We start from the raw sequence: 45,279 nt of genomic DNA, 5'->3' as shown, positions 1-45,279 counted from the left end.
GTTGATCTTATCACCAACGTTTACTTTTCCGTCACCGTTGCTATCTGCATAAGTACCGGTTTTGGTCAGACGCATACCAGGCGATGATGGCAATGCCGTAATCGTACAGGCCGGACAAGCAGGGTCTACCGGAGGCATACCAGGAGTACCACCCGCAGCGTTACCACTCTCCGACTCGTCAGTTACTGGATTGTTCGAAGGGTCTTTACCAGTGGCAGTAGCCAGGTTATACACCCCACCTTTATCTACATCCGCTTGGGTTAAAGTATAAACTGCGGTAAAGCTCGTATTGTCAACCGCGTTTGGCGCAAGAGATATTGGCCCACCGCTCACCGTCACCTTTGGATCGCTGATACTGATATCAGATAGACTCACATTACCCGTATTCTCTACCTTAAAAGTATAGTTGATCTTATCACCAACGTTTACTTTTCCATCACCGTTGCTATCTGCATAAGTACCGGTTTTGGTTAAACGCATACCAGGCGATGATGGAATATTAGTAAATACGACATCGGTATTATTCAAAATATTATTACAGGCTACGCCTAAACCATTGTTGGCACATTCTACATATGGGTCAGTTGGTGGTACAATAGGTGTTATGTTACTTGTCGCATCAGGATCCGTTACATCATTAGGGCGCAATATAGTAGCTGTTACCTGTTGATTCCCAGCAACGGTAGTATTGGTTACTGATACGGTAACGTTATAGGTGATCTCACAACCATTAGGGAGATCTAAACGAGATGAATATGTTCTGGTCGCAGCGTCATAACTAAGTGCTAGTGCTTCTGTGCCACAACCATTTCCCGAAAATGTAAATGATTGCGGATTGAAACCTGTTGGTATTACAAAAGTAAACGGAGCACCCTCTACATTACTTGGCCCATCATTTTTAACTTTTACAGTATAAGTTACATTATCACCGGGAACAATGGCAGTTTTATTGGGAGTGATTTCCGATATTTTCAGATCTGCAATTTTTACAACTAGAGTAGATACGATTTCCGCATTAGCTCCCTTAATAAAAGTCCATGTGTCAATGGATCTGTTATCACCGAACAGACCTCCAGTTCCGCTACCACCTACACCCCATTTATGTCCATTGCTGTTACTAGAAATACCCGTGCTATTACTCGGTGCCAACTGACTGTTATTAATTGGACTAGGACTGCTTCCGCTGGTTGGAGGAGAAATACCTGTATCGTTCCAATATACGAGATCTGAAACCACATTATTAAGGTTATTATGGTCCAAAAGTTCAATTATGGTTCCTAAGCTATTATATTCCATATCAAAAAATGGAAAATGGACTTCAGCACCTTGCAAAGATATTGTGACTTTAGCCGGAACATTTCCTGCGGGCATTGGAGTGCCCGTACCATCTTTTCCATCCCACAAAACATTATTAACACCTGAGGTAGCAAACCCGGTAATTGTACGGGGAGCAAATGCTACAGGGCTCTCGGTACTTTCTATTAAAATTGCAACATTACCTTGTGTTCCTGCGGTGAATCTTATATACCCACCCCTGTTACTCACTTGTCCTACCGTTCCATCCACCCCCACTAGCTTTACATCAGTTACCTCAGGTAAAACTATTGCATTCTTCAGCCATGTGTTACCACCGGGTACTGCTCCACTCCCAGTTGTAGGTAAATCATTTGCCGGTAATGCATAAAACAATTTTTGGGTGATCTGTTTCGAATTATCAGCAGTATTAGGATCATGAATTTGTCCACTTAAACCCGTTGTGGTATTTAAACTTTTATAAATAGGTTCTTGTGTACTCTGATTTAAAAAACCATTGTTATTCACCAAAAAAGTGAAATACAGACCATTGTTGCCATTATTGTTTACACGGTAAGTATATCCATCCTTTGTTAAAATATGTAGTATACCCTCAAAGCCAGTGGTATTTGGGGAAGTAAGTCCATTGGTCAGGTTTAATACATTCACATAAGTTCTTCCGGAAATAAAACCATCATTTGTAGTATTAATTACAGACACATCCCAAGCGCGAATACCAGCATCATTTGCTTCTGTCCAGTTTGCATCAGCATTATAAGAGGTTCCAGGATCCCCAGTTCCTCTTGCCACAAATTCTACCCGATAAATCCCTTCAGTGGTAACCGTATGATATATTGGTAAATATCGATTTCCTCCGGCAGCCTGCCCAAAAAATCTGGGGCCAGCCAGTTCTGCTGTCCGGTTAGCGATCTGACCATCTGTCGTGTTGTCTATCACCTGAGTTCCAGAAGGGGCAAATAATCGAATCCGAGAATTCCCCCCTGTACTTTGTGCACTGGAGGCTAATGTAATGACTTCCCCAACTTTAGCATAAACAAAATGAGTTCCATCGTTGGCAAAGGGCCAATTAGGAGTGGGAGTTGTATAAGCTCGTAAATAAGCCCGTCTTCCTGTTTTTCCGCTAGGATAAAGGTCCTTTGAACCGTCAGCGTAGCTGAATTGAGCTATGAAGAGGAAGCAGATCAATAGGTAACTAACATAATAGAATTTAGTAGAGTGTCTCATGTGATGATTTAGTAGAATGTTACCATGTTATAATTTTGTCTTGAATGTTATCCTGTAGGCTTTAAAAAAGTGAGTGATGTTTTTCATAGGTAGATGATTTCAAACTTCAATCAGGAATAGATTTTTTATATATTCCTTAAACTCTTGGTCTCCCCTTATCTTTTTTAATGAGTTAGCCAAAAGAGATCAGATTCTAAATACAGCCAGTGGTCAAATATTTTTTCCTTATTTAGCTTAATCGTAAAATTGAAACTCTACGGACAGGATTTACTTCCATAGGTAAATACAGGTTTAAAGACTTTTGAAAGAGCTTAATTTTATCTGCTACAGGATATAGCTTTTTTAGAGTTGTGTGTGTTGTACTGAGCGATTTAATCATTTTGCGTGTTAACTTTGTTGTGCAAAACTACCTAATCGCAATACCTCCATATAAAAAAAATAATACACATTAAATATTTATTAATACACACGAAATGTGTATTAATAAATATTTAATGTGTATTATTCAATCTATATAGCTTGCAACTACATGAAGATGTAGTGATTTATTTTTCAGAAATATTGTGTGTATTATGCAAATAAGATAGTTATCCTGTGGTATCTTACGGGCAAAATAATCTGTATTACTTTTACACCGTATCGCTAGCTTATTAGGAATAGAAAGAATTGAAATCTATTTAGTCCAAGACTAATTTATTTACTTTTTTAACAGATTTTTTTTGAGCTTGCATCATTCTAATTTTCTCTTCAAGGTACAATTTATAGGCAGGTGATCCCTTTTCATTCTCCCATGATGTGGGCTCAATCAAACGTATCATGTCAATTCTGAAAAACCGCGCTATTTCGTAAACTTTTACCAAATCAGGTTGATTAATATTTCTACACCACCTGCTAACAGTATTATTACTGACTTGTAGAAATATTGCCAAGTCTTTTTGTGAGAAATTGAATTCATCCAGTACTATGCTAATTCTATTTAACCTTTGCTTTATTATCATATAAGATTTAACCGTTCTATTTAATTCAATGAAAGATAAAAAACAAATATCACCTAATTGAGATTTGTTTTCTCAACAGATTATATTTAATGTGAAAATATTTCATAATCGGCAATATGGAATCTGATAACCAAATCTATTATTTTTGCAAAAATGAATTCGCTCATGACTGAAGAACAATCCTTTACCCATGATCTGGTTAACTCCCTGAAGGCAGAAGGAATCAGACAAACTTTTTCCAAGGGCGAATTTATTCTGAGAGAAGGAGAAGTAGAAAAAAACCTTTACTTTATTGAATCAGGTGCCATTCGGGTTTTTCTCTTATCAGAATATGAAGAGCAAAGCATCCGCTTTGGTTTTGAGAACTCGATAATTAATTCTTTGTCTTCCTATTTCCGAGAAGGTCCGTCAGAATTTTATATAGAAGCGCTCAGAAAAACAACGCTGAGAGTTATCTCTAAACAAAGAGTCTCAGAGATTGCCAATAAAGATATTTATAGCTTGACCGGATATAAGTGTTTATTGGAAACAGTAATTACCCAACAAATTGAAAGAGAAATTGATTTGTTAACGGTCTCTCCAACCGAACGTTTAAATCGTGTCTTACAAAGAAGTCCTGATTTATTTCAGCAGATCCCATTGAAATACATCGCTTCTTACCTTAGGATGACTCCTGAGACTTTGAGTCGTATTCGAAATTCTTGATTTCAATCAAGCGGCAGTAATTTCTTTCTTTTCATTTTTGTATAAATTAATAACAATGGCAAAGATGACAAGCAATCAACTGATAGATGATCTTTTAGTTACCACTAAAAACTCTACCCAAGCAGTTCAAAAGTTAAAACAGTTCGAACTTTTGAAGTTGAGCGAAAGGAATGCCCCAAATGAATGGAGTATTCTGGAATGCATTGAGCATTTAAACCTCTACGGAAGCTTCTACCTTCCTGCCATTGAAAAGGCGATTCTGTCTCAGAAGACCATTCACAATTCCTGTGTTTTTAAGAGCGGTATCCTTGGGAATTATTTTGTCAATCTGGTAAAGCTCAAGCAAGCTAAGATAAAAAAAATGTCTACTGCAAAAACCATGGATCCTTTTGAAAAACAATTGACCATAACAACCATTGATCGTTTTTTAAAACAACAGGAACGATTAAAATCATTGCTTGAACAAGCAAGATACGTGGATATAACTAAAGCCAAAACACCCATCTCAATTAGTAGATTCATTAAGTTGAGACTTGGAGATATCCTAAGATTTATGGTGTATCATATTGAACGGCACGTTGCTCAGGCAAATAAGATTCACAGCAATTAGATCCTGTGATCTTATATTATAATCTATCAATAGTCAGAGTAGGTTCGAAAAACAAGGAATAATCATCCTAGTCATCCTCCATTTATAATACCCCGATTCCCAGCTACGTTATATAATACTTCAAACATTCTTTCGGGCGAAAAAGGTTTATTCAGAATGTCAAAAATATGCATTTTAGCGAGTTTCAATTTGACCTCGGTCATAATATCGGCAGTAAAAATAACGATATGTATTCCCGGGTACTGCTGCTGTATAAGATCCGCCAAAGCGTAACCGTCAATTTCGGGCATATGGAGGTCCAGCAAAGCTACATCATAGTTGTTAGCTGTCAGCAACGCAAGGGCTTCTTTTCCATTATAAGCGCAGTCTGGTGTACAACCGAAGTATTCCATCTGTTTTCTGGCCACCATCACATTAATAGGGTTGTCTTCTACAAATAAAATGCGTAAGCCATTTAGTCTGCCTTCGTATACCGTAATTTCAGGCCCTGGCCTGAAAGCCCCTGGCGAATTGTTGTCGGTAGCCAAGTCAAAATTCAGTTCAAAATAAAATTCCGCCCCTTCTTTCGCTGTACTTTTAAGCAATATACGTCCTTCGTGTAGTTCCACCAATTTCTGGGTGATAGCCAAACCTAAACCTGTTCCTGTATGTTTACGGTGAGCGGACTGTTGTACTTGTTTAAAACTTTCAAAAACGGTTTCATGTAATTCCTCAGGAATACCGATTCCTGTATCCTTTACAGAAAAGTGCACCTTGGCTTTGCTCTCTGTCAATGCAACAAGACGTAAAGTAATAGTTACCTCCCCCCTTTCCGTAAATTTAATGGCATTGCTTACCAGATTGTTCAATATTTGCCCAAGTCTTACCGGATCTGCAATTAGTCTTTGAGGAATATCATCGTCAATAAAGCTCTTCACCATGATCCCTTTAGCCTCGGCCAGCGACTTAAACTGATTTTTGATATTCCTTACCAATTCAAAAATATTCACTTCTGCCAAAACCAGTTCCAGCTTATCACTTTCTATTTTGGTAAGGTCCAGGATATCGTTAATGAGCTGCAACAAGTGGTCGGCAGAAAAGATCAGGCTACGCACATACTCTTCCTGATCCATCGTATGCTTAAGTTTTAGCAAATTGGCAATGCCAATAATTCCATTTAAGGGAGTGCGGATCTCATGGCTCATTACCGAAAGAAAATCCGTTTTTACCTTTGCCGAATGTTCAGCAATATCCCTTGCGCGCAGCAGTTCCAGTTCAATTTCCTTCTTTTGGGTAATATCCGTAATGGCTCCTCTCAGCACCACCACCTTATTGTCTGCTACAATGGGCATGCCAACGGCCCTAACCCATTTTCTTACGCCAGCAGGGGTGCATAGCCTGAGTTCAAGATCATATGGTATTTGCTTTTCAATCGCATCTTTTACATGTGCTTCCATCATCTGGGCATAACCTTCTTCGTAAAGCGAAAGTACAGCTTCAAACGTAGGAACAAAATCCTGTGCATTAACGCCATTGATTTCATAAACCTGCTTTGTCCAGAACACCTCTCCTGTCAGTAAATTAAATTCCCAGCCACCCGTTGTACTAAGTTCCTGGCTTACATCCAGAATCAGGTTGCTGCGTTCCAGGCTTGTTTTTATTTCTTGAAACGCCAGTTCGCTAAGGGTGCGATCAGTGATATCTTCTAAAAAACCAATATAATAAGAAACAACCCCATGGTCGTCAAAAATAAACTTTGCATTCACCTTTAGCCAACGGATTCCTTTAGCGGGATGATGAATCCGATAAACAAAATCGAATATTTCTTTTCCTTCTGCCATTACGTTCTGAATCAGATTGTTGATATGAACGATATCTTCCTCATAAACGATCCTCATCCAACCTTTGCCAAGCGACTGCTCAACACCTATTCCTGATATATTTTCCCATTGATGGTTCAGAAACAAACAATTACCTGCTGTATCAGCCTGAAAAGCACCCATCGGGCTAACTTCCAGTATTTTTTGTGTTTTTGCTAATTCTTTACGTGAAATGCTTGTCGGTTTACTACTCATTAAGTCTTGCATTAGGGGATCTTTAGGTAATTTATTAATATAATTACAGCTATGCAAAAAAAATCCCTCCTTGTTAATGAATAAATAAAAAGACGCCTGGCAAAGGCTTCCTTTACCAGACTTTTGGTTAATTTAGTTGTATCCGTTTAAAATGGTTCTGTAACTATTTAGTATGTCAGTCTCAACCTAGCCCGTATTGAGCAATGCCGAATTATCAGGCTTGTACCTTATCTTCTACTTACTGGGGAGATAATCAAGGTATCCTAGTTGACACGACCAATGCCCCATTCAGTTTCCAGGAGTTAATAGATAAAGGCCTTGTAGCCAACCCTCTGCCATTACAAAGTGAAGATGACTATGATAATCTTGCTTTTTCCATCTATCTGTTGGGGCACGACACATGCGCAGGGCATCGCTTGGCTTTTAGTAAAACTATAGATGGAATGGATCTGGAATGGACCGGAAAAATTGCCCTGACCTATGCAGGAGAAGAAGAATTCAACCACGATTTTAAAATCGTGGTACGCAATGTTGTCTTTGATGGCTTCCAGTATCCGAAAGAATGGAGCCAGGAAGAGGCTTTAGAGGCATTCAGTGACAAAATTTCCTCATTCGAATCTTACGAATTTGTAGATATGAACCCGAAAAGTTTTCAAAGAAATTATCAGCTTGTTCCGAAAAAACTTTAGAATCACTAATGCCATTATTAAGTTTCAGAAAACCACTTACAGGTATAGAAAAATTGCTTCCCCGGCCGAATTCACTGAAAATTCTTGCCTTTTATACCACTAAAGCTAAAATAGACAAAATTATAAAGGAAAGACTCAAATCTATGGGATACACCGACGGCCTAGATAGAGATTAGAATTATATTAAACGCAAAAAAGCCTTAGATTTCTCTAAGGCTTTCCGTGCTCCCTTTCGAACTAAACTCAAAAAAATTCATAGATGATTTGAAGAATATTGCAAGAATTAGTGAATTGGTTACTCAAGAACCCCTTAGTAGAGATTTCGTATTAAAATATAAACGAACCTGGAAAAAGAAAAAGGACAAAAAATAGCTTAGAGCGTGAAATTTGACCGATAACAGCTCCATCTGTGTACAAAAAAATTCAATTCATATGATGCAATGCAGTCTCTAGTAGGGTATTTTTGTGTGTATAAAAAAGCACATTTATCTCTACTAGAGATATGCTAAAAAATGAGTTTACCTCTAGTAGAGTAGTTTGAAGTTAATTACATGAGCATCCTGTCATTGTTATCAACCTTAAAATACAGTCATGCAGATTAATTATATTTATAGCACCAAATAAATTGTATGCCGGTTAGTAGAAAAAGAAAAAAAACAGCCAAGCCGACCAGTAAAAAGAAAACTTACAAACCTTACGAAGTCGTTAAACAACCCTTCAGGGAATTCCGTACTCCGGATATCTCCCACATCCCGTTCGAGGAAAGGATGAGAATACTAAAAGAGTTTGCTGAAAAATCCGGGAAGGAGTATGAGAGAACCCACATTGAACTTCAAAATTTCTTAGCAGAATACGATCCACTTTACCTTGCGGCCTACAGCATTTTATACTTCATCAGTAAACCTGAAGGTATCGATCAGGAAGCAATTGATGGCTATGTCGATTTCCCTGTATTTTATGTGGAAGTTTTACAGGCATTGTCCCTGAAGGCACCCAGAACAATATCAGCAAAGCCTTTGACCCATGATGCCTTAGCGTTCAAAGATACGCTGACCAATTTTAACAAAAACCAGTCTTATCGTTATTTCAACCTTACCCAGCATGCAAAAAACCCGGAAGAAATGAGTCCGGTAATCCTTAGAATGGATATGATGATGCACACTCTGGCAGTGAGGAACTGGGCATATGAAATACAGATGCAGCAGGTTGCCTACGACCTGGCGGAGTGTATTCGCGACAAATTCAAAGAGGCAATAGGTTTTGACCCGCTGATCTTACTGGACATTTTATTTGGTCTGGCAGAACTAACCAATGATAAACTAAACGACCATATTAAAAAGATGCGGAACGTCTATCAGGCTAAAACAATGGATGAAATATTCCATGCACATGAAACAAATTATCCTGATATGGTGAAGGTTAATGCCGAAGGTAGAAAAGAGATGTGGGAAATGTGCGGTCGCAATTTTAAACAATTGAAATGGACGCTTCTAGCGCACGGTGACCTTCGTCTTCCGGAAGTATTCAGCTTTGATCCGGAAGAAGTTAAAGCATTGGTGCGACCAGAGGTTAGTACTTCCACTATTGAGGTAACCGAGATACTGGACAAATTATCGTTTAAATTCGGTGATTTAAAAGACACCGATACAGACCACATCTTCCTGAACAACCCTGTTCACGATAAGCCATTTATACAGCTTGAAGATTCAGCATACTTCTCCGCAATTGGTTTTATGTTCTCCCACTTAGGTGTAGACCTGCTTGAAAATTTTATCAGGACGGATAAGAACTTATTCTCTTATTACAGTAAGCAAAAGGGAATATACTTGGAAGATCAGGTACGGGAACTTTTCAAGGGTGCCTTTCCCACAGCACAAATTTTTGACGGAAGCTTATGGAAAAGTCCAACCGACGGCAAAACCTACGAAAACGATTTAATTGTACTGATTGAAAATTTTGCTATCATCATTGAAGCAAAGTCAGGTACAGTGGCGCCTCCAGCTAGGCGAGGTGCACCAAACCGGCTTTTTGAAACACTTGTAGATCTTGTAGTTGCTCCATCAGAACAGGCCATCCGTTTTGAAGATTTTCTAAGGGAGAATTCGGGTTTACACAATTTCAGCACCAAATCGGGTAAATCCAATTCAATCGATTCTTCGAAAATCGACTATTATATCCCGCTAGGAATTACCTTATCAAATTTAGGGTCAATAGGATGTAACCTGAAAAAACTTATTGATGCGAAAGTAATCGATCACACCATCGAACAATTAGCCCCCTCCATCAGTCTATGTGATCTCCAGGTAATTTTTGAAATATTGCCTCTTGAAGCACAAAAGATCCATTACCTCTCTCGGCGAAGGGAGTTTGAAGCGCATGTCACTTTCCAGGGTGATGAATTTGATCTGTTTGGATTTTATCTGGATACCGGTTTTAATATTGGTGATACCGAATATGATCCGGAATACTACTTAAATTTAACGCTCAAATCCAAAGAACTTGATCCTTACTTTATCGGCAAGCATCGTGGAAAAGCGATAAAAAAGCCTGAACAAGCATTCACCAAATATTGGAATGATTTATTATTATACCTGAGAAAAAATAGCAAATTATGGTTGCACGTGTCCTACATACTGTTAAATGCATCACATCAGGATCAAAAAGATTTTGAAAAAGCCCTGGAAAAGCTAAAGAAAATGATTCTAAACAAAACGAGCAAGAACAAGCACAATTGGTTCGCTTTCTATTGTGGCCCTCCGAGACGCAGGTATACTATCATCGCCTATGCCTACGAGGGACTTTCGAAGTCGGAAAGAAATGATGTGATGAATCAAATCGCTGAAAAAGAAAAGAAAGATCCTAACCGTGGTTTCATCATTTTAGGCTATGACCTTAACCATTTGATTTATCCTTACAATGTTATCGCTGGCAGCCTCCATAACGATTTCTTCGATTCCTTGGCTATTAGTGAAGACGAATAACCTCAGGACACTTAAAATTTAGAACTGACCAAAAAATATGAATTCAAAAGAGAAAAAGGAGTTATTAAAATCGCTGGACGAACGACAATTTAGAACAGAAGTCATAATTCCTTTACTAAGTAAAATGGGATACCTGGCACCTGTTGAATATCATGGGGTCAATGAAAAAGGGAAAGACATTATCTGTTTCGAATATGACCGGTTAAATGAACAAAGATTTTTAGCTGTGGTAGCCAAAACGGGCGACTTAAGTGGAAGTGCCTCTTCAACAATGGGATTGATGAATGTAGTAACCCAGGTTCAGCAGGCATTTGACAATCCCTACGAAAATTTATTCAACATGCGCCAGGTGTTCATCAATGAGGTATGGGTAATGACAACTGGCAAAATAGTGTCATCCGCACAAGAATCCGTAATCGCCACTCTAAGAAAAACGAACCTTGATAAACAGATCCGAATAATTGGGGATGATAGACTTATAGGACTTATCGACAAGCATTTTAGCACTTACTGGAACTCCAGTAATGAAACCAAAGAGAGTGTTATCATACAGCGTGACAGACTTATTCGTTTTATAGAGGGCCTTTTAAAACACAACAATGCAGATAAATCTACTATTGAAAGTGTGAAAGCCAGTATACTGTATTCAAACTATGATCCAAGGTTACATACAAATTTCGAAGGTTTACATTTTTCATACATATCTTCCTATTCTATCGAACTTGCCAAGATTGATCCCGAATATGATGATTATATTACCTCGTTCTCACACGGCATTACCAAAGAGAAATTGGTAGAAGCAAAAAACGACCTTGCGGCAAGCTTCTATGATATTATGGAAACGATGGAAAAAGCCGACAAAATCTTAAAAATCACCAATCCTCAGGATTTCGTAGATCAGGCAGACTACGAGCTAACTGAATATCCTTTCTCTTCTGGCTGGGGACCAGCCGACGATTTCCTTAAATCAGTTGAGTATTTACGGGAAGGGCTGGATGATTTGAAATATTTTAAAGCCTTTCTGCAAAGCGAAAATAAACTTGAATGGGCCAAAAAGCTCTCAAAGTCAATCGCAGATTTGCTGCCTGAAATTGAGCAGATTATCAATACCAGCCAGGATGAAGAAATTTTCCTAAATTACACCATTGACGAATCCACAGAAACCATAAAAATTGATTATGGAAAACAGAATACCCATTTTCACACCAAATTCAAAAGGATTGACCCAAACGGATTTCGCCGTAATCGTGACGGCTCAGAAAAACCGGAAGCGCAAATGAAGCTGGCACTAAAGCTATTCCGCGATTACCTGGATGAATCACTAGCTTACGACTGGTCAGAATGGCGGGACTTGTATGATGCTCAACAGCAAGGTGAATAGTATTAAAAAATCCCTGCACCATTTCTGATGCGGGGATCATAATTCACAGCTCAAACTATTCATGTAGATCACGAGGGAATTTATCAATACCAACACTCCTTTGCCCGTTATTTTAACCAACTAAAATTAGTTTATTGAGAAATATTAATAGATTAGGGTTTATACTCTTTGATTATGGAGAACAACAACTTTAACCATGAATAAGTAGATAGGCAAGATTATGTCAATGTTAGAAAGATTAAATTCCATAAATATTCCCCCTCTAAAAGAATGTGGAACATTATTAAATAAAATGGAAAGATTAAAATCATATTATTATAGATTAGGAGAAGCACCTGATTGTCAAACCAATGACGAAGCACTGATACTTATTAACAATGTTTTAGTTGAGATCGAAGATTGTCACTCTGGTACATTAGCTGAGGAAATGCCAGGCTTAAGATTTAGTGGTCGAATGTATCCGATACAAGAAGATTATATTATCAGGGAAGAAAACAGAATAATAGCAAGGAGTAAGGGAAATGAAATTATAATAGAAAACGGTGGTGACTTCATCATAAAAGATAGAATAACTGATGAAACAATAATTATTAAAACTAGGTAAAATTAAAATGGAAAATTTCGATATAAAATTAACAAAAAATACAATTAGATTCTTAACTAGCAAACTAAACTATTTAAGCAAAATGACTGTAGAAAATTTTAATGAAAAATGCTTCATTTATATTATTACAAAAAAAAGCATTTTTAATATAAGTATTTCTAACGAGATAACTGTAGAGGTTGATAATAACCAAGATAGATTTAATTCTTATTTTTATAATCAAACATATAAATATAAGTCCGTTGAAGATTTCAAATCTCTGTTTAATAAGCTTGTTGTGCGAGCAACAAATAATGATAAAGAGGAACTAAATATTCGTTATAAGGGAAAAGATTATCCGTTATATATCGAATTGGCAGACATTGATAATAATAGGAGCATGGGAACTGAGAAAAATTATGATTTACATATATATGATAGTAAGGGAAAGGAACATTTTGTAGCTCAAGTATCTGAATATCCGCTAGGAGTTTTCAACCTAGTTCACATATTTGATGGTTTTGATATTACTGAACAAAAAATAATTAATTATTTCGAGGATAAATATTAATTATGCTAAGATTCATATAGCAATAAAACATATGAAACAAATCCCTCCCTTCGAGATGCAAGTACAAGACGAGACTCTTCTTATTATTAACCCCAAAATTAAATCAGGTTATAAAAAGCTAGTTATTGACCTTAACAGACGCTTAATACCTGTAGGACAACCCGCATTTTTTACGGGCTGCACTACAGACCAATAGTAGAATATCCTAACGAAGTCAAACGCAAATATGGTGAAGTCCGTTCGGCCAATGAGGCCTTTCAAAACAACATTCACAACTTAATAATAGGGCATCATCAGATGAAACATGTCATGGATGATGTACAGATGGAATCCCGTTTGAATACAATAGATAGCACATACCCCCAACAGAAATTTATATTGATATTGCATATTGATCAATTATTACCATATTTGTACAAAGCAGAAAAGGCACCCCTTTATGGAGCGCCGGAAAATGTTAACTATTAATTTCACTTAGAAGTTTGGAAGTTCTAAGCGTTCTATTGAACAACTACTTCCCTTTTTATCTGCATTGGCCGAGAAACCAATTTGTTGAAAGCCTGGTCACAGGCTTTTTTCTTTGGAACTATATCTGGTAACTGAATCACTATTAACCTTTTGATATTCTCCTTTTTTAAACCCTTGATTCAGCACATTCGAGACCATCCTTATATGCTTGCGGTCTTCACTTTCGTTCAACCCGCTAAAAATTTTATAAATTAACACAAGAATCTCACGGGCACTTATAGGTCTCGCCTGTTGTAAGATTATAGATCGTACCATTTTTGAATAGGTCAATTTTGGACGCGGTATTGGTCTGCGCTCGACACCATTCAAGAAAGTAGATTTCAAACTTTTCGGGAGATCATCTATCCTTAATGAAGCCATTTCAATATCCTCCAGCTTCTGTGCAATCTCGAGAGACTTACTTGGAAAATTTCTTTTATCGTCAAGAAGCTGTTTCTTGAGGAAATAATTTTCTATATTGGTCTTTCTGTCCATGTAACTCCCTTTCTTAACCAAAGGTATGTCATAAAAACTAAGGAAAAAAACCTTTTTATACACAAATGCCTAGTTATCAACATTTTCAACAATTATTTAGCTTAGAGTATTGCTAATGATGAAATTTAATGTTGTGCTTTTATAAACGGTATTGCAAATTCTGTTAATAATCCGTCTTTAGAAAATCGCGATAGTAATGAATTTCGTCTTCCCTTCTCCATTTTTACCAAACTACATAATAATTCAGCCCGCTCAAGATCAGAATTGATATAATTGAGATGATCTTCTAATTTTTCTAGGTCTGCAAAATTACCAAATCTTCCTAAAATCAAACGCGAAATTGACCTGAGATAATAGGGCTTATTATTGTCAAATGCGTAGGACCGGCAGATAGATAAAAGTTGCTCAGATTGTGTTGGGATATTGTCATTAAACCACACAAGTATCTGATAGTTCTGGTAATCATATATCGCTGCGTCGGATTGTAAAAACGCGATTAATGAATTTTTCATATTATCCATTAGATCCAACACCTCAATATCAAAAGTATCCAGAGATTTAGAATATTTAAGAAAGTAGCTGGTTTCTTCTGGATGTCTTTCAAAATTAGCAAGACAATAATCAAGTGCATACGAATCGGATTCACTTATCAATCTATTTAACAAATAATGTAAAAGTGTCTTATCAAAATCCTCATCACTACCGTCGACAAAATATGTTTTGAATGTTTCTCTAATGACTTCCAAGGGAGTTTCACTATTGTCTACGAATTCTTCACCATCTTCACTGTCAAAATATGCAGACGAGAATTCAAAGGAAATGATCTCTTCCCTAAATTTTTCTTGAACCACTCCTATCAAAGGTTGCAAACCTTCTATCTCATCCATTGCCTGTCTTGAATTGAGGATCTTCGTTTTCGCTGACTGAATATTAAGTCCGCGTTTGCGCAGAAGTCGCGTCAATTCAATCAATGCTTTTTTCGCCTCCACAAGATTTTTGCAAAATATACGAATATCATCCACGTACCTAAGGTGACTGAACCCAGCATTTCTCAGTCCCTGATCAACATTATCCAGATATAATTTAGCCAGTACATCAGAAGCACTATTGCTTTGAGGAAGGCCTCTACCGTTTATTTGAGTCCATTTGTTTAAATACCTACTCAGTTCAGCCGTTATTTCTGGATCTACACCAATTGACTTTAAATCGAAAATAAGGGTTTGAATATCTATATTATCATAAAAACCTGTAAGGTCAGTGACAATTACATACTGGTAACCGGTCGAGACTTTTTCTATACTTTTCTCACGAAAATTATTCCAGCCTATCAATTGCTGTTTAAACCAATCAGCATTTTCTAGATTTTCATCTGAAAGGATGTAGGCAAAATCTACAACATTCTGGCTCCAGCTAATTTGCTTCAAGATTAGGGGATAACATTCCTGTACTAGAGCTGTGTACATGATATTATCTTCAACATTTATTAACGATCCTGGTCTTATCAATCCCTTCCCTTTCGGGACTTCAATGATTTCCATTGGATGCGGGAAATGTGCTTGTGCACTAAAGCGCTCGTTCAGATATTTGATCCATTTTTCGTAATTGTGATCTAATATCTTCGTTAGAAATAAAGGTGCAATAAAATGCTTACCATTTAAGTCTTTTTTTACCCTTTTCCACGCTAATTCAGCATTAATATTCATCCAATAATTTCATTTGAAAATAATGGCACAATTTATATCATTTTGAAACATTCTGAAACATAAATATTTAATAATATCTAACTACAAAACATGATGTATCTTAATGGATTTGTAAATCCAATTTTATTAACGACAGGCTCCCTTTGGAAAGTTAAGCATCAGACAAATACTTAGGCTACATCAAAAAGTGTCGCCTGTTCTTTTTCCCGAAGGTATTCTTGTATTCGTGTGTCTTCCAGGTATGGTGCGTTCTTTACTTTATCAAACAAATTCAATAACCGGCTTTTTGCTCTCCTCATAACCGTATCATAATCTAAAGGTTGGATGATTACTCTGCCATCCATTTTTGTAGTCCTTTCTGCTTCATACTCTACTAGATTTGATCCTAACACAAAACAGGTTACTCTGGAATAAGGCTTCAACAAACCTTTGGTTAGCAACTCTGTCACGTATTTAAAGGCTTGATCGACTTCTTTTGAACCAACTTGAACACCTGGCTTCTTGAGCTCAACTACAGTTAAACGATCAATGCCCACTTCTGAACCATCTTGATCGTATTTTGGAAAGCCATACAGACCTACTGAACTGTCTTTTAGAATTGCAAAATCGGGCCGGTTTGCAGTCCCGGCAACTGTTTCACCGAAAAGCTGCTGTATCACTTTAGTCATACCAACATTTGAAGTATATTCAATAGTCTCATATTCAGGCCCAAAAATCCAAAGACCTCTATGAAACAGAGATTGTAAATCGTGAACCTCATCAGTTAGGTGACTAATAACTCTGCTTTGTAACTTTTCAACTAGGCGCATTCTATACTCGACTTCATCCAAAACAATTTTAGCAAAATTCACGTCCCATTTTTGCAGGACGGAATGAATATCATCAAGATCGTCGACTGAGGCAGAGGACAGAATACTGATCAGGTTGAATTTTGAGTTAGCTTGCTCTAGATTTGCCAGCAGAATCCCTAACTTTTCTAAATCTGCGTGTGTTATCGAAGGACATTCCTCTTGGATTGCAACTACAAATTTTTCCCATCGCTCACGGCTAATGATACTCATACGCTTTAGCACAGGCCGTGTTGCATTCTCAATTTCTTGAAAGGTCGCTTTCCGATTTTCCTTATTCAACTCAAGAATGAAGTCCTTAATCTTTTCTTGTACCTTCTCGAAAACTTTCTTGTATTTATCATCATTAGGGTAAAACATCGTCCAGTCAGGAACGACAGCTGCTTCAAGACAATTAGCCTGCACTATAAAAATATAGCGTTTCGCAATGATTCGTCGTCCATCAACTAAATGTTCATTTCCGCTTCCTTTCCAGGTGCACTCACCGACCAGACGATTTTTAACATGCCATGCAATTCCATGAAGTTGTGTCGTCCTATCGGTTGTTTGGACATCAATGATCTTAATAGGAATTTTGCCAACACCTTCTACTTCAGCAAAAATCTCCGTAATATTTTCATCTGGAATATCCATAAAAGTAACCCGTTCATTATTGATGATTACTTCGAAATGCGGATCAACCATAAAACGCATCCCTACTTCCATTTTAATATCTTCGAACGAGATTGTCGGTTTTTTAGCATTTTGCACAAAAACTTGAGTACCGTGACCGTCAGCTGGCTCTTGCTTGAGCTTGTTAAAAGCCAACAGGTTAGAATTATCTGTAAACACTTTGTAATGTATCTCCTCACCAGACGCCCAAGTCTTCACTTGATAGAAATCCCCAAATGCAAAACCAGATAGCCGTCCTTTACCATTCCTTCCAAACACTGGGCGTTTACCGACAGCTGCTTTTAAATCTTCAGGCACTTCGGCATATCCTCCCTGCTCCCGAGTACGGTCATAAGAAAGAGTCCTAAAGCGTTTATCAAACTGGACCTCGGTCATCCCATGTCCATTATCTGAGATTGAAAACAAATCTCCATGATCCAACGGCCATTGTATTTCCACCTTAGTTGCGGATGCATCCCAGGCATTTGCAATCAATTCAATAAGTGCTATTTTGGGATCAGAGATAATCCCCTTACCAGCAAAGGATTCTAAAAAACGATCGGCGAAAAGAGCAGTTTGTTTCATTTTAATTTATTTTAAAAGACAAGATAGCATTTAACTTCTTTTGAATAAAAGAAAATCAAATTGATGAAAGCATTTACCGGTAAAAACTAAACGAATCCCTGTACGTGTCATAATAGATATGCCTTGCAACAAGGTGTTTCTCGGAGGATTTAGGATGTAAAATCAATTGTTCCGGATTAACAATACCCATGGTTGTTTTACGCGTAGCGGCAATATTGTGTAAAAGATAAACAAGCCACGAGGTGTAGGCAAAACGTTTGGACCAATCATCGAAAGAAATTTCCTTTATATCCCAATTAGCTCCTTTATAAGTGTCCAGTAAGATTACCTTTCGACGGGTATTAATCTGATATTCTGAGTGTGCAAACGCATTTCTAAGGGAAGTATGAAAACTGTTTCTTATAACATTTGCAACAATTAGCCCGCGAGCTGCAAATCTATCCCGGATATCAAATCGAATATACGAATGCTTGCTCATTTCCGGGACGTCAACGTGCCAGGGATAACTTTTATAGTTTGCCAACTCAGCAAGTCGAAACAATTTCTTCAAGATAGGTTTGGACTCCCAGGCGTGACAATAGATCATCATTTCAAGGGTAATGCGGTATTCATCGTCATCTATCACTTCCCTTCCGCCGCTAAAATCATAAAAGGTCCGCATGTAATGTATAAAGAAGTTTAAGCGTGACTCATCCTTATAACGATCCTTTCTGTTGTCGATGGAATACGGATTCAATCTTGAACGCCCAGACCAGTCATGTTCGTACTCGCCATCTGCTAAAAATGCGACGTAGTTGTGCCGGAGTGCTTTAGCTTCCAAATGATCAAATAGCTGATTCAAAGCAAACTCGACTTCGCCTTCTATTGACTTAAAATCTGCGAGAGTTATCATGATTTGTTAATTAAGATTCTTAGACGAATGTAAATATCCTGCATGAAACTAAAAAGCCCTTTACTGTTATTTGCTTTCTTCGTTTTTCAATTCTAAAACCTTTTTTTCGACAGCTGCCAAGTTTTTAATTTCCAGATAGACCTGCCTCACGCAAACTATAACAAAATTGTCATCTTACTTCTATATATGGACATGATTTAAACCAAAGATTTGATCGTTTATCTAATGTTCATTATGCAAACTGCAACATTATACATTCGTGTAAGTACTGATGAGCAGGCACAAAAAGGATACTCACAGCAAAGCCAAAGAGAACGTCTAGAAAAGTTCTGTTTCGCTAATAAAATTCAAATTATACAGATCGTATACGAAGATCATTCAGCAAAAACCTTTAATAGACCCGAGTGGTCAAAATTATTTTTAGGCTTAAACCGTAGTAGAACTAACAGACCCGACTTTATCTTATTTTCCAGATGGGATAGGTTCAGCAGGAATGCTGCGGACGCATATTCCATGATTGAAAGGCTTAAAAAGATGAACATTGAAACGAAGGCTATTGATCAACCTCTTAACCTGGCTATTCCAGAAAATAAAATAATGCTTGCTATTTACCTGGCAACATCAGAAGTAGAAAATGACAGGCGAAGTTTGAATGTCAGGCAAGGCATGCGTAAAGCAAAACAAGAGGGACGATATATGTGCCATGCACCAATAGGGTATATAAATATCACCTTAATCGACGGTAAAAAATGTATAATACCCAAAGAGCCAGAGGCTACTTTTATCAAGAATATTTTCATCGAATTGGCCAAAGGATATCATTCCACACGTTTTATTTATAATGAAGCAATAGAGAACGGATTCAAATGTAGCTTAAATAATTTCTGGCTTATGATCCGAAATCCCATTTATTATGGTAAAATCATAGTTCCAGCATACGAACAAGAAAATCGGTATTTAGTTAATGGCTTGCATGAAAAAATAATATCTGAAGATGTTTTTGAGCAAGTTCAAAAAGTATTAAATAACAATGCAAAACCACAACTTAGAACAACAATTAATAATCAACTACCATTAAGAGGTCTATTAACATGCCCGTTATGCTTTAAGAACCTAACAGGCAGTGCCTCGAAGGGTAGAAATGCGCATTACCATTACTACCACTGTATGAATGGTTGCAAATTCCGAATTAGAGCCGATTTTATAGATAAATTGGCTCTAAAAGAGTTAACACAGTTAATTCCTGGAGAATTTTATTTATCTCTTTTTCGTGTGGTCTTAAAACGTGTTTATAATAAGCATTTCGGCGAAGCCTCAAATACACAATCCCAAATCTTTAAAAGTATAGAAAGAACATTTGAAAGGCTAAACAAGGCCAAGGAACTTTTATTATCAGGTGAAATAGACAATGATGACTATTTGGCAATAAAAACCGATTGTGAATACAAAATCAACTCCATAGGAACTAGTTTGAACAACGCAGCATTTATGATTTCGAAAGCTGAAAAAATAATGACTGATGCTACACACAAATTTTCAAATATCTCTTTAACCTACCAACAATTTGAGACTACATACAAAAGAAAAATAATCGACATCTTAACTGACAAGCAGATAATTTGCGATGATAAAAACTTTCATATCCTTTTCACAGATGCTGCGAAATTCATTTTCAATTTGGATTATGAAAATTTGGATACGACTGTTGAAATCCAACCAATTTCCGATTCAAATTCAGTAGAAGAATTTGTTTATTTGAAAGAATGTGAAGAAATCATAAGGTTTGAAAGCAATAATAACCGAAATATTGAATTTAGGAACGCTCAAAATGTTATATTTTTCCTAGAGAGATTTGCAGAGCTGGTCATCCATAGCTAAAAAATGAATTACTTTACTAGGGATAAAAATTCCTAAAATCAATATCTAATCGTCCACTAATGACTATTTTTTATTAAATCGACAATTTTACTCTACTAGAGATATATTACTCTGGTTCGACTCTCTTTAACTCACCCTCCCGGATATCGAACCCTTTTTTTAGAATTTTGATTAAAAACACAAATCAAACACCTACATATCAGCACATTAAATAAAATGACACTTAAAAATTTATAAAAACGCTAAGATTTTAGAGTTCAAAAATCAGTTAATTCTAAAAAAACTACAACTACCTAATTATCAGATATATGAATAAAAAAAAGAGGGAATCTCATTGCTGAAATTCCCTCTTTCCGAAGTGCACTTGTAGGGATTCGAACCCCAAACCTTCTCATCCGTAGTGAGATGCTCTATCCAATTGAGCTACAAATGCGTTTCTGTTTCGTTAACAGGATGCAAAAGTAATGCTTGAAATTGATTTTACCAACTTTTTTTTGAAAATAATCTCAAGCATTACCCTTAAAAATTAAGCTTAAGCTTCTACTACTTTCTTAATCGCATCAAAATCAGGCATGTTACCGGCATCCTCTAAAACCTCAGAATGGATAATTTTTCCTTCTTCATCGATAACAAAAGCTGCTCTTTTTGATACTCCCTTTAAATTAAGGACAAAATCTTCATAAAATGAACCGTATGCTTGTGATGTTTCTTTGTTGAAATCTGACAACAAAGGAAACTGGTAAGCTTGTTCTTCTTTAAACTTAGCCAATGTAAAAGGAGAATCAACTGAAATACCTACAACATCAGCATTCATTCCCTGGTAATAACCAAAGCTATCTCTCATGGTACATAATTGCGCAGTGCAGACACCTGTAAAAGCCAATGGAAAAAAATGCACTACCAATTTCTTTCCTTTATAGTCCGAAAGAGATACATCTTTCAAATCAGTGTTTAATAATTTAAAATCTGGGGCTTTGTCGCCAACTTGTAATGCCATATTAGTTTATTTTTTATTAATGATATATTCTTTATGTATGTTAATTAGATAAGTTTATTCACAAGATTAAGGTTTCTTCACACCTGGTTCACACATCCTTCACACCAAACCCACAAAAGGGTACCTTTTTGTGAAGAAAGTGTGTCTAATGTGTGGAGCATGTGAGGACCAGTGCCTAACTCCGCTTTAATTGCTGATCAACTATTGCAAGTCCTTCCTCAAAACTTCTAGGGTTATAACCCAGTTCTGACATCGTTTTATCTAAGATGAAACCTGTCCTTACAGGTCTTTTTGCAGTTTGATTTAAAGTTTCCGCGCTAATCTCATTAATCAGGCTTTTGTCCAAATGCCAATAGTCCGCTACACGGGCTACCAATTCTGAGATACTCATCATATCTTTTCCTGAAGCATTAAATACACCTCTTGCATCTCTCTCAACGGCCAGTAAGCAACAATCTGCTAAATCTTCGGCTAAGGTCGGCATCCGCCATTGATCGTTAACTACATTTATTGGATTTCCTTTTTCAAGTGCGCCCTTTGCCCAAAGTACAATATTGCTTCTACTCATATCACTTACAATACCATATACTATAATAGTACGAAGAATTGCCCAGCGACAAGTAGAATTTTTGATGACCTCTTCTGCTTCCAATTTGGTAATCCCATAATAACTTAAAGGATTGGGAGCAGCCATCTCATCGTAAGGACCGTGTGCACCATCAAATATAAAATCTGTTGACAAATGAACCAGCTGAATATTGTGTTCTTCACAAAGTGATACCAGTGTTTTCACAGCTTCAACATTGAGTTGATGTGCCAACTCTTTTTCTGATTCACAAGTATCCACATTGGTCATTGCAGCGGTATGAATAATTGCATCTGGCTGATACTTTTCCACAACTTCCCTAACATTTATAGGATCAAGAATATCCATTTCAACATAAGTGTACCCTACTTTAACAGGAAAGCGATTAGCCGCTTTAGAAGTTGCGATGAGATTAAACTGATTCGTTTCCAGCAATCGTTCTGTTAATTTCTGGCCTAAAAGGCCATTACTACCTGTTACCAGTATTGTCTTCATGAGCTTATAATTTCTTAATTAACAGTCACACAAGAGCCTAAACCCTACATTTAATGCTGCTTAACTAGTCGCTAAAATACCATTTTAAAAACTGTTGAAAAACTTTTTATTTATATATGCAATTCTTGTATAAAAATTTTAACTTTGCAAACCAAATTGTAGGCTTATAAAAGAGCCTTTAACAAATTGATATTTATAATTTTACCCAAAACAATATATGCCTAACATTGGAAAAATAGCGCAGATTATAGGACCGGTAGTTGACGTGAGTTTTGCTGACGATGCTCATTTACCTCAAATTTTCTCTGCATTAGAGATTGAAAAAGAAAACGGACAGAAGGTCGTTTTAGAAGTTCAACAACATCTTGGTGAAGACCGCATACGTGCAATTGCAATGGACTCGACCGACGGTTTAGTTCGCGGAATGAAAGTACTAGATACTGGATCTCCTATCACAATGCCTGTTGGTGACCAAATTAAAGGTCGTTTATTCAATGTTGTTGGTGAAGCTATTGACGGAATCAACGCTGTTAATAAAGCTGATGGCAGACCAATTCACAATGCCCCTCCTAGATTTGAAGATTTATCAACTGAAACTGAAGTACTTTTTACAGGTATTAAAGTAATCGATTTATTAGAGCCTTATGCTAAAGGTGGTAAAATCGGTTTGTTCGGTGGTGCGGGTGTAGGTAAAACTGTATTGATTATGGAGCTGGTAAACAACATTGCGAAAGCATATGCCGGTTTATCTGTATTCGCTGGTGTAGGTGAGCGTACTCGTGAAGGTAATGACCTTTTGCGTGAGTTTATCGAATCTGGTGTAATCAACTATGGTGATGACTTCCTGCATTCAATGGAAAAAGGCGGATGGGATTTGAGTAAAGTTGATACTGAGAAATTAAAAGAGTCTAAAGCAACATTGGTTTTCGGTCAAATGAACGAGCCTCCTGGAGCACGTGCTCGTGTAGCTTTATCTGGATTAACAGTTGCTGAATATTTCCGTGATGGTGATGGCGAAGGCGCTGGAAAAGATATCCTTTTCTTCGTTGACAATATCTTCCGTTTCACTCAAGCTGGTTCTGAGGTATCTGCCCTATTAGGTCGTATGCCTTCGGCGGTAGGTTACCAACCAACTCTAGCTACTGAGATGGGTTTGATGCAAGAGCGTATTACTTCAACTAAACGTGGTTCAATTACATCTGTACAAGCTGTATATGTACCTGCGGATGATTTAACTGACCCTGCTCCGGCTACAACATTTGCCCACTTAGATGCAACAACTGTATTGTCTCGTAAAATTGCTGAGTTAGGTATCTATCCTGCTGTGGATCCATTGGATTCGACTTCACGTATCCTTTCTCCTGCTGTTTTAGGTGACGAACACTACAATACTGCTCAACGCGTAAAAGAAACTTTACAACGTTATAAAGAACTTCAAGATATCATCGCCATCTTAGGTATGGATGAGTTATCTGAGGAAGATAAATTAATCGTGTCTCGCGCTCGTCGTGTACAACGTTTCTTATCTCAGCCTTTCCACGTTGCTGAGCAATTTACAGGATTAAAAGGTGTATTGGTTGACATTAAAGATACCATCAAAGGATTTAACATGATCATGGATGGTGAAGTTGATGAATATCCAGAAGCAGCATTTAACCTTGTAGGTAGCATTGAAGAAGCTATTGAAAAAGGTAAAAAACTATTAGCGGAAGCAAATAACTAATATTGATAAATAGCGGCGAGATTTGACTCATTGGCTCAAACCTCGCCGCTCCTATCTAAAAGCAAATGACATTAGAAATATTAACACCAGACAAGAAAGTTTTTGAAGGCGAGGTAACAGCTGTTACCGTACCGGGAACAATGGGCTCGTTCCAGATTTTGCACGACCATGCTCCGATTATTTCTACTCTGGAGGATGGCCCCGTAATTATTAAAAGCAAAACCGGCGATAATACCTTTATTATTAAAGGTGGTGTGGTTGAGGTCTTAAAAAACAAAATTATTGTTTTGGCCGAAGGGGTTGCTTAATATTTTATCATACAATATTGAGAAGCCCTTTGAAATTTCAAAGGGCTTTTTTTATACCCAATAAATTATAACTTTAATCAACTTTATTGGTACCCTACCCAGTTTTAGGAAGAAAATCACAAAAATTACAATGCTCGCATAATACCCATACCGAATACCGAAATCATATTCGGTATAACATCATCCAATTAAGATACTAAAAACAATAAAAACAACAAACTATAATCCGAAATAACAAAAAAATACAGAATTATATTTTTTTTCAATTATTTTCGTCCAGCTATTGATAGTTTAAACAGCAACGACTAAATTGGATTTATAAAGCAATAACAAATAAACAAGATAATGAACCTTTCAATTACAGCATTATATAATGTCATTATTAACCTAATTATTCTTCTGATTCTTCAGAAGGACAAGGCGCTGTAAATGAATATTTAATAAAAAAATATACGCAAGCGCCCCCCAAAAGTGGCGCTTTTTTAATGAAACAATACCGTAAAAAAACAGACCTATAACCAAATGCAATATTTCAACTCAAATACAGTGCTTTACTTAAACGGCCAGTTTCAAAAAGCAACTGACACGACTGCCGACATTTACGGGCAGTCATTACACTATGGCTATGCTGTATTTGAAGGAATAAGAGCATACCATACCCATAATGGAACTCGGGTTTTTAAAGCCAGAGAACATTATGAACGCTTAAAGCGCTCGGCAGAATTGGTTCACATCCCCTTTCACTGGGACGTAAATGATCTGATTAAACAGACTTATAAATTATTAGAAATCAATAATTTGAAGAATGCGTACATCCGTCCACTAATTTATTGCGCACCGAACATGTCATTAATAGGTGGAACAAAACCTTCCATTATGATATGTGCATGGGAATGGGGCGCTTACCTTGGACACGAGCAATTAAAAGTTTGTATCTCAAGTTACGAAAGACCCAACCCTAAATCAACGCAAATAGAAGCTAAAGTAAGTGGCAATTATGTAAACTCCATTTTGGCTACAACCGAAGCAAAAAGCAAAGGTTTTGATGAAGCATTATTGCTAGACATGAATCAAAATATTGCTGAAGCTCCAGGTGCAAACTTCTTTGTTGAAAAGAACGGTAAATTGTTTACACCACCACTTGGCAACATTCTACCGGGCATCACCCGTGCAACGGTTATAGAGCTATGCCATATCCTTGACATAGAGGTTATAGAGAAACATTTAACGGTAGCAGATTTGAAACGTGCAGACAGTGCTTTCTTCTGTGGCACAGCCTCAGAAATTGCAGGAATAGCATGCATTGATGAATACCAATTCCCTTCCAGATGGATTGATAGCATTGGCGCCATGATACAACGCACCTATAAGTGCCTGGTATTAGAAAAACAGAACTACGAAGTAATTATATAATAAAACAAATTAAAAAAAACGACGGAACCACATATTATGTCACAAACACCAGAAATTAACCGATACAGTAAAACCTTTACACAAGACCCTACTCAGCCCGCTGCACAAGCAATGTTGTACGGAATTGGATTGACCAAAGCAGATATGGATAAGGCTCAGGTCGGTATTGCCAGCATGGGATATGATGGGAATACTTGCAACATGCACTTAAACGATCTTGCTCAAATTGTAAAAAAAGGTGTCTGGAACAATGATATGGTAGGCTTAACCTTCGGTACCATTGGCGTAAGTGATGGTATGTCTAACGGTACAGACGGCATGCGTTACTCTTTGGTATCTAGGGATGTAATTGCAGATTCTATCGAAACAATTTGTGGTGGCCAATATTATGATGGGCTAATCACTGTTCCTGGCTGCGATAAAAACATGCCTGGTTCGATCATGGCAATGGGCCGTTTAAACCGCCCTTCTATCATGGTATACGGTGGAAGTATCCACTCAGGAAAATATAAAGGTGCCTCATTAAATATTGTATCTGCATTTGAAGCTTTAGGGCAAAAATTAGCAGGTAACCTGGATGAAGAAGATTTCCAGGGCGTAATCAAAAATGCTTGTCCGGGAGCAGGTGCATGTGGTGGCATGTATACGGCAAATACCATGGCTTCAGCAATTGAGGCTTTGGGTATGAGTTTGCCTTACAGTTCCTCTTATCCCGCCACAAGCGACGAGAAAAAGCAGGAATGTACAGATGCAGGAAAATATATCCGCATCCTCTTAGAAAGAAACATCTGCCCTTCTGATATCATGACCGAAAAAGCATTTCACAATGCAATTGTAACTGTTATGGTATTGGGTGGTTCAACCAACGCTGTGCTGCACTTAATTGCCATCGCCAAATCTGTTGGCATGAACTTAACACTGGCCGATTTCCAAAACGTTAGTGATAACACCCCGGTATTAGGTGATTTAAAACCAAGTGGTACCTACTTAATGGAAGATCTTCATGAGATTGGTGGTGTACCTGCGGTATTAAAATATTTATTAAAAGTAGGATTGGTACATGGCGATTGTTTAACCGTTACTGGTAAAACTTTAGCGGAGAATGTTGCGGATGCTGCTGATCTTAATTTTGATACCCAGAAGATCATTTTCCCGATAGAAAACCCGATCAAAGAAACTGGTCACTTACAAATGCTTTACGGAAACCTTGCAACCAAAGGTTCTGTAGCTAAAATCAGTGGTAAAGAAGGAGAGAAATTTACTGGTCCCGCTCGTGTTTTCGATGGAGAAAAAGCGCTTATGGCCGGTATTCAAAGTGGAAGACTGAAAAGCGGAGACGTGGTGGTTATCAGACAGGTTGGGCCAAAAGGTGCACCTGGTATGCCGGAGATGCTAAAACCTACTTCATTGATTATTGGCGCAGGTTTAGGTAAATCGGTAGCCTTGATTACTGATGGACGTTTCTCTGGTGGAACACACGGTTTCGTGGTAGGCCACATCACTCCAGAAGCATGGGACGGTGGAAACATTGCCTTGGTTCATGATGATGACATCATTACCATTGATGCGGTAAACAACTCTATTGATGTTCACTTGACAGACGAGCAACTGGCTACCCGCCGAGCGGTTTGGACACAGTTACCTCCACCCGTCACCAAAGGAGTGCTCTACAAATACATTAAACAAGTAAGCGATGCCAGTGAAGGCTGCGTTACTGATGCCTACAATGGCTAAAACCAATTTAAGAACCTCATTACCTAAAAATAAAACAATGAATACAGCACAAGAGGAAGCAACCACCTTAGCAGAACCGAAGAAAACCGTAAACATTTCTGGTTCGGTAGCTTTATTGGAAGGATTAATTGCCGAAGGTACGGATACCATTTTTGGCTATCCTGGCGGTGCAATCATGCCAATTTATGATGCATTATACGATTATAAAGATAAATTAAAACATATCCTGGTACGTCACGAACAAGGCGGCACACATGCCGGTCAAGGTTATGCACGTACATCTGGAAAAGTTGGTGTAGTATTCGGTACCAGCGGTCCGGGCGCCACCAACCTGGTTACAGGTCTGGCAGATGCCCAGATAGACAGCACGCCTATGGTTTGTATTACCGGACAGGTTTATGCACACCTGTTAGGAACTGATGCTTTCCAGGAAACTGATGTGATCAACATCACTACTCCGGTAACCAAATGGAACTACCAGATCACTGATGCTACAGAAATTCCAAGTGTATTGGCTAAAGCCTTCTACATTGCACGCAGTGGCAGACCGGGACCTGTATTGATTGACATCACCAAAAATGCACAGTTGCAAATGTTCGATTACGAGGGCTATACCCCTTGCGATCACATCCGTAGCTACCGCCCGAAACCTTTGATCAGAAAAGAATATATACAGCAGGCTGCTGAGTTAATCAATTCGGCAAAGAAACCTTTTATATTATTTGGACAAGGTGTTTCATTGGGTAGTGCTGAGCAGGAATTCAAAGCTTTTGTAGAGAAAACAGGTATTCCGGCAGCATGGACAATTTTAGGCGCTGGTGCAATTGCAACCGATCACCCTTTAAATGTGGGTATGTTGGGTATGCATGGTAACTACGGTCCTAACGTACAAACCAATGCCTGCGATGTGCTGATTGCTATAGGTATGCGTTTTGATGACCGTGTAACTGGTCGTTTAGATAAATATGCCAAGCAAGCTAAAGTAATCCATTTGGATATTGATCCTGCTGAGATTGATAAAAATGTTAAAGCTGATGTTCCTGTTTGGGGAGATTGTAAAGAGACTTTACCGCTTTTAACTGCATTAGTTGAGGAAAAAACACATACAGAATGGTTAGCCGAATTCAGGGCTTTCGACAAAACAGAACAGGAAGTTGTCATTCAAAATGAATTACATCCTGGAACTGGAGAGTTGACCATGGGTGAGGTAATTAACCAATTGAATGAAATCACAAAAGGTGAAGCTGTTGTTGTAACCGACGTTGGTCAACACCAGATGGTAACTTGTCGTTATGCCAAGTTTAACCACACCAGAAGCAATATTACTAGTGGCGGCTTAGGAACTATGGGTTTTGGTTTACCGGCAGCTATTGGGGCTAAGTTTGGTGCACCTGACCGTACCGTTGTTGCGGTAATCGGTGATGGTGGTTTCCAGATGACCTTACAGGAATTAGGTACCATTATGCAGAGCGGCGTAGATGTAAAGATCATGATCCTGAACAACAGGTTCCTGGGTATGGTTCGCCAATGGCAGCAATTGTTCCACGAGAAGCGTTATTCGTTTGTGGACATCACCAGTCCGGATTTTGTGAAACTGGCTGATTCTTATTACATCGCCGGTAGAAAAATCTCCGAGCGTGAGGACTTAGTTGGTGCTTTGACAGATATGTTGAACCATAAAGGCTCGTACCTTTTAGAAGTAATGGTTGCCCAGGAACACAACGTATTCCCTATGGTTCCCCAAGGTAGCAGTGTTAGTGAAATCAGACTTAAATAATTAAAGACCATGAGCAATTCGCAGGATATAGAATTAAATGGAAAACAGGAATTTACGATTACTGCATACACCGAAAATCAGATCGGTATATTAAATCGTATTGCCATTATATTTTCAAGAAGAAAAATTAATATAGAAAGTTTAAACACCTCCCCTTCTGAGATTGAGCACATTCACCGCTTCAATATCGTGATTCACGAAACGGAAGAAGTAGTACGTAAGCTTTGCCGTCAGATAGAAAAACAAGTTGAGGTGTTAAAAGTATATTACAATACCAACGAAGACATCATCTGGCAAGAACTTGCCCTTTATAAAGTGCCAACAGATATCGTTGCAGAACGTGCTCCGGTAGAGCGATTGCTTCGTGAGTATGGTGCTCGCGCGGTAGTGATCCGTAAAGATTACACCGTATTTGAGGCAACTGGACACAGAGAAGAAACCGATAAACTGATTGAAGTTTTACAACCTTATGGGCTGATAGAATTTGTAAGAAGTGCCAGAGTTGCGATCATCAAAGACAGCGAAGGCTTTAATGCTAAACTGAGAGAGTTTGAACGCAGAGAACCAGGACAAGACGTGATTGAAAACGAATTCCTGGACAAAGAAAAGAATGTATTTAGCATGTAAGCTTTTAAGATGGAATACCTTTTAAATATTACCAGACAAACGCGCGAGAACTTCATCAAGTTGATCGAAACTTCAACTGTTGAAGAGCTGAACGAAATTCCGGCAGGTTTTAACAACAATATCATTTGGAATTTCGGACACATCGTTTCCAGTCAGCAGGGTTTATGTTACCGACTGGCCAATGTTGAGCCTGTAATTGAAAAGCAGCATATACTGCCTTACACAAAAGGAACCAAACCTGAAAAGTTTGTCGATGCTGAAGAAATCAATACCCTAAAAGAATTGATGCGTAGTACCATCAATCAGCTGGAGGAAGATTTGAACAGCAATAAGTTTAGCACTTACAATGCCTTTAAGACCAATTATGGTGTAGAAATAAAAAGCAATGCTGAGGCTGTTCAATTCTTTGTAGTACATGATGCACTGCATTATGGAATCGCTTCGGCAATTAAAAAAGTGATCAGTACCAATAAATAAAAATAAAACGAACCTTAAAAAATCTAAAACAATAAAAAAGATGTCAAATTACTTTAACACATTACCTCTTAGAGAACAACTGAACCAATTGGGCGTTTGCGACTTCATGGACAGCGCTGAATTTCTAGATGGTGTAAATGTATTGAAAGGAAAAAAACTGGTAATTGTAGGCTGTGGTGCACAAGGCTTAAACCAGGGTTTAAATTTAAGAGATAGTGGTTTAGATGTTTCTTATACTTTGCGTGCAGCAGCTATCGAAGGCAAAAGAGATTCATGGAAAAATGCTACAGATAACAACTTTACTGTAGGTACTTACGAAGAATTGATTCCAACTGCTGATGTTGTAATCAACCTTACTCCTGATAAACAACATACTGCTGTAGTAACTGCAATTATGCCTTTGATGAAAAAAGGCGCTACGTTATTGTACTCTCATGGTTTCAACATTGTTGAAGAAGGCATGCAAATCCGTAAAGACATTACGGTGATCATGGTTGCGCCAAAATGTCCAGGAAGTGAAGTTAGAGCTGAATATGTAAGAGGATTTGGTGTACCTACTCTAATTGCTGTACACCCTGAGAATGATCCGGAAGGAAAAGGTTTGGCACAAGCGAAAGCTTACTGTGTTGGAACTGGCGGTCATAGAGCTGGTGTTTTAAAATCATCTTTTGTAGCTGAAGTAAAATCTGATTTAATGGGTGAGCAAACCATTTTATGTGGTTTATTGCAAACTGGTTCTATCCTTTCATTCGACAAAATGGTTGAAAAAGGTATTGACGCTGGTTATGCTTCGAAATTGGTTCAATATGGTGTTGAAGTAATTACTGAAGCCCTTAAACATGGCGGTGTAACCGGTATGATGGACAGATTGAGTAACCCTGCTAAAATTAAAGCTTTCGAAATTTCGGAAGAATTGAAAAACATCATGCGTCCATTGTTCCAAAAACATCAGGATGATATCATGAGTGGTGAGTTTAGCAGCACAATGATGGCTGACTGGGCTGCTGGTGATAAAAACTTATTGGCATGGCGCGCTGCAACTGGCGAAACTGCTTTTGAGAAAACTCCTGCTGGTGATGTTAAAATTGCTGAGCAAGAATATTTCGACAACTATACTTTAATGGTAGCTTTTGTTAGAGCAGGTGTTGAATTGGCTTTCGAAACAATGGTTCAGGCTGGTATCAAACCAGAGTCTGCTTACTATGAGTCGTTACACGAAACTCCACTTATCGCAAATACCATTGCACGTAAGAAATTGTTTGAAATGAACCGCGTAATTTCTGATACAGCTGAATATGGTTGCTATTTATTTGACCAGGCTTGTAAACCTTTATTAGCTGATTTTATGACTAAAGTTGATACTGACTTAGTAGGTAAAAACTTTAATGAAGGTAAAGATGGTGGTGTAGATAACAGGACACTAATTGCCATAAACGAAGCATTGCGTACACACGAAGTTGAGGTAATTGGTACCAAACTGAGAAAAGCAATGACTGCAATGAAATCTATTAAAACAGCATAAACATTAAAATAATTAGCTGCATCTTTTTTTAGGTGCAGCTAATTACAAAACAACAAAATGTCACAACCCGTCGTCCATATCGCCAATCTTAACTTGAAGTACCAGCAAAAACCTGTGTTACAGGATTTGAATTGGACTATAAACAGGTATGAGAATTGGTTATTATGTGGAACAAGCGGAAGTGGCAAAACTTCATTGGCAAAAGCAATTGCTGGTGTAGATCACAGTTACGGGAACATTAAAATTGAGTTTAATGCTCAGAGTAATTTACCGGCAACTGTATATTATGTGGCAAACTGGTTTCAGTTTAAAGATTTAGAGGGGCAATCGAACTTCTATTATCAACAGCGCTACAATAAGCAGTCGACAGAAACTACGGCGACTGTAAAAGCGGAGTTAGAAAGCTTTGGCAAAAAAAATGCGCTTCAGTTTAATGAAGTAGATAGCATTTTAGCTGCATTAGGGTTTTCGGAATTGAAACACTCCACCCTTATCCAATTATCTAGTGGCGAGCATAAAAAATTGCAATTGGTTAAAGCCATATGGTTAAAACCGCAGCTATTGATATTGGATCTCCCTTACAATGGCTTAGATACACTTTCTCGCCAAAACTTAAACACCTTATTAGAAGAAATTTCTGAAGCCGGAACGCAGTTGATTTTAATCAGCAACGACGAGGAATTGCCTTCATGCTTGAATCGCTTTGCGGTGATTAAGGAAGGTCAGTTGGTTGAAATTTCGGCAGACGAGCGTACCGGGAATGAGTTTGATACATTGGACCAAGCCGTTCCAGCATTTTTAGCTGAGGCAACAGTTGCTTCTTCTTCAGCGGAGATCATCAAAATGATTGATGTGAATGTCAGCTATGGTGATAAGCGGGTATTAAAAAACATCAACTGGGAAGTTAAAGCTGGCGAAAAATGGGTATTACAAGGCCATAATGGTTCGGGCAAATCCACTTTATTAAGCTTGATTTGTGGGGATCATCCCCAGGCTTATGCCAATAATTTCCATTTGTTTGGAAACAAAAGAGGCAGTGGGGAAAGCATTTGGGAGATTAAAGAACGTATCGGTTTAATATCTCCAGAATTACATTGGTATTTTGACCCTTCGGCAACAGTTTTCCAAAGCATCATGTCAGGATTTTATGATAGTTCGGGCTTGTTTTGTGATCCCGGATATTCTAAAAAAATACAGACGGACGAGTTGGTTAGCTATTTCGGTCTGGATGAATACAAGAATACCTTGATGAATGAACTTCCTCTGGGCAAACAGCGACTGGCTTTGTTGGCCAGAACGATTGTAAAAAACCCGGAACTATTGATCCTGGATGAACCTTGTCAAGGTTTAGACCAGCAACAAACAAAACATTTTAACAGACTGGTAGATGGATTGTGTAAAAATGGAACAACACTAATTTATGTTGGCCACTTTGAATCGCAATTGCCAGCCTGCATTGAAAAGAGAATCTTATTAGAAAACGGAGCAGTAAAATCCGTAGAAAATATATTAGAAAACGTTGAGAATGAAGCAAGCATTGAGAACGTCGAAAATTTTGAATACTAATTAAACACTAAGAATTATGTTACACGATCCGAATAGAGTTTATGTATTTGACACCACCTTAAGGGATGGGGAGCAAGTGCCGGGTTGCCAATTGACGACCCCCGAGAAAATAGAAATTGCTAAAGAACTTGAAGCGCTCGGCGTAGATGTTATTGAAGCAGGATTTCCTATTTCGAGTCCAGGCGATTTCCAAAGTGTTGTAGAGCTTTCGAAAGCTGTATCTGAACCAATCATCTGTGCATTAACCCGTGCAAATAAAGGTGATATTGATTCGGCAGTTGCTGCATTACAGTATGCCAAACGTCCGCGTATACACACAGGTATCGGCTCGTCTGACATGCACATTAAACATAAATTTAACAGTACCAGAGAAGAAATACTTGAACGTGCAGTTGAAGCCGTAAAGTACGCCAAAAAATCTGTTGAGGATATTGAGTTTTATGCAGAAGATGCTGGCCGTGCTGATGTTCGTTTCCTTGCCCAAATGGTAGAAGCGGTTATTGCAGCAGGTGCTACTGTAGTAAACATACCAGATACCAATGGTTATTGCTTGCCAGATCAATATGGAAGCAAGATCAAGTTTTTGAAAGAGAATGTAAAAAACATTGATCAGGCAATCATATCTGTACATTGCCATAACGATTTAGGTTTGGCGACTGCAAATTCAATTGCTGGTTTGCAAAATGGTGCGCGTCAAATTGAAGGTACCATCAATGGTATCGGCGAGCGTGCAGGAAATACTTCGATTGAAGAAGTCGTGATGATTTTAAAAACACATGCGATTTTAGGTTTGCATACCAATATCAACACCAAAAACTTTTACGAATTAAGCCGTATGGTGAGTTCGCAAATGCGTATGCCAGTACAACCTAATAAAGCGATTGTGGGTAGCAATGCCTTTGCACATAGCTCAGGTATCCACCAGGATGGTTTCTTGAAAAACCGTGAGAATTACGAGATTATCCGTCCTGAGGATGTAGGCTTCCCTGATGCAAGTATTGTGTTGACTGCACGTAGCGGCAGACATGCTTTAAAATTCCACTTAGAGCGTTTAGGTTTTAACTTAAACAAAGAGGAATTGAGTGAAGTATACCACCGCTTCCTTACGGTGGCAGATAGTAAATTAGATATTAATGACCAAGATCTTTTGTTGATGATGGGCAAGCAGCAATTAGCTTAGCCATCATTTTACAACTATGAATTTATAATAAAAAAGAAAAAAATGAGCAAGACATTATTTGATAAGGTGTGGGACACTCACGTCGTACGTAAGATAGAAGGTGGCCCTGATGTGCTTTTTATTGATCGCCATCTTATTCACGAAGTAACCAGCCCTGTTGCCTTTTTAGGTTTAAAAAGCAGAGGGATTAAAGTATTGTATCCTGAGCGTACATTTGCTACGGCAGATCACAACACGCCAACAATTAACCAACATTTACCAGTTGCAGATCCACTTTCGGCTAACCAGTTGAAAGCATTGGAATCGAACTCCAATGAATATGGTATCAGTCACTGGGGCTTAGGTCACCAAAAGAATGGTATTGTACACGTTGTAGGTCCGGAATATGGTATTACCCAACCTGGTGCTACTATTGTTTGCGGTGATTCACATACTTCTACACATGGTGCTTTTGGTGCTATTGCTTTTGGTATTGGTACATCTGAGGTAGAAATGGTACTTTCTACACAGTGCATTATGCAGCCAAAGCCTAAAAAAATGCGTATCAATGTGAATGGCAAATTAGGTTTAGGTGTTACACCTAAAGATGTTGCCCTATTCATTATCTCTCAACTTTCTACTTCTGGTGCCACTGGCTATTTTGTGGAGTATGCAGGTGATGTTTTTGAAAACATGACTATGGAAGGCCGTATGACGGTTTGTAACTTGAGTATTGAAATGGGGGCTCGTGGTGGTATGATTGCCCCTGATGAGACGACCATCGAGTATGTAAAAGGTCGTGAGTTTAGCCCTAAAGGCGAGGCATGGGATAAAGCTTTAGCTTATTACAAAACCTTAAAAACTGATGCTGACGCTGTATTTGATAAAGAATTAACTTTCGATGGTTCTTCAATTGAGCCAATGATCACTTACGGTACAAACCCTGGAATGGGTATGGGTATTTCTCATGAGATTCCAAATGCTGACCAGGTAGAAGGTGGTGCTGCAACTTATGCAAAATCATTAGGTTATATGGGCTTCTCTGAAGGTGATTCTATGATTGGTAAGCCAGTAGATTTCGTTTTTGTGGGTAGCTGTACAAATGGTCGTATTGAAGATTTCAGAGCATTTACTTCCTTGGTTAAAGGTCGTCATAAAGCTGATAATGTTACAGCTTGGTTGGTTCCGGGATCACATATCGTTGAGGCACAAATTAAAGAAGAAGGTTTATTGGATATTTTAACTGAAGCTGGCTTTACTTTACGTCAACCAGGTTGTTCGGCTTGTTTAGCTATGAACGACGATAAAATACCTGCTGGAAAATATGCGGTAAGTACATCTAACAGAAACTTTGAAGGAAGACAAGGTCCTGGTTCCAGAACAATGCTGGCTAGTCCCCTGGTTGCTGCTGCTGCTGCTGTTACAGGCGTGGTTACAGATCCTAGAACACTAATTGAGAACGTTGAAGAACTTGTCTAACACAAAAAAAGATTAAAATGGCTTACGATAAATTTAATATACTTACAAGCACTGCGGTTCCACTTGCAATAGAAAACGTGGATACCGACCAATTGATTCCTGCACGCTTTTTAAAAGCTACAGAACGCGTTGGATTTGGTGACAACCTATTCCGCGATTGGAGATACAATCCGGACAATACTCCTAAAAAAGATTTCGTATTAAATAACCCTATCTATAGTGGTAAAATACTAGTTGGCGGCAAAAACTTCGGTTCTGGTTCATCAAGAGAGCACGCTGCATGGGCTGTTTATGATTACGGATTCAGATGTGTAGTATCTAGCTTCTTCGCTGATATCTTTAGAAACAACTGCTTAAACATTGGCGTATTACCAGTACAGGTTAGTCCTGAGTTTGCTGAAAAAATCTTCGAAGCAATTGCAGCTGATCCTAATACTGAACTGGAAGTTAACTTACCTGAGCAAACAATTACACTTTTAGCATCAGGCGAAAAAGAGACTTTTGAAATCAGTCCTTACAAAAAAGACAATATGTTGAATGGCTTTGATGACATCGATTACCTGCAAAGTATAAAACCAGAAATTGAGGAATTCGCTTTACATCTTCCTCTTTAACCAACCAAACAACCAACCCCCTGAACATGGAAAGAAGGAAAATAGAGATAATGGACACTACATTGCGCGATGGAGAACAAACATCGGGCGTGTCTTTCTCCATTTCAGAAAAACTAACAATCACCCAGTTATTATTGGAAGAACTTCATGTTGACCGGGTAGAGATTGCTTCTGCACGTGTTTCTGATGGAGAATTCCAGGCTGTAAAATCCATTTTAAACTGGGCTGAAACGAATGGCTATGCAGATCGTATAGAGGTATTGTCTTTTGTTGACAATGGTGTTTCTATAGACTGGATGTTAAACGCTGGTGTTAAAGTTCAAAACCTATTAACCAAAGGTTCATTAAACCATTTAACGCATCAGCTTAAAAAAACACCAGAACAGCATTTTGCAGAAATCAAGCATGTTGTTGATCTGGCTGGCGCTCATAACATTGCCACTAATGTTTATTTAGAAGATTGGAGCAATGGAATGCGTAATTCACCTGAGTATGTTTTTCAGATGCTGGACTTTCTAGCTACTCAGCCTATAAAGCGAGTTTTACTACCGGATACCCTGGGCATTTTAACGCCTTGCGAGACCTTTAAGTTTATTAAAGATCTGCAATCGAAATATCCAGATACTCATTTTGATTTTCATGCACATAATGATTATGACCTGGGTACTGCAAATGTTTTAGAAGCCATTAAAGCTGGAATCAGTGGATTGCACTTGACGGTAAATGGAATGGGCGAAAGAGCTGGAAATGCTGCAATGGCTAGTGCTATTGCCGTAATTAAAGATTTTGCGCCAGAGGTTGAAGTACAACTAAAAGAATCTTCTATTTATAAGGTAAGTAAGCTGGTGGAGACCTTTTCGGGTGTTAGAATCCCTTCGAACAAACCAATTGTAGGTGATCATGTATTTACGCAAACTGCGGGTATCCATGCTGACGGTGACAATAAAAACAATCTATATTTTAATGATTTGTTGCCGGAGCGTTTTGGTAGAAAAAGAAGTTATGCTTTAGGCAAAACATCTGGTAAAGCCAACATCGAAAAAAATCTGCAGGAATTAGGACTGAAACTAAACGATGCCGACCTGAAGAAAGTTACCCAAAGGGTAATTGAATTGGGTGACAAGAAGGAAACCGTTACTAAAGAGGATTTACCTTATATCATTTCTGACGTATTGGATAGTAACCTTTATGAAGAGAAGGTTATTGTTGAGTCGTATGTGTTGATGAACTCTATGGGTTTACGCCCTTCTGCAACTATTTCTGTGATCATTGACGGAGAGAAATTTGAAGAGAATGCGCAAGGTGACGGTCAGTTTAATGCTTTTATGAACGCCTTGACCAACGTTTATACCCAAAAGAAAAGAAGCCTACCTAAGCTGATTGATTATGCGGTACGCATAGCTCCGGGAAGTAACTCTGATGCACTATGTGAAACGATTATCACCTGGGAAACGGATCAGAAAATATTTATTACCAGAGGACTGGACTCAGACCAAACCGTTTGTGCAATTAAAGCTACCCAGAAAATGTTAAACATCATTTAAGGGTAATTAATCCAAACCGAATATTATTAAAAGAATTAAAACCAATTACGAAAATATGAAACTTAATATTGCTCTTTTAGCAGGAGATGGAATTGGCCCAGAGGTTATTGACCAGGCTGTAAAAGTATCAAATGCGGTAGCAAAAAAATTCAATCACGAAATTACCTGGACAGCTGGTATTACTGGTGCTGCTGCAATCGATGAGGTTGGCGAGCCTTACCCAGACTCGACACACGAAATATGTATGGCTGCTGATGCTGTTCTTTTTGGCGCTATCGGACATCCACGTTTTGACAATGATCCAAAAGCGACTGTTCGTCCTGAGCAAGGTCTTTTGAAAATGCGTCAGAAATTAGGCTTATTTGCAAACGTTCGTCCTACTTTTACTTTCCCTTCTTTAATTGACAATTCTCCTTTAAAAAGAGAGCGCATTGAAGGTACTGACTTGATTATTCTTCGCGAATTAACTGGTGGTATCTATTTTGGCGAAAGAGGTAGAAAAGACGATGGTAACACTGCTTTTGATACTTGTACTTACACCAGAGCAGAGGTTCAGCGTTTAGCTAAATTAGGCTTTGAAATGGCTATGACACGTAGCAAAAGACTTTGCTGCGTAGATAAAGCGAATGTATTGGAGACTTCACGTTTGTGGAGAGAAACCGTACAGGATATGGAGAAAGATTTCCCTGAGGTAACGGTAAGCTACGAATTCGTGGATGCTGTTGCGATGCGTTTGGTACAATGGCCAAATTCTTATGATGTATTGATCACTGAGAATTTATTTGGTGACATCTTAACTGATGAGGCTTCTGTAATTTCAGGTTCTATGGGCCTAATGCCATCTGCGTCTATTGGTGTTCATACTTCATTATTTGAACCAATTCACGGTTCTTATCCACAAGCAGCAGGTAAAGACATTGCTAATCCTTTAGCTACTGTATTGTCTGCAGCAATGATGTTTGAAGATGCTTTCGGATTGAAAGAGGAAGCTGAATTGATCAGAGAAGTTGTGAACAAATCTCTTGCTGAGGGTATTGTAACCGAAGATTTAGCCGGTAAAAACAAAGCTTACAAAACAAGTGAAGTAGGCGATTGGTTAGCTAAAAACATATAATACTTTTTGATTTATCCTATATTTGGGTAACTTAACTAAAGCCGCCATCTGCGAAAACAGGTGGCGGTATTATTTTTCAGAAAAAATGACAAAGATTAATCTAAAACTAGATTCCGAAGCCGCATCGAAGCGATTGGCTAATGTTGTAAAACATACTCCGCTTATATACAATCCCAAGTTATCTGAAAAATACGATTGCGAAATATACCTGAAACGTGAGGATCTACAGGTGGTACGCTCTTACAAATTGCGTGGTGCTTATAATATGATCAGCCAATTAACACCTGATGAATTAAGTCGTGGTATTGTTTGTGCAAGCGCAGGTAACCATGCGCAAGGTGTTGCTTTTTCTTGTGATAAATTAGGCACTAAAGGTGTCATATTTATGCCTGAGATTACACCAAAGCAAAAGGTGAAACAAACAGAAATGTTTGGTAACGGCAGTGTAGAGCTGGTGTTGGTTGGCGATACTTTTGATGATTGCCTAAAAGAAGCTTTGGCTTACACGCAAAAACACAACATGACCTTTATCCCTCCTTTTGATAATTACAGCATTATTGAAGGTCAGGGCACCGTTGGTGTAGAGATCTTGGAGGACTTGCCTGATGTTGAAGTGGTGATTATGCCTATTGGCGGTGGCGGTCTTTCGGCTGGCGTAGGTAATTATTTAAAAGGCAAAAATCCTAATATACTTTTAGCTGGTGTTGAACCTGAAGGTGCGCCATCTATGTTAAAAGCATTTGAACATGGTGGCCCTGTTACTTTGCCTGAAATCAACCGTTTTGTTGATGGTGCCTCTGTTAAATGCGTAGGTAAGCTAACTTATGAGATTTGTACGCAGGTATTGGATGATGTATTGTTGGTTCCTGAGGGAAAGGTTTGTACCACAATATTAAAGTTATACAACGAGGATGCTATTGTTGTTGAACCGGCAGGTGCATTATCTGTGACTGTTCTTGATGCTTATAAAGATAAAATTAAAGGTAAAAAGGTAGTTTGTGTCATCAGTGGTGGCAACAACGATATTGAACGTATGCAGGAGATCAAAGAGAAATCTTTGTTGTATGAAGGATTGAAACATTACTTCATTGTTCGTTTTCCGCAAAGACCAGGTGCACTAAAGTTATTTGTGAATAATGTTTTAGGTCCGCATGATGACATTACGCGCTTTGAATTCATTAAAAAAACTAATAAGGAAAACGGCCCTGCTTTAGTAGGTATTGAATTGGCCAACAGCGCTGATTATGATGCTTTGGTGAAAAGAATGAAAGAATTCAAGTTCGAAATTATTGAATTAAACAACGATCAGATGTTGTTCGAATATTTGGTTTAGCTTTATTTTGGATAACGAAATTCCGGATAACATTTTAATTACAAAATAAGTAAAGGAATGGAACGTTATATTGTGGCAATAAATTTGCTATAACAATACAAACACACAAACAGATGAGAAAACTTATATTATTATTACTATGCACGGCCACGCTTGGCCTGGCATCGTGCAAGAAGGACACGATCATTCAAGATACGCCCAATAGAACATATAATTTTACGATACAACCTAATCAATGGGTATTGAGTCAAGACGGTCTGACTTACACCTATGAATGGAGACACGGCGCCATTGATCAGGTTACGGTTGATGATGAAGGAGTTTTAGTGTACCTATCTCATCCAATAAATTCAACAAGCTACATTCAACTACCATACACATTTAATGTTGATGCATATAGCTATGAATTATTTAATGGTGGTATAGCGATTGATATCCAGAGTTCCGATAATCAGGACGTACAACCAATCAGACCAACAAGAGCAATTGTGGCTAAAGTTGTTGTTATTCCTTCTCTATATTCTAATTAAACATTGAGAATTTCTCAAATTAAATAATAGCCTGCATAAAATATTCAGGCTATTTTTATTTCTTCACTAAGTTGACCAAAACTGATCTCAGCTATTTAGGCTAGTAAAAGAACAGAATCTAATTGTTTAAGATTAATAAAGCAGGTAGGGCTTTATTACCTTAGTCCATGCACGAGCATCACAAACGTCAATCATGGTAGTTTCAAATTTTTGCACAGGCAGTTCAAAAAATGCTTCACTTTGAGGCAATCCTAACAATTTGTCTAAATGATTAGTCCCTTCCGGATTTACGTTTGTAGGATAAGTTGCCCATTTAAAATAAGCTGGATAGTGATCCTTGATCAACTTAATCAGTAGCAATCCATGATACACCGATTTGAAATGATCATGCGTTTTGAGCTTAAAGTGTACACCAAAACAATCCTGATCGGCATACTTTCCTTCATTTGGAGTTACCTTTATACTTTCTAAACTGATACCATCCTGCTTAGCAATTGATAGAAAATCAACCTGATCCATCCAGGGCGATACAACAATTTCAAAGGGCAAAGTTGCGCCTCTCCCCTCGCTGATATTAGTTGCTTCCAACAAACCTAATCCTGGGTAAAGCATAGCTGCGTTAATGTTTCTTATAGCTGGAGAGGTAGGTAAGAAATCGATCCCCCATGCTGGTTGAAATTTATTTCTATCCCAATTTCTACAAGGTAGAACCGTTAAGTCGGCATTGATATTTTTGGTTGTGTTAAAGAAAAGAGCAAGTTCAGCTAAAGTACAACTATGCCTTAGCGGTATATTCCACCTGCCAATAAAAGATGAACAGTATTCCTCATTTAACATAGGGCCTTCGCATAGCCGCAAATTTCCCGAAATTGGATTGGGCCTGTCCAAAATTAATAACGGTTTATTATAATTCGCAGCCGCTTGCAAAACATAAGTTAATGTCCATAAATAAGTATAAAACCTGACACCTACATCCGGGATATCAAATATGATCATATCAACATCCTGCAAATCTGTTTCTGTTGGTGACAAATGATCTCCATATAAACTTATAACAGGTAATTGGGTGACCTGGTCTATCCCATTTTGCATTTTAACTCCATCGGCACCTTGAACGTCCAATCCATGTTCAGGAGAGAACAACTTCACCAGATTAAAACCCGCTTTTAATAAAGCCAGACTAACTGGCTCACATTGATTTGTTGTTGCTGCAGCATTAGTTACTAAAGCTATCCGCAGGTTCTTAAAGTCAGGATTTTGAGCGATCAAAACATCCACACCAAATCTGATCATCTTCGAATATTAAAAAGGCTTTGCACTTTCATCTAAGATTCTTTCCCATTCGGGATGCCTTTTTAGATAAGCTGCTACAAAAGGACATAAAGGGATAAGTCTATAACCATTATCCTCAATATACGACAAGGTTTTCTCTATTATAGCCGTGGCAGCGCCTTTACCTTTCAATTCTTCAGGAGCTTCGGTATGAATCAGCCAGATCTTTTTACCATGCTCTTTATAGACGATCAAAACGGTGTATTCACCTATTTTTAATTCAAAGCGCATATCGACCTGGTTTTTAACCAAGGGAAGGTTTAAATATTCTTCATTCATAGCAATCTTGTTTAAGGTCTTAATTCAACACCCTAATTTACCTCAATAAAAGGATAAAAGAAAGAATGTCGATCATGATATACAAAAAGCAACTTAATTGCATTAACTATTGCATATCACAAATTATAAATGCAACTTTGATGCAGTTATGAAATCAAGTGTTAAACTTTTATGGGCAAAATCACAGCAGACTGCTTCCTTTCTGTTAATGCTGCTATTTTTGTTCATATCTACTGCGCAACTTTTTCATATACATGTTGACAGACATTCAGATCAGGATGTACAATTAGAAGATAAAGACCAGATTCAGTCTTTAGACAAATGTTCCATTTGCGATTATTATCACTACGTTCAAGGCCAACAAATACTGTTGTACTATCCGACAGTACAAAACATCGTAAATCCTGAAGCCATCACACTGAATACGTGTGTGCTAATAGGACACTATGATTTTACTCCGAAAATCATCGCCAACAAAGGGCCGCCGTATTTGGCTTAACCAGCCTCCTTTTTCTCCTCACACCATAATTTAAGCCTGCTCTAAGCAGACAGGTGTCCTTTCGTCTATTTTTTTCTATAACTGAACTCCAAAAATCAATGAAGAGTTTCTATGTACTATTATTTTCCCTGTTGTTCATTTTTCAAACTGGCTTTGGACAGGACAAACATGGTCTGCCGGATTCTACTTTAAAAACCACGCCTCCCCCTTCTGCGCGACAGTTGAAAGAGGTGGTAATTAAAGACAAGCGATTGCAACTACACCAAACAGAGGAATCATTAAATGTAATTACCATTAACAGCGATTTTATACAACGGAACCTTGGTGGAAGTTTAATGAAAACACTAGAGCGACTACCTGGTATTAAGACCATCGGCATTGGATCAGGGCAATCAAAACCACTGATCCGAGGACTCGGTTTTAACAGAGTAGTGGTTATCGATAAAGGAGTAAAGCATGAAGGACAGCAATGGGGAGCTGACCATGGCTTAGAAATAGACCAGTTTGCTACCGCAGAGGTCGAATTGATAAAAGGCGCGGCTTCCTTTATATATGGATCGGATGCTATAGGCGGAGTCATCGACGTAAAACCAGCTAATGCAGCACCGAAAAACACGCTAGGTGGTTCGATTGATCTGATTGGCAAAAGTAACAACAACCTATATGGGAGCTCTGTTAATGTGTTTGGCCGAAAGGAAGATTGGTTCTTTGATTCCCGTATTACCTATCAGAATTACGGAGATTACAGTGTACCCACCGACACCGTGTTTGTGTATGACTATGCGGTTAGGTTGCACAAGCGAAATCTACGCAATACCGCCGGTCGGGAAACAGGATTGCACCTGAATACTGGTTATATAAAGGAAGGTTTCAGATCCGTTTTTTACCTCAGTAACATCTACAGCAAAAGCGGGTTCTTCGCCAATGCCCACGGTTTAGAGCCGAGAAGAGTAAATACAGAAATGCACGATGCATCCTCAAGGGACATTCAGATGCCCAATCAGCAGGTAAACCACTTTAAACTGATCAATCGCAGCAACTATCAGGCAAAAGGCCATAAGCTGGAAATGGAATTGGGTTACCAACGAAATTTCCGGCAGGAATTCAGTCAATATGTAAATCATGGGTATATGCCCCCTGTATATCCTGATTATATGTCTATTTCTCCTCAACTGGAAAGAGAATTTGATAAGCATGTCTATAGCATAAATCTGAGAGATATGATGACTATTGGAAATCATAAACTTACCGCGGGCTTTAATTCAGAATATCAGGACAATGCCATTAACGGCTGGACATTTTTGGTGCCCTCCTTTAAACAGGCTACCGCAGGAGTGTTTGTATACGATAAATACAAAATAAACGAACAGGTTTTACTGCATGGCGCATTGAGGTACGATTTCGGGCAGATCCGGATGTTTAAATATACAGATTGGTTTGATTCTGAACTTATAACAGGAAGTACTACAATATTAGAAAAGCTAACTAGGGCTAATGATTTG

The 45,279-nt window shown here is 38.2% G+C and carries 37 protein-coding genes and 1 tRNA gene (1 of these 38 cut by a window edge); 26 read left to right on the top strand and 12 right to left on the bottom strand.

Features of this window, described 5'->3' with window-relative positions; genetic code table 11:
* Positions 1–2,538: DUF11 domain-containing protein (locus BLS35_RS25245; protein ID WP_139205893.1), on the bottom strand; the 2,538-nt coding region annotated here is incomplete at its 3' end.
* A 677-nt stretch (positions 2,539–3,215) separates the two neighbouring features.
* On the bottom strand, positions 3,216–3,536 hold the full coding sequence (locus BLS35_RS28430; RefSeq protein WP_207909193.1) for a helix-turn-helix transcriptional regulator: 321 nt from the start codon (positions 3,534–3,536) through the stop codon (positions 3,216–3,218).
* A 165-nt stretch (positions 3,537–3,701) separates the two neighbouring features.
* Here BLS35_RS28430 and BLS35_RS25235 point away from each other — a divergent pair, with 165 nt between their 5' ends.
* Positions 3,702–4,241: a Crp/Fnr family transcriptional regulator gene (locus tag BLS35_RS25235; protein ID WP_165973422.1), complete on the top strand. Its 540-nt coding sequence runs from the start codon at positions 3,702–3,704 to the stop codon at positions 4,239–4,241.
* Positions 4,242–4,296: 55 nt separating this feature from the next.
* Complete coding sequence (locus BLS35_RS25230) at positions 4,297–4,851, top strand: DinB family protein (protein ID WP_090786684.1); 555 nt, start codon at positions 4,297–4,299, stop codon at positions 4,849–4,851.
* A gap of 71 nt (positions 4,852–4,922) precedes the next feature.
* Here the strand turns inward: BLS35_RS25230 and BLS35_RS25225 are convergent, their stop codons facing one another.
* A complete protein-coding gene (locus tag BLS35_RS25225; RefSeq protein WP_165973421.1) occupies positions 4,923–6,905 on the bottom strand; it encodes a PAS domain-containing hybrid sensor histidine kinase/response regulator in 1,983 nt (660 codons plus the stop codon).
* A gap of 203 nt (positions 6,906–7,108) precedes the next feature.
* Here BLS35_RS25225 and BLS35_RS25220 point away from each other — a divergent pair, with 203 nt between their 5' ends.
* The 5 genes from BLS35_RS25220 to BLS35_RS25200 all read left to right on the top strand — a co-directional run bounded on the left by BLS35_RS25220 (position 7,109) and on the right by BLS35_RS25200 (position 13,110).
* On the top strand, positions 7,109–7,594 hold the full coding sequence (locus tag BLS35_RS25220; protein ID WP_090786677.1) for a hypothetical protein: 486 nt from the start codon (positions 7,109–7,111) through the stop codon (positions 7,592–7,594).
* 629 nt (positions 7,595–8,223) lie between these two features.
* Positions 8,224–10,575, top strand: a complete 2,352-nt coding sequence (locus tag BLS35_RS25215; protein WP_090786674.1) for a hypothetical protein — start codon at positions 8,224–8,226, stop codon at positions 10,573–10,575.
* Between the two features lie 37 nt (positions 10,576–10,612).
* Entirely contained in the window at positions 10,613–11,956 is a 1,344-nt protein-coding gene (locus BLS35_RS25210) for a hypothetical protein (protein ID WP_090786671.1), read from the top strand.
* A gap of 226 nt (positions 11,957–12,182) precedes the next feature.
* Positions 12,183–12,560 carry a hypothetical protein gene (locus BLS35_RS25205; protein ID WP_090786668.1) on the top strand — a complete coding sequence of 126 codons (378 nt, stop codon included), beginning with the start codon at positions 12,183–12,185 and terminating at the stop codon, positions 12,558–12,560.
* 7 nt (positions 12,561–12,567) lie between these two features.
* Positions 12,568–13,110, top strand: coding sequence for a hypothetical protein (locus BLS35_RS25200; RefSeq protein ID WP_090786665.1), 543 nt, complete (start codon positions 12,568–12,570; stop codon positions 13,108–13,110).
* 564 nt (positions 13,111–13,674) lie between these two features.
* Here the strand turns inward: BLS35_RS25200 and BLS35_RS25195 are convergent.
* The 4 genes from BLS35_RS25195 to BLS35_RS25180 form a co-directional block, all read right to left on the bottom strand.
* Positions 13,675–14,112, bottom strand: coding sequence for a hypothetical protein (locus tag BLS35_RS25195; protein WP_090786662.1), 438 nt, complete (start codon positions 14,110–14,112; stop codon positions 13,675–13,677).
* Between the two features lie 125 nt (positions 14,113–14,237).
* The gene (locus BLS35_RS25190) at positions 14,238–15,815 is read right to left on the bottom strand and encodes an RNA-directed DNA polymerase (protein WP_090786659.1); all 1,578 of its coding nucleotides are present in this window, start codon (positions 15,813–15,815) and stop codon (positions 14,238–14,240) included.
* Between the two features lie 170 nt (positions 15,816–15,985).
* Entirely contained in the window at positions 15,986–17,899 is a 1,914-nt protein-coding gene (locus BLS35_RS25185) for an ATP-binding protein (protein WP_090786656.1), read from the bottom strand.
* Positions 17,900–17,972: 73 nt separating this feature from the next.
* The gene (locus BLS35_RS25180; RefSeq protein ID WP_090786653.1) at positions 17,973–18,791 is read right to left on the bottom strand and encodes a hypothetical protein; all 819 of its coding nucleotides are present in this window, start codon (positions 18,789–18,791) and stop codon (positions 17,973–17,975) included.
* Between the two features lie 234 nt (positions 18,792–19,025).
* Between BLS35_RS25180 and BLS35_RS25175 the strand changes: the two genes are divergently transcribed.
* On the top strand, positions 19,026–20,669 hold the full coding sequence (locus BLS35_RS25175; protein WP_165973420.1) for a recombinase family protein: 1,644 nt from the start codon (positions 19,026–19,028) through the stop codon (positions 20,667–20,669).
* A 359-nt stretch (positions 20,670–21,028) separates the two neighbouring features.
* On the opposite strand, the gene BLS35_RS25170 is transcribed toward BLS35_RS25175, so the two are convergent.
* The 3 genes from BLS35_RS25170 to BLS35_RS25160 form a co-directional block, all read right to left on the bottom strand.
* Positions 21,029–21,102, bottom strand: a tRNA-Arg gene (locus BLS35_RS25170).
* Between the two features lie 99 nt (positions 21,103–21,201).
* Positions 21,202–21,666 carry a redoxin domain-containing protein gene (locus BLS35_RS25165; protein WP_090786610.1) on the bottom strand — a complete coding sequence of 155 codons (465 nt, stop codon included), beginning with the start codon at positions 21,664–21,666 and terminating at the stop codon, positions 21,202–21,204.
* 175 nt (positions 21,667–21,841) lie between these two features.
* Positions 21,842–22,747 carry an SDR family oxidoreductase gene (locus BLS35_RS25160; RefSeq protein ID WP_090786607.1) on the bottom strand — a complete coding sequence of 302 codons (906 nt, stop codon included), beginning with the start codon at positions 22,745–22,747 and terminating at the stop codon, positions 21,842–21,844.
* Positions 22,748–22,964: 217 nt separating this feature from the next.
* Here BLS35_RS25160 and atpD point away from each other — a divergent pair, with 217 nt between their 5' ends.
* The 16 genes from atpD (at position 22,965) to BLS35_RS25080 (ending at position 41,667) form a co-directional block, all read left to right on the top strand.
* Positions 22,965–24,470 (top strand): F0F1 ATP synthase subunit beta, encoded by a 1,506-nt coding sequence (gene atpD / locus BLS35_RS25155; RefSeq protein ID WP_090786605.1) that lies wholly within the window; start codon positions 22,965–22,967, stop codon positions 24,468–24,470.
* A 65-nt stretch (positions 24,471–24,535) separates the two neighbouring features.
* Positions 24,536–24,778 carry an ATP synthase F1 subunit epsilon gene (gene atpC / locus BLS35_RS25150; protein WP_084289549.1) on the top strand — a complete coding sequence of 81 codons (243 nt, stop codon included), beginning with the start codon at positions 24,536–24,538 and terminating at the stop codon, positions 24,776–24,778.
* A gap of 522 nt (positions 24,779–25,300) precedes the next feature.
* Positions 25,301–26,191 carry a branched-chain amino acid transaminase gene (locus BLS35_RS25145; RefSeq protein ID WP_090786603.1) on the top strand — a complete coding sequence of 297 codons (891 nt, stop codon included), beginning with the start codon at positions 25,301–25,303 and terminating at the stop codon, positions 26,189–26,191.
* A gap of 36 nt (positions 26,192–26,227) precedes the next feature.
* A complete protein-coding gene (gene ilvD, locus BLS35_RS25140) occupies positions 26,228–27,925 on the top strand; it encodes a dihydroxy-acid dehydratase (RefSeq protein WP_090786601.1) in 1,698 nt (565 codons plus the stop codon).
* Positions 27,926–27,962: 37 nt separating this feature from the next.
* Entirely contained in the window at positions 27,963–29,702 is a 1,740-nt protein-coding gene (ilvB, locus tag BLS35_RS25135) for a biosynthetic-type acetolactate synthase large subunit (RefSeq protein ID WP_090786697.1), read from the top strand.
* A gap of 9 nt (positions 29,703–29,711) precedes the next feature.
* Complete coding sequence (gene ilvN, locus BLS35_RS25130) at positions 29,712–30,329, top strand: acetolactate synthase small subunit (protein ID WP_090786598.1); 618 nt, start codon at positions 29,712–29,714, stop codon at positions 30,327–30,329.
* Between the two features lie 9 nt (positions 30,330–30,338).
* Positions 30,339–30,806 carry a DinB family protein gene (locus BLS35_RS25125; protein WP_090786595.1) on the top strand — a complete coding sequence of 156 codons (468 nt, stop codon included), beginning with the start codon at positions 30,339–30,341 and terminating at the stop codon, positions 30,804–30,806.
* A 40-nt stretch (positions 30,807–30,846) separates the two neighbouring features.
* Positions 30,847–32,328, top strand: a complete 1,482-nt coding sequence (gene ilvC, locus BLS35_RS25120) for a ketol-acid reductoisomerase (RefSeq protein ID WP_090786593.1) — start codon at positions 30,847–30,849, stop codon at positions 32,326–32,328.
* 57 nt (positions 32,329–32,385) lie between these two features.
* The gene (locus BLS35_RS25115) at positions 32,386–33,894 is read left to right on the top strand and encodes an ATP-binding cassette domain-containing protein (protein ID WP_090786591.1); all 1,509 of its coding nucleotides are present in this window, start codon (positions 32,386–32,388) and stop codon (positions 33,892–33,894) included.
* A gap of 16 nt (positions 33,895–33,910) precedes the next feature.
* Complete coding sequence (locus tag BLS35_RS25110) at positions 33,911–35,074, top strand: 2-isopropylmalate synthase (RefSeq protein WP_090786589.1); 1,164 nt, start codon at positions 33,911–33,913, stop codon at positions 35,072–35,074.
* Positions 35,075–35,116: 42 nt separating this feature from the next.
* On the top strand, positions 35,117–36,532 hold the full coding sequence (gene leuC, locus BLS35_RS25105; RefSeq protein ID WP_090786587.1) for a 3-isopropylmalate dehydratase large subunit: 1,416 nt from the start codon (positions 35,117–35,119) through the stop codon (positions 36,530–36,532).
* Between the two features lie 17 nt (positions 36,533–36,549).
* A complete protein-coding gene (gene leuD / locus BLS35_RS25100; protein WP_090786584.1) occupies positions 36,550–37,146 on the top strand; it encodes a 3-isopropylmalate dehydratase small subunit in 597 nt (198 codons plus the stop codon).
* A gap of 26 nt (positions 37,147–37,172) precedes the next feature.
* Positions 37,173–38,690, top strand: a complete 1,518-nt coding sequence (locus tag BLS35_RS25095; protein ID WP_090786582.1) for an alpha-isopropylmalate synthase regulatory domain-containing protein — start codon at positions 37,173–37,175, stop codon at positions 38,688–38,690.
* Positions 38,691–38,745: 55 nt separating this feature from the next.
* Entirely contained in the window at positions 38,746–39,804 is a 1,059-nt protein-coding gene (leuB, locus tag BLS35_RS25090; protein WP_090786580.1) for a 3-isopropylmalate dehydrogenase, read from the top strand.
* Positions 39,805–39,889: 85 nt separating this feature from the next.
* Positions 39,890–41,137 carry a threonine ammonia-lyase IlvA gene (gene ilvA / locus BLS35_RS25085; RefSeq protein ID WP_090786694.1) on the top strand — a complete coding sequence of 416 codons (1,248 nt, stop codon included), beginning with the start codon at positions 39,890–39,892 and terminating at the stop codon, positions 41,135–41,137.
* Between the two features lie 113 nt (positions 41,138–41,250).
* Positions 41,251–41,667 (top strand): hypothetical protein, encoded by a 417-nt coding sequence (locus BLS35_RS25080; protein WP_090786578.1) that lies wholly within the window; start codon positions 41,251–41,253, stop codon positions 41,665–41,667.
* Positions 41,668–41,799: 132 nt separating this feature from the next.
* On the opposite strand, the gene BLS35_RS25075 is transcribed toward BLS35_RS25080, so the two are convergent.
* Together BLS35_RS25075 and BLS35_RS25070 are read right to left on the bottom strand one after the other, a co-directional pair.
* A complete protein-coding gene (locus BLS35_RS25075; protein WP_090786576.1) occupies positions 41,800–42,960 on the bottom strand; it encodes an exo-beta-N-acetylmuramidase NamZ family protein in 1,161 nt (386 codons plus the stop codon).
* A 9-nt stretch (positions 42,961–42,969) separates the two neighbouring features.
* Positions 42,970–43,278 carry a GNAT family N-acetyltransferase gene (locus BLS35_RS25070; RefSeq protein ID WP_090786574.1) on the bottom strand — a complete coding sequence of 103 codons (309 nt, stop codon included), beginning with the start codon at positions 43,276–43,278 and terminating at the stop codon, positions 42,970–42,972.
* A 148-nt stretch (positions 43,279–43,426) separates the two neighbouring features.
* On the opposite strand from BLS35_RS25070, the gene BLS35_RS25065 reads away from it, so the two are divergent.
* Positions 43,427–43,777: a hypothetical protein gene (locus BLS35_RS25065; protein ID WP_090786571.1), complete on the top strand. Its 351-nt coding sequence runs from the start codon at positions 43,427–43,429 to the stop codon at positions 43,775–43,777.
* 98 nt (positions 43,778–43,875) lie between these two features.
* Positions 43,876–45,279, top strand: partial view of a TonB-dependent receptor gene (locus BLS35_RS25060; RefSeq protein WP_090786569.1) — the 5' portion only. It continues 828 nt past the right edge of the window; the window shows 1,404 of its 2,232 coding nt (coding positions 1–1,404); its start codon is at positions 43,876–43,878; its stop codon lies beyond the right edge, outside the window.

Origin of the sequence: Pedobacter sp. ok626 (genome assembly GCF_900100435.1) — a bacterium.
Taxonomy (GTDB): domain Bacteria; phylum Bacteroidota; class Bacteroidia; order Sphingobacteriales; family Sphingobacteriaceae; genus Pedobacter.
This window is presented reverse-complemented; position numbering and strand designations above follow the sequence as displayed.

What these genes read in the sequence shown, in the direction of transcription:
- BLS35_RS25185 (WP_090786656.1), bottom strand. Translation starts at nt 17,899, where the DNA reads ATGAAACAAACTGCTCTTTTCGCCGATCGTTTTTTAGAATCCTTTGCT.
- BLS35_RS25210 (WP_090786671.1), top strand. Translation starts at nt 10,613, where the DNA reads ATGAATTCAAAAGAGAAAAAGGAGTTATTAAAATCGCTGGACGAACGA.
- BLS35_RS25195 (WP_090786662.1), bottom strand. Translation starts at nt 14,112, where the DNA reads ATGGACAGAAAGACCAATATAGAAAATTATTTCCTCAAGAAACAGCTT.
- ilvN (WP_090786598.1), top strand. Translation starts at nt 29,712, where the DNA reads ATGAGCAATTCGCAGGATATAGAATTAAATGGAAAACAGGAATTTACG.
- BLS35_RS25180 (WP_090786653.1), bottom strand. Translation starts at nt 18,791, where the DNA reads ATGATAACTCTCGCAGATTTTAAGTCAATAGAAGGCGAAGTCGAGTTT.
- BLS35_RS25080 (WP_090786578.1), top strand. Translation starts at nt 41,251, where the DNA reads ATGAGAAAACTTATATTATTATTACTATGCACGGCCACGCTTGGCCTG.
- BLS35_RS25145 (WP_090786603.1), top strand. Translation starts at nt 25,301, where the DNA reads ATGCAATATTTCAACTCAAATACAGTGCTTTACTTAAACGGCCAGTTT.
- BLS35_RS25220 (WP_090786677.1), top strand. Translation starts at nt 7,109, where the DNA reads ATGCCGAATTATCAGGCTTGTACCTTATCTTCTACTTACTGGGGAGAT.
- BLS35_RS25095 (WP_090786582.1), top strand. Translation starts at nt 37,173, where the DNA reads ATGGAAAGAAGGAAAATAGAGATAATGGACACTACATTGCGCGATGGA.
- ilvD (WP_090786601.1), top strand. Translation starts at nt 26,228, where the DNA reads ATGTCACAAACACCAGAAATTAACCGATACAGTAAAACCTTTACACAA.
- leuD (WP_090786584.1), top strand. Translation starts at nt 36,550, where the DNA reads ATGGCTTACGATAAATTTAATATACTTACAAGCACTGCGGTTCCACTT.
- BLS35_RS25175 (WP_165973420.1), top strand. Translation starts at nt 19,026, where the DNA reads ATGCAAACTGCAACATTATACATTCGTGTAAGTACTGATGAGCAGGCA.
- leuC (WP_090786587.1), top strand. Translation starts at nt 35,117, where the DNA reads ATGAGCAAGACATTATTTGATAAGGTGTGGGACACTCACGTCGTACGT.
- BLS35_RS25230 (WP_090786684.1), top strand. Translation starts at nt 4,297, where the DNA reads ATGGCAAAGATGACAAGCAATCAACTGATAGATGATCTTTTAGTTACC.
- ilvA (WP_090786694.1), top strand. Translation starts at nt 39,890, where the DNA reads ATGACAAAGATTAATCTAAAACTAGATTCCGAAGCCGCATCGAAGCGA.
- leuB (WP_090786580.1), top strand. Translation starts at nt 38,746, where the DNA reads ATGAAACTTAATATTGCTCTTTTAGCAGGAGATGGAATTGGCCCAGAG.
- BLS35_RS28430 (WP_207909193.1), bottom strand. Translation starts at nt 3,536, where the DNA reads ATGATAATAAAGCAAAGGTTAAATAGAATTAGCATAGTACTGGATGAA.
- BLS35_RS25235 (WP_165973422.1), top strand. Translation starts at nt 3,702, where the DNA reads ATGACTGAAGAACAATCCTTTACCCATGATCTGGTTAACTCCCTGAAG.
- BLS35_RS25125 (WP_090786595.1), top strand. Translation starts at nt 30,339, where the DNA reads ATGGAATACCTTTTAAATATTACCAGACAAACGCGCGAGAACTTCATC.
- BLS35_RS25190 (WP_090786659.1), bottom strand. Translation starts at nt 15,815, where the DNA reads ATGAATATTAATGCTGAATTAGCGTGGAAAAGGGTAAAAAAAGACTTA.
- BLS35_RS25115 (WP_090786591.1), top strand. Translation starts at nt 32,386, where the DNA reads ATGTCACAACCCGTCGTCCATATCGCCAATCTTAACTTGAAGTACCAG.
- BLS35_RS25075 (WP_090786576.1), bottom strand. Translation starts at nt 42,960, where the DNA reads ATGATCAGATTTGGTGTGGATGTTTTGATCGCTCAAAATCCTGACTTT.
- atpC (WP_084289549.1), top strand. Translation starts at nt 24,536, where the DNA reads ATGACATTAGAAATATTAACACCAGACAAGAAAGTTTTTGAAGGCGAG.
- ilvB (WP_090786697.1), top strand. Translation starts at nt 27,963, where the DNA reads ATGAATACAGCACAAGAGGAAGCAACCACCTTAGCAGAACCGAAGAAA.
- BLS35_RS25110 (WP_090786589.1), top strand. Translation starts at nt 33,911, where the DNA reads ATGTTACACGATCCGAATAGAGTTTATGTATTTGACACCACCTTAAGG.
- BLS35_RS25160 (WP_090786607.1), bottom strand. Translation starts at nt 22,747, where the DNA reads ATGAAGACAATACTGGTAACAGGTAGTAATGGCCTTTTAGGCCAGAAA.
- BLS35_RS25200 (WP_090786665.1), top strand. Translation starts at nt 12,568, where the DNA reads ATGGAAAATTTCGATATAAAATTAACAAAAAATACAATTAGATTCTTA.
- BLS35_RS25165 (WP_090786610.1), bottom strand. Translation starts at nt 21,666, where the DNA reads ATGGCATTACAAGTTGGCGACAAAGCCCCAGATTTTAAATTATTAAAC.
- BLS35_RS25065 (WP_090786571.1), top strand. Translation starts at nt 43,427, where the DNA reads ATGAAATCAAGTGTTAAACTTTTATGGGCAAAATCACAGCAGACTGCT.
- BLS35_RS25070 (WP_090786574.1), bottom strand. Translation starts at nt 43,278, where the DNA reads ATGAATGAAGAATATTTAAACCTTCCCTTGGTTAAAAACCAGGTCGAT.
- ilvC (WP_090786593.1), top strand. Translation starts at nt 30,847, where the DNA reads ATGTCAAATTACTTTAACACATTACCTCTTAGAGAACAACTGAACCAA.
- BLS35_RS25205 (WP_090786668.1), top strand. Translation starts at nt 12,183, where the DNA reads ATGTTAGAAAGATTAAATTCCATAAATATTCCCCCTCTAAAAGAATGT.
- BLS35_RS25225 (WP_165973421.1), bottom strand. Translation starts at nt 6,905, where the DNA reads ATGAGTAGTAAACCGACAAGCATTTCACGTAAAGAATTAGCAAAAACA.
- BLS35_RS25215 (WP_090786674.1), top strand. Translation starts at nt 8,224, where the DNA reads ATGCCGGTTAGTAGAAAAAGAAAAAAAACAGCCAAGCCGACCAGTAAA.
- atpD (WP_090786605.1), top strand. Translation starts at nt 22,965, where the DNA reads ATGCCTAACATTGGAAAAATAGCGCAGATTATAGGACCGGTAGTTGAC.